Origin of the sequence: Micromonospora sp. MH99 (assembly GCF_021442385.1) — a bacterium.
In the GTDB taxonomy this organism is placed as follows: domain Bacteria; phylum Actinomycetota; class Actinomycetes; order Mycobacteriales; family Micromonosporaceae; genus Micromonospora.
The window spans coordinates 1-54482 of the sequence record NZ_MUZA01000041.1 but is presented as its reverse complement, the minus strand read 5'-3'; the positions used below and the strand labels follow the sequence as shown (position 1 = coordinate 54482).

Below are 54482 nucleotides of genomic sequence, written 5' to 3'. Positions count from 1 at the left end.
CGGCGCATGGTCACCGCCACCTCGCCGAGGGTGGGCAGACGCCGTTCGGGCCGGCCGGTGAAGGCGGCCTCCAGGTCGGCGAAGAGCCACGGCCGGCCGAGGCAGCCCCGACCGATCACCACGCCGTCGACCCCGGTGTGCGCGACCATCCGGAGCGCGTCGTCGGCCTCCCAGATGTCGCCGTTGCCGAGGACCGGCACGTCGAGGGCCTGCTTCAGGGTGGCGATCGCGTCCCAGTCGGCGGTGCCCGAGTAGCGCTGCGCGGCCGTACGCCCGTGCAGGGCCACCGCGGCGACGCCGGCGTCCTGGGCGGCGAGCCCCGCTTCGACGTACGTCAGGTGGTCGTCATCGATGCCCTTGCGCATCTTCACGGTGACCGGCACCCCGGAGGGTGCGGCGGCATCCACCGCGGCCCGCACCAGGCGGGCGAAGAGCCGGCGTCGCCACGGGAGCGCCGCTCCGCCGCCCCGCCGGGTGACCTTGGGGACCGGGCAGCCGAAGTTGAGGTCGATGTGGTCGGCCAGGTTGCGCTCGACGACGAGCCGCACGGCGGCGGCGGTGACCTCCGGGTCGGTGCCGTAGAGCTGGAGGCTGCGCGGCTGCTCGTCGTCGCCGAACGCGATCATGCGGAGCGTCTTCGGGTTGCGCTCGACAAGCGCACGGGTCGTGATCATCTCGCAGACGTAGATGCCGCCGCCCTGCTCGCGGCAGAGCCGGCGGAACCCGACGTTCGTGATGCCGGCCATCGGCGCGAGCACCACCGGCGGCGACACCTGGTACGGCCCGAGGGCCAACGGGCGCAGCACGGGAACGGTCGAGGCGGTCACCGCACAAGTGTACGGGGCCCCGACCGGCGCTTTCCGCGTCGGCCGGGGCCCCGTACCCACCGTCTCAGCAGCCGGGGAGGCGCTCGATCAGGTAGCGCTCGACCTGGTCCAGCGAGACGCGCTCCTGGCCCATGGTGTCCCGGTTCCGCACCGTCACGGCGTTGTCGTCAAGCGTGTCGAAGTCGACTGTCACGCAGAACGGGGTGCCGATCTCGTCCTGCCGGCGGTAGCGGCGGCCGATCGCCTGCGAGTCGTCGAACTCGACCACCCAGCGCTTGCGCAGCAGCGCGGCGAGGTCCTTGGCCTTGGGCGACAGTGCCTCGTTACGCGACAGCGGCAGCACTGCCACCTTCACCGGGGCGAGCCGCGGGTCGAACCGCATCACCGTGCGCTTGTCCACGCCGCCCTTGGTGTTCGGCGCCTCGTCCTCGTCGTACGCCTCCAGCAGGAAGGCGAGCACCGCGCGGGTCAGACCGGCGGCCGGCTCGATGACGTACGGCATCCAGCGCTCGCCCTTGGTCTGGTCGAAGTACGACAGGTCGACGCCGGAGTGCTTGCTGTGCGTGGAGAGGTCGAAGTCGGTGCGGTTGGCGACACCCTCCAGCTCGGCGAACTCGGTGCCGCCGAACTGGAAGCGGTACTCGATGTCGACGGTGCGCTTCGAGTAGTGCGAGAGCTTCTCGGCAGGGTGCTCGTACAGGCGCAGGTTGTCCGCCGAGAGCCCGAGGTCGAGGTACCAGTTCCAGCGCTCCTGGAGCCAGTACTCGTGCCACTGTTCGTCGGTGCCCGGCTCGACGAAGAACTCCATCTCCATCTGCTCGAACTCGCGGGTCCGGAAGATGAAGTTGCCCGGGGTGATCTCGTTGCGGAACGACTTGCCGGTCTGCGCGATGCCGAACGGCGGCTTCTTGCGGGCGACCGTCTCGACGTTCTTGTAGTTGACGAAGATGCCCTGGGCGGTCTCCGGGCGCAGGTAGTGCATCCCCTCGTCGCTCTCCACCGGGCCCAGGTACGTCTTCATCAGGCCGTTGAACATTTTCGGCTCGGTGAAGGTGCCCTTGTTGCCGCAGTTGGGGCAGTTGACCTCGGCGAGCGAGGTGGGCGCGTGGCCGTGCTTGGCCTCGTACGCCTCCTCGATGTGGTCGGCCCGGAACCGCTTGTGGCAGAACTGGCACTCGGTGAGCGGGTCGACGAACTCGGCGATGTGGCCGGACGCCTCCCACACCTTGCGGGCCAGGATCACGGCGGAGTCGAGGCCGACGACGTCGTCGCGCTGCTGGACCATGGTCTTCCACCACTGCCGGCGGACGTTCTCCTTCAGCTCCACGCCGAGCGGACCGTAGTCCCACGCCGATCGGGTGCCTCCGTAGATCTCGCTGGAGGGGAAGACGAAGCCTCGGCGCTTGGCGAGGCTGACGACGGCGTCGATACGGTCGGCTGGCATGTTTCCTCCTACGCCGGCTGGCGGTCGGCGGGGGCGAGATGTGGATGGATCGGTCGGTTCGGGCCAACGGTACGACCACCGGCGTCCCGAGCCCAGCAGAATACCGGGGGCGGGTCAGCTCACCCCGCAGACCTCCATGCCGCCGGTCTGACCGTCCTGGCCCAGGCTGACCTGCTGCCGCTCCCGGTCGCCGCCGTCGAGGGTCACGTCGACCGGGACCGTCAGGTTGGTGGTGTCCACCTCACCCACCCGGAACGCGGTGACCTGCGGCTCGGCGGCCGCCCGCCGCTCGAACTCGGGGCGGGACTCGCGCCGCTGCGCGTCGTCGCAGAGCTGGTCGTACGCCCGGCCGTAGTTTCGCTCGACGAGCGCCTGGTAGTAGTCGCCGGTCACCGTGCGGCCCTGCTCGCGTACCGCCTGCACGCCGCTCACGGCCAGGCCGACGACTGCCGTGCCTCCGCCGCCGCAGCAGAGCAGCACGGCGAGGGCGCCGACGCCGAGGCCGATCCAGAGCCGGGTCCGGCGGCCCTCGGTGGGCGGCGCGGCGAACGGCGGAGCCACACCGGGACCGGGCGGCGGGGCGGGTGCGGTCATAGGAGCAGGGTAGTGCCCGACGGCTCAGCGGTAAGGACCAGCGGCCCGATCACTCTCGGCTACCACCACTGCTCCCCCGGGCGCGGCGCTGGCCAGCGCCTCGTACGCGGACGGCTCGTCGACCGACTGGGCGAGCAACGGCACCGCGCTGACCTTGACCTCGAAGGCGCCGAGCGCCCGCCGGTAGGTGCCTACCGACTCCCACTCGGTGAGCAGCGTCCAGTACCGGGGGTCGTCCAGGGCCCGGACCAGTTGGCCGCGCAGGTAGCCGGGGCAGGCGGCCAGCGCGGTGAGGGCGGCGTGCGCCCGTTCGGTGAAGCCGTCGGCGACATCGACGTCGACCACGAACCGGTTGGTCACCAGCACCGGGGGTTCCTCCTCGTAGAGTCTGTGGGATGCAGCGTACGCAGCGCCCCCTGCTGGCCCGGTTGGCCGGGGCGAACCCGACGTCGGTGTTCCTGCTCACCCTGGTGGTGGTGCTGGTGGCGTTCTTCACGCCGGGGGTGGTCGGCGCTCTGCTGACGCTGGCCCTCGCCGCCGCCCTGATCGCCCTGTTGGCGACCACCTGGTCGGTTCAGGCGCCACAGACGCGGCTGATCCGGCTGCTGATGCTGACTCTCCTGATCACGGTGGGCCTGGCGAAGCTGCTCTGACATGCAAGCATGCGTTTTTGACAATCATTGTCGTTACCACGGACAGTTGGGGACATGACCAACCGCACCACGTCCCGCGTCCTGGCCGCCGCGACCGCCCTGCTCGCCCTGGGCGCCGTCGCCGGCTGCTCCACCAGCGGCGCGGCCGGCGCCGATCCCCAACGGGTCGACGTGGTGGCCGCGTTCTACCCACTCCAGTTCCTCGCCGAGCGCATCGGCGGTGACGCCGTCCACGTGACCAACCTGGCCAAGCCGGGCGCCGAGCCGCACGACCTGGAGCTGAGCCCCCGCCAGGTCGGTCAGGTCACCGAGGCCGAGCTGATCGTCTACCTGAAGGGCTTCCAGCCCGCGGTGGACGAGACTGTCGCGCAGGACGACGACGCCCCGGTGTTCGACGTGGCAGGCGTGCAGCCGCTGTTGGACGCGAGCGCCGGCGGCCACAACCACGAGGGCGAGGAGGAGCAGGGCGAGGAGCAGCACGCGCACGCCAAGGACCCGCACGTCTGGCTCGACCCGACCCGGCTCGCCGCCATCGGCGACCAGCTCGCCCAGCGGCTCGGCGAGGTCGACCCCGACCACGCCGCCGACTACACCGCCCGGGCCGCGGCTCTGCGTGCCGATCTGACGGCCCTCGACGGCGAGTTCACCCAGGGCCTCGCGACCTGCCAGCGGCGGGAGATCGTGACCAGCCACACCGCGTTCGGCTACCTGGCCGACCGCTACCGGCTCGAACAGGTCGGCATCACCGGGCTGAGCCCGGACGTCGAGCCCTCGCCGCAGCGGCTCGCCCGGGTCATCGAGGACGCGAAGGCGCACCAGGCCAGCACGATCTTCTTCGAGGCGCTGGTCAGCCCGAAGGTCGCCGAGACCATCGCCGGCCAGGTCGGCGCGAAGACCGCGGTGCTCGACCCGATCGAAGGACTCGCCGCAGGCAGCGGCTCGGACTACCTTTCGGTCATGCGTACCAACCTGCAGACCCTGCGGACGGCGTTGAGCTGCTCGTGAGCACTCCCGTCATCACCGTCGAGCACGGCGCGGTCGGCTACGACGGCCGCCCGGTGCTCCGGGACGTCTCGCTCACCGTGACCGCCGGGGAGGTGGTCGCCGTGCTCGGCGCCAACGGCTCCGGCAAGTCCACGCTGATCCGCGCGATCCTCGGCCTGGTGCCGCTCAGCGCCGGCTCGATCACCCTCTTCGACCGGCCGTTGCGCCAGTTCCGCCAGTGGCAACGCATCGGGTACGTCCCGCAGCGCCTCGGCGCCGGCGGAGGCGTGCCCGCCACCGTCCGCGAGGTGGTGGCGTCCGGCCGACTGGCCCGCCGGGGGATCCTGCGCCCGCCCGGCGCGGCCGACCGGGCCGCCGTCGACGCGGCCCTGCGCGCCGTGGGGCTCGCCGACCGGGCTGCCGACCCGGTGTCCACCCTCTCCGGCGGTCAGCAGCAGCGCACCCTGATCGCCCGTGCGCTGTCCGGCCGGCCGGAGCTGCTGATCCTCGACGAACCCACCGCCGGGGTGGACGCGGCCAGCCAGGAGGCGTTCGCGGGCGCGCTGCGCGACTTCGTCGCCGACGGCGGGACGGTGCTGCTGGTGGCACACGAGTTGGGCCCGCTGCGACCGGTGATCAGCCGGGCGGTAGTCGTCCACCAGGGCGGCGTCTGTCACGACGGTCCGGTTCCGGACCCGGCCGGCCACCACGCGGAGCCCGACCACGACCACGTGCACCCGCACGGTCCCGACGAGCCCGCCGGGCTGTGGAGCAACTGACCATGGAACTCTTCCAGTACCCCTACATGCAGCGCGCCCTGATCGGCGCGCTGGTGATCGGCCTGGCCGCGCCGGCGCTCGGCATCTACCTGGTGCAGCGCCGACTGACGCTGATCGGCGACGGCATCGGCCACGTGGCGTTGACAGGCGTCGGCGCCGGCCTGCTCCTCAACCGCTCGCCGGTGCTGGTGGCGGTGATCGTCGCCACGGTCGGCGCGATCGCCATCGAGGTGGTCCGCGCTCGCGGGCGGACGTCCGGTGACCTGGCCCTGGCGCTGCTCTTCTACGGCGGCATCGCCGGCGGCGTGCTGTTGGTCGGCCTCTCGGACGCGACAAGCGCCAACCTCAACGCCTACCTCTTCGGGTCGCTGCTCTCCACCTCGATGGCCGACCTGATCACCGTCGGAGTGCTCGGCGCGGCGATCCTGATCACCATGATCGTGCTGCGGCCGGCGCTCTTCGCGATCAGCCACGACGAGGAGTACGCCCGCGTGTCCGGCCTGCCGGTACGCACCCTCAACCTGCTGATCGCCGTCACCACCGCGGTCACGGTGACCATCGCGATGCGGGCCGTCGGGGTGCTGCTGATCAGCGCGCTGATGGTGGTTCCGGTGGCCACCGCCCAGCAGGTCACCCGGGGCTTTCGCAGCACGATGACCGCCGCGATGGCGCTCGGGTTCTTCGCCGCCGGGTCCGGCGTCTGGGTGGCGGCCACCGCCGACACCCCGCCCGGCGCCTCGGTGGTGCTGCTGGCGATCGCCTCGTTCCTGGTGGTGGCCGTGGCTGGCGCCGTCTGGCGGGCGGTGCGCCGCCGCACCGCACCGGCCCCCGTACCGGCGCCGGAACCACACGAGGTAGTGCTGCACTGAGCCTGATCGGCGGATGTCGGTGGTATTGGTTACCGTTGCAAGATGACCAGCGCAACAGGCTACGAGGGTTTCGACGGAGCCAGCGAGTTGCTCCGGGCCCTGTCGGCGCCCATCCGGCTGGCCATCGTCAGCGAGCTGGCCGGCGGCGAGCGGTGCGTGCACGAGCTGGTGGAGAAGCTGGGCGCGGCACAGCCGCTGGTGTCCCAGCACCTGCGGGTGCTGCGCGGCGCGGGCGTGGTGCGGGGCTCCCGCCGGGGCCGGGAGATCGCGTACAGCCTCGTCGACGAGCACGTCGCGCACATCGTGGCGGACGCGGTCAGTCACGCCGGGGAGGGATCATGAGCGAGAGCGGCGCGGCGGTGCGCAACACCCGGCAGCGCTCGGCGGTGAGCGCGCTGCTGGGCGAGATGGAGGGCTTCCACAGCGCCCAGGACCTGCACGCGATGCTCCGGCAACGCGGCGAACGGGTCGGCCTCACGACTGTCTACCGCACCCTGCAAGGGCTGGCCGACGCGGGCGAGATCGACGTGATGCGCCCGCCGGGCGGCGAGCACCTCTACCGCCGGTGCAGCGAAGGGCACCACCACCACCTGGTCTGCCGGGCCTGCGGACGTACGGTCGAGGTGGCCGGCCCTGCAGTGGAGAGCTGGGCCGACCGGGTCGCCGCGCAGCACGGCTACGCCGACGTCAGCCACACCCTGGAAATCTTCGGCACCTGCCCGGCCTGCGTCCGGTGACTAGCCTGGGGCCGTGTCAGACCTTCAGTTCAGGCCGGTGCAATCGGTAGGTAACGAAGCAGCCCTGCTCGACTGGCAGTACATCCACAATCTGATCATCCCCACGGCCGCGCTGTCGGTCGACGAGATCGTCGTGCGCGCCCAGCGGAACATCCTCGAGGTCGCGTACGTCGAGGGCTCGCCGGTGGGGTGCTCGACGGTACGACCCCCGGAATCCGACGCGGCGGCGGCGACCGTGATCGCACGGGTTCTGCCGGGACATCGCCGGCACGGCTACGGGGAGCAGGTCTACCAGCGAGGGCTGGCGAGGGCACGCGATCTGGGCGCACAGGTCATCGACACTGTCGTCCTGGCCTCCAACGACGACGGCCTGCGGTTCGCCCGACAGCACGGCTTCGTCGAGATCGAGCGGTACGTCCTGCCCGGTGACACCGTGCCGTTCGTGGACCTCCGGCTCGCCTGATCGCGGCGTGACAGGTAATCGCATCGTTCACGTCGGATCCTCCGGCAGCTGATCCGGCGGGTGCCGGTCCCGGCGCGTTCGTGGCACGCTGCTGGCGTGAAGATCTACGCCGATCGGTTTCCGACCGCCGTCCGACAGTTGCTCACCGACCTGCTCGTCGTCGCCTGGGTGTACGTCGCAATCCGCGCCGCGCTGTGGCTGCACGGCCTGGTGCAGAAGCTCGCCGTACCCGGGCAGAAGCTGGAGGGCGCCGGCGGTGGCCTCGCCGACAACCTCGCCGACGCCGGCGGCAAGGTCCGGCGGGTGCCGCTGGTAGGTGACGAGCTGACCGCGCCCTTCCAGCGGGCCGCCGACGCCGCCCGCGGGCTCGCCGACGCCGGCCGGGAGCAGCAGCACCTGGTCGACCAGCTCGCCCTCGCCCTCACCGTCGCGGTGCTGATCTTCCCGCTCGGGCTGGTGCTCTTCGGTTGGCTGCCGCTGCGGCTGCGGTGGATGCGCCGCGCCGGATCGGCCGCGAAGCTGGCTGCCGGGCCGGCCGGGCGGGATCTGCTCGCGCTACGCGCGCTGGCCACCCAGCCGCTGGGCCGGCTGACCCGGATCGCTCCCGACGTCGCCGAGGCGTGGCGACGCGGCGACGACGAGACTGTCGAGGCCCTGGCCGCGCTGGAGCTACGCCAACTCGGCCTGCGCAACAAAGGCCGCTAACCCACCCACACTCCGCACCCCGCACCCCGCACCCGCACCCGCGCCCGCACCCGCACCCGCACCCGCGATCTTGCAGATTCTGTCGCGGTATAAGGGGCAGAACAGGACAAGTCAGCGACCGAAAGTGCGAGATCGGCGAGATTGGTCGCGCCCCTCGGGGCGACGTTCCGCGTGGGGTGTGCCGTGCGGTGGCGCCGCGCCGACTCGCGACCTGCGGCGATCGGGCCGTTAAGGTCTTCGAGTGTTCTACTTCCTGATCGTCATCGCCGTACTGCTGCTCGGCTACGCCGCCGTCCTGGTCTCCCTCGTCCGCCGGGGCAGGAAGATCCCACCCGCGGCGTACCTCGCCCTGGCCGGGCTCAACGGTCTGATCCTGGCGGGGGTGCTGGCCTGGGCGGTCGCCCGCTGAACCCCACGCCGTGCCAAGCGGCGCCGTGCCGTGCCGTGCCGTGCGACGCCACGCCACGCCACGCCACGCCACAAGATCGTGCTCGAAGCATGAAGTAGTGGCCTCGCGGTCGGAGGGATGCCACTACTTCCAGGATCGAGCGCGATCTTGCGGTGCGATCGACACCACCAGCGCGGCGAGGATCGACGGGGACGCAGCGGGCGGGTCGGGAAAGGCTACGGCTTCGGCGGGATGCGGCGGCGGACGTCCTCGGCGGTGGACGGGCCGGGCGACCAGCGGGCCACCCAGGGCAACTCGTCGGACGGGGTGATGACCCCCTCCTCCAGGCCCGCGTAGCGGCCGGCGAGGATCCGCTTGGCGGCTGCGGTGTCGACGGAGTCGGTGTTGTCCCAGAGTGCCGTGAACAGAGCGTCCACCCGAACCCGGGCCTGCCGGCAGAACAGGTCAGCCAGCTCGACGTTCTCCGGTCGCGTGTCCCGCTCGGCGGACGCCCGGACGCAGACGGCGGACATCGCGAACAACTCCGCGCCGATGTCCACCACGCGCCCGAGGAACGCCTGCTTGCGCTCCATCTTTCCCTGCCAGCGGGACATCGCGTAGAACGTCGACCGGGCCAGCTTGCGCGACGACCGCTCCACCTGGCGTAGGTGCGCGGCCAGGGGGCCGAACTCGGCGTACGACGACGGGCTCTGGCCCTTGCCGACCGCGAGGGTCGGCAGCCACCTCGCGTAGAACGCGCCCGCACGGGCGCCGGCGCGGGCCTTGCGGCCGAGCCCCGCCTCCGGGTCGATGATGTCGCCGGCCACCGAGAGGTGGGCGTCGACGGCCTCACGGGCGATCAGCAGATGCATGATCTCGGTCGAGCCCTCGAAGATCCGGTTGATCCGCAGGTCGCGGAGCACCTGCTCGACGTTCGCCGGGCGTTCGCCGCGGGCGGCCAACGAGTCGGCCGTCTCGTAGCCGCGCCCGCCCCGGATCTGGATCAGCTCGTCGGCGATCTTCCAGGCCATCTCGCTGGCGTACAGCTTGACCAGCGCCGCCTCGATCCGGATGTCGTTACGGTCGTCGTCGGCGAGCAGGCAGCACAGGTCGAGCATGGTCTCCATGCCGTACGTGGTGGCGGCGATGAAGGAGAGCTTCTGGGCGACCGCCTCGTGCTCGCCCACCGGCCGGCCCCACTGGACGCGGTCGGCGGCCCAGCCCCGCGCGACGTTCAACGACCACTTGCCGGCGCCCACACACATGGCCGGCAGCGAGAGCCGACCGGTGTTCAGCGTGGTCAGGGCGATCTTGAGTCCCTTGCCCTCACCGCCGATGACGTTCTCCGCCGGCACGAACACGTCGTGGAACCGGGTCAGGCTGTTCTCCAGACCGCGCAGGCCGACGAACTCGTTGCGTCGCTCCACCGTGATGCCCGCACTGTCGCCGTCCACCACGAACGCGGTGATCCCGCCGCGCCGACCCTCGGCGGCGGGCACCCGGGCCATCACCACCAGCAGGGTCGCGACGATGCCGTTGGTGGCCCAGAGCTTGACCCCGTTGAGCCGGTAGCCGGTGCCGTCCTCGGTCGGCTCGGCGGTGGTGGCGAGCCGGGCCGGGTCGGAGCCCACGTCCGGCTCGGTGAGCAGGAAGGCGGAGACCTCGCCCGCGGCGAGCCGGGGCAGGAAGCGCTGCTTCTGCTCGGCGGTGCCGAACATCTTCAGCGGCTGCGGCACCCCGATCGACTGGTGGGCCGAGAGCAGCGCGCCGATCGCCGGGCTGACCGAGCCGGCCAGCATCAGCGCCCGGCAGTAGTGCAGGTTGCTCAGACCGAGGCCGCCGTACTTCCGGTCGATTTTCATGCCGAACGCGCCGAGGTCGGCGAGCCCGTGGAAGACGGAGTCCGGGATGGAGGCGTCGCGTTCGATGGCCGCGCCGTCCACTTCGGAGCTGAGGAAGGCGCGGAACCGACCAAGGAACTCCTCGGCGCGGGCCACGTCGTCCGGGTCGGAGCGCGGCCACGGGTCGATGAGGTCGAGCCGGAACCGGCCGAGGAACAGCTCCTTGCCGAAGCTGGGCCGATCCCAGGTGGACTCCCGGGCGGCCTCGGCGACCTGCCGGGCCTCCTTCTCGGAGACCTGCCCCGCCTCCGCCGGCAACGGCGCGGCACTACCGGCCGCAGTGCTGCCGGGCGCGGCGCTAACGGGCGCAGTGCCGCCGGGCGTGGCTTCGGAGTCGGGGCCGTCCGGTGCCGTTCGGCCGTTCTGCGTCGTGGTCACGGCTGCCCCCTCGAACCTCGGTTGCGGCTGCGTCGACGTGCGCGACTACCGTCACGCTACCCCCGGTTGTTACCCAGGGGTAGCGCTGCGCAGGGATCGACGTATGCCGCTCCGGCCGGGTCAGCGGCCGGTGAGCGTGTCCGGGTCGTCGTCCTCGTCTTCGATGTCGTCCTCACCCCAGCTGCGGCGGGCGAACGGCAGGATCATCCAGAAGGTGAGGAACCAGAGCCCGGTCAGCGCACTGAGCAGGAAAGCGACCGGCCGGTCCAGCACGAAGTCGGTGATCAGCAGCACCGAGCTGACCATCGCGATCAGCATGAAGGCGAGGCCGCCGGTGGCCATCCGATGGGCGAAGCGGACCAGCTCCGGCTTGCGCCCCTGACGGAACAGCGCCCGGTGAAACGCCACTGGCGAGATGATCAACGCGGTGGCGGCGGCCGCGGCGAGCAGCGCGAGGATGTAGACGTCCCGCTGGAACTCGCTGGTCCGGGTGAACCCGTTGCTGAACGGCAGGGTGAGCAGGAAGGCGAAGAGGATCTGCACACCGGTCTGGGCGACCCGCAGCTCCTGCAACAGGTCGGCGAAGTTGCGCTGCCAACGCTGCTTCTCGGTCTCCTTGGACACGCGCTACCTCCGGTCAGACGGTACTGCCGGCGGTCCCGGCCGCCGGCAGCAACGCCAATGCCCCACCCGGCCGAGCGCGAAACAAACTCGCGACATGTTCCGGCCATCTCCCGGTCGCCCGCCGGTCATCGCCCGGTCGCCACACCGTCGCCGCCCCACCCGCGTCGGGCCATCGCCCGCGCCACGCCGCCAGCCCGCGCCCGGCCGCATACCGTCGCGCCGTCGGCCGCCCGCGCCGCCGGGGAGGGGGTCAGGAGCCGCGGCGGATCCGGCCGGCGTACCGGGCCTCCAGCGCCGTGTTGTGCGCGTCGCCGTCCGGGATGTTCGCCGACAGGTAGACCGGAGGCCGCTCCCCCGCTGCCAGCAACCGGGCGACGACCTCCACGGTGACCTGCTGCGCCAGCAGCGCCGCAGTGATCGAGGAGACCGCGCCGACCGCGCCACCGCCGGGCAGCGGCAGCGTCGCGTCGCCGTACGGTGCGCCGTTGTCGAGCACCACGTCGGCGAGGTCGGCCAGCTTGTGCCCGGACGGGTGGCGGGACGTCATCCGGCCGGAGTGCTGCGCCGAGGTGATCGCCACCAGAGGGTGGCCGTGCTCCTTGACCAGCGTGGCGAACTCGACCATCGCGCCGTTGACCCCGGAGTTCGAGGCGAGCACGAAGACGTCGGCGGGGCGTACGGGGGCCAGCTCCCAGAGTCGGTGCGCCACCGCCGGGTCCCGCTCCAGCAGCGGTCCGAGACGATCGGCCGGTTCGCCGCCGAGCAGCACCAGGTCACGCAGCGCGATCCGGTTGGTGGGCACCAGGCCACCCGCCCGGCCGGCGATCTCCATGGCGAGGGCCTCCGAGTGCCCGGTGCCGAAGGCGTGCACCACCCCGTCGGCGCGTACAGCTTCGGCGATCAGATCGGCGGCCCGCCCCACCGCGTCCCGTTGGCTGGCGGCCACCCGGCCGATCGTCTCGGTCACCACGGCCAGGTAGTCCTCGGCGCTCACACTCATGCGTCCTCCGTCGTCCGGTTGCGGGCCATCCACTGCACGGCGAAGTCGACAGCTGCCCGCTGGCGTACCAACCTCCCCGTCCCGGCGCCCACCGGGCCGGTACGCACCGCCCCGGTGGCCTCCAGGTCCCGGCCCAACGCGCCGAAGTCGCCCGCGTCGAGCCGGACGTCCTGCCACCACACCCACTCGCGGCCACCGTCGGCAGTGCGTACCGCCGCGCCCAGTCGCTCGCGCACCGGCTTGGGACTGCGGTACTCGGCCAGGTGCAGCGACGTGTTGACGCTGTGGTCCGCACCGATCAGGAGCACGTCGGCGTCCAGGTCGTAGAGCCGGGCCAGCGGCGAGCCCTCGCCGAGCATGTCGGCCAGTTCGTGCCCCGCCACCACCTGCTCGGCCGTCGGCCCGAGCGCGGCGAACGACACGTGGGGATGCGTGCTGCGCATCGCCGAGGGCCAGCAGCGGACCGTCTCGGCGAACACGCCCATGTGCCGGCTCGGCGTGACCGCCGGGTCGAAGCCCGGCATCTCGGCGCGGATCAGCTGCCACCAGTCCACCGGCACCGGCGGGTTGCGCCACTGCGCCGGGTCACTGTTGTCGGGGTTGTGGGTGGGCACCACGATCGTGCCGTCCGGGCCGAGCGCGTCGCGCAGGGCGAGCACCAGCGCCTGCGGCCCACCGCAGACGAAGCCCAGCGAGCGCATCCCGGCGTGCACCAGCACTGTCGAGCCGGGGCGTACACCCAGAAGGCGCAGCTGCGCGGCGATCGAGCGACGGGTGCCCAGCCCGCCGGCGGGCGCCGTCACGGCGCTTCTCCCCCTGCCGCCGGCCCGCCCGGCGCCCGTCGGCCCGGCACGGCTCAGGCCGTCCCGGCGATCCGGGCCAGGACCGCCTCGGCCAACGCGGCGGGTGCGGCGTCCGGAATCCAGTGGCTCACCCCGGGCAGCGGTACGAAGCGGTAGTCGCCGGTGACGTTGGCGGCGCACGCCTCGGCGGCGGGCCGTCCGATGGCGATGTCCCGGTCGCTCCAGACGTACGTGGTGGGTGCGGCGACCGGACCGACAGCGGCCAGGTCGGCGCGGGACATCGCCCGGTACCAGTTCAGGGCGGCGGTGAGCGCGCCCGGCGCCCGCATCGGGTCGGCGTAGCGGTCCACCCGGGAGGCGTCGCCCACCCCGCCGAGCATCTTGCGCAGCGCCGTCGCGTGCCACGCGAGCAGCACCTTCTCGGCCTTGCCCGGCTTGCGGAACAGCGCGATGTACGACGAGCGGGCCTTCTGTTCCCGGTCGGTGCTCAAGGCGTGCGCCATGGCCGCCGGGTGCGGCACGGACACCGCGGTCAACGTACGGACCCGTTCGGGGTGCGCGGCGGCCACCGCCCAGGCCACGATCGCGCCCCAGTCGTGGCCGACCAGGTGGACGGCGTCCACACCGAGCGCGTCGAGCACCGCCACCACGTCGGCGACCAGTTCGGGAATCCGGTACGCGGACACCGCCTCCGGCCGGGCACCCGGCGAGTAGCCCCGCTGGTCCAGCGCGTACGTGCGCAGCCCGGCGGCGTGCAGTGCCGGCACGACCTCGTCCCACTCCCCGCTGTGCTGCGGGAAGCCGTGCAGCAGGAGGACGGGGACGCCGTCGGAGGGGCCGCCGGTGCGTACCTCGAACGTGAGACCTCGCGCGTCGACCTGCATGATCGTCAGCCTACCCAGGCGGCGGGACGCCGGCCCGGCTGCGCGGGCGGCCGGATGCCCTGCTGGGCTGTTACCCCTGGTCGGTGCTAGCGTCAGCGAGACAACTTCACATCCGACAGGGGAGCGCACAGCGCTGAGAGTGCGGGCACGCCCGCAGACCCTCGAACCTGATCTGGGTAATGCCAGCGCAGGGAGTTCGGTCGACCTCCAGCCGCGCCGTGGGTCCGGTGCCACCGGACGCGCGGCGTGCGTCTTCTCCTGGTTCGTTCCACTGAACTGGGAGCACAGCATGGACAACACCACCAGCCGTTGGCGCACCATCGACATCGTGGTCGCCTCGGTGATCGCGGTCGCCTTCGGCGTCATCTTCTGGGCCTGGGGCCTGGTCTGGAGCGCCACCGAGGGCGCGTTCGCCTTCTTCCCGCCGGCACAGACGCTGATCTACGGCGTCTGGCTGCTGCCGGCCGTGGTCGGCGGCCTGGTCATCCGCAAGCCCGGCGCCGCGCTCTACTGCGAGACGGTGGCCGCGGTCGTCTCCGCGCTGCTGGGCAGCCAGTGGGCCGGCACGGTGATCCCCCAGGGCATCGTGCAGGGCATCGGGGCCGAGCTGGCGTTCGCCGCTTTCCGGTACCGGTCGTTCCGGCTGCCGACCGCCGTACTGGCCGGCGCGTTGACCGGTCTCAGCGCGGCGCTGTTCGACTTCTTCGTCTGGAACGTCGACTACGCGCTGGGCGACTACCGCATCCCGTACGCCCTGCTCACCATCGTCAGCGCCACGATCATCGCCGGCGTGGGCGGCTGGTTGCTGACCCGCGCCCTGGCCAACACCGGCGCGCTGGACCGCTTCCCGGTAGGCCGGGACCGCGCCCTCATCTGAGGGCGCAACCGTCCCCGTGATCAAGAGGTTCGCGTCAACGGAAGCCGGAATTCTGCCGCAAACCTCTTGATCACCGGCGGGAGGACGGCGGGGAAGACGGCCGGGAAAGACGGCCGGGAGTGGTTGGAAGGGGGTGTCGGGTGGGCGGGGTGCTGCTGCGGGGGTTCGGCTGGCGGCATGCCGGGCGGCGGGCCTGGGCTGTGCGCGGAGTGGATCTGCGGGTCGAGGCCGGGGAGCGGGTGCTGCTGCTCGGGCCCTCGGGGGCCGGCAAGAGCACACTGCTCAGCGCGCTGGCCGGGCTGCTGCCCGACGATTCCGGTGAGCAGGAGGGCACCGTCGAGATCGACGGGCTCGACCCCCGCAAGGCGCGGGAACGGGTCGGCATCGTCTTCCAGGACCCGCAGACCCAGTTGGTGATGGCGCGCAGCGGCGACGACGTCGCGTTCGGGCTGGAGAACCGGGGCGTACCGACGGCCGAGATCTGGCCCCGGGTCGACGAGGCGCTGCGGCGGGTCGGTTTCCCGTATCCCCGGGACCGCAGCACTGCCGCGCTCTCCGGCGGCGAGCAGCAACGCCTGGCGCTGGCCGGCGCGTTGGCCCTGCGGCCCGGCCTGCTGCTGCTCGACGAGCCGACCGCCAACCTCGATCCGGACGGAGCCGCGCTGGTCCGGGGCGCGGTGACGGGCGCGTTGGACGCCGACACCACCCTGATCCTGGTCGAACACCGGGTCGCCGAGGCACTGCCACTTGTCGACCGGGTGGTCGTCCTGGAGCCCGGCGGCGGGGTCCGCGCGGACGGGACGCCCGACGCGGTCTTCGCCGCGCACGGCGCCGCCCTCGCCGCCGAGGGCGTCTGGGTGCCCGGTCACCCCATCGCGCCCCGCACGGCCGCCGCCACCCCAGGCGACCTGCTGCTCACCGCCGACCGGCTCGGCCTGCCGCCCCGGCTGGGCCCCACCGACCTGGCGGTACGCGCCGGAGAGGCACTCGCCGTACGCGGGCCCAACGGCGCGGGCAAGTCCACCCTGGCGCTGCTGCTCGGCGGTCTGCTCAAACCGGGCGTCGGCCGCGTCACCGCCTCGGCCGAGTTGGCCGGCGCGGACCACCGCGCTCCCCCGCACCGCTGGCGAGCGCCCGCGCTGGCCCGACGGATCGGGTCGGTCTTTCAGGACCCGGAGCACCAGTTCGTCACGAGCACCGTCTTCGACGAGCTGGCGCTCGGGCCACGCCGGACGGGTCAACCCGAGGCCGCCGTCAAGGACACCGTGGCGGAACTGCTGGAACGACTGCGGCTGACGCGGCTCGCCGCTGCAAACCCGTACACCCTCTCGGGTGGGGAGGCGCGGCGGCTGAGCGTCGCGACGGCCCTGGCCACCGCGCCACGCCTGGTGATCTGCGACGAGCCCACGTTCGGGCAGGACCGGCGGACCTGGCGGGAGTTGGTCGACCTCTTCGCCGACCTGCGCGACGCCGGGCACGGCATCGTCACTGTCACCCACGACGCGGACTTCGTCGCCGCGCTCGCCGACCGCACCGTAACCCTGGAGCGACAGTGACCGCCCGGAGCACCAACGTCGGCGGCGCTGCCGGGCCGCGCGGGACCGCGTCCACCCGAGGTGACCTCCGATGATCAGCATCGAGCCGGTCGCCGCGCCCGGCGCCCCGCTGGCCCGGCGGAACCCGGTGGCGAAGGTGGCCGCCGCGCTGGTCTTCTCGTTCGTCCTGCTGGCGACGCTCGACCCGGTGGCGCCGGCGATCGCCATCGCTGTCGAACTTGCCGTCCTGCCGCTGTTCGGCGTCCGCTACCGGGTGCTGGCCCGGCGGGCCCTGCCCCTGCTGCTCAGCGCCACGGGCATCCTGGTCACCCTGGTGCTCTTCGCCGCCGACCAGTCCGGCCGGGTCCTGCTGGAGGCCGGGCCGGTGCTGGTGAGCACCGGCGTGCTGCGCACCGCCCTCGGCCTGGTGCTGCGGGTCTTCGCGGTGGCCCTGCCCGGCGTGATCGTCTTCGCCACCACCGACCCGACCGACCTGGCCGACGCGCTGATCCAGAACGCGAAGGCGCCGGCACGGTTCGCCGTCGGGTCGCTTGCCGCGTTCCGGCTGGTGCCGCTGCTCGGTCAGGAATGGCAGATGATCAGCATGGCCCGGCGGGCACGCGGCGTCGACGCCGGACGCAATCCGGTGGCGAAGCTGCGGCTGTTCACGTCCACGGCGTTCGCGCTGCTGGTCGGGGCGATCCGTCGGGGCACCCGGCTGGCCGTCGCCATGGACGCGCGTGGCTTCGACGGCGACACACCCCGTACCGTCGCCCGACGCCAGCGCTTCGGCCTCGCCGACACGCTGCTGATCGCCGGGGCGGCCGCGCTGGCCGGAGCGGCCCTGACGACGAGCGTGCTCCTCGGCACCTTCCGTCCCCTGATCGGCTGACGCCAACCCCCACCCCCGCGATCTTGCAGTTACTGTCGTGGATCTGCCCCGAATGCGTGGGTATGTAGCGACAGAAAGTGCAAGATCGCGGGGGCGGGGGCGGGTCAGCTGCGTCGGTAGGCGTAGCGGCGCGGCTGGCCGGCGCGCTGGCTCTTGCCGTCGAACGAGCGGGCTCGGCCGGCGTGGGGTGGCCCGGCCTGGGGCGCCCCAGGTCGTCCGGTCACCGACGAGTCGGCAACCGGAGGCACGGCTGGGGCCGCCAAGGCCGGCAGCACCGGTTCCTCTGCCGGGGCCGGCAGGGCGGACTTGACCGCCCGGGCCGGCGCGTCGGGACGAGCCGGCAGGTCCGCCCCGGTCGAGCCGGCAGACGCGACCGGCGGGGCCGGGGCTGTGCCGTGGCCGGCCGCCGGGTCGATGCCCAGCGGCGTCGGTGCGGGGGTACGGGTCTTTCTCGGATTACGCCTGGCGGGCATCCGGGCCTCCTTCGGTGCCGACGTCCCGGTGGTCCCGCGCTCCCGCGGTCGGTCGGATCGGCTGGTGACCGTGGCAACGCGACGGTCGAACGGGAAGGACTGCTCACCGGGGATCGGGCCGAATCACACCGCCGAACGGTGCAGGAGGACGCGCGACGCCCGGGAGCGCACGGACCGCGATCGCGGGGAGGCGGGCCGGCTCGGGAAGTGGGGCGTCAGTTGCGCATGCCCGAACCCTAACCACCGCCCGACGAGACGCGCACCCGATTTTCCTGGCACGATCGGCGCATGCTGATCGCGTTCTCGATCACCCCGCTCGGCGCCGGCGCCTCCGTGGGTGACCTGGTTGCCGAGGCGGTACGGGTGGTCCGCGAATCCGGATTGCCCAACCGGACCGATGCCATGTTCACCACCGTGGAGGGTGAGTGGGACGAGGTGATGGCGGTGGTGAAGCGGGCGGTCGACGTGGTGTCCGCGCAGGCGCCCCGGGTGAGTGTCGTCCTGAAGGCCGACGTCCGGCCCGGGGTCACCGACGCGCTCACCGCGAAGGTGGCGCGTGTGGAGGATCGACTGTCCCAGGGGTGAGCGTGGCCGCCGGTCAGGGTGCGGCCGCGCCGGGCGGACGGGCCGCGACCAGGCAGTGACCCGCCGTGGGACGACCCGCCCACGATCCCGCGCGCCGCGATACGGTCGCAGCAGGATAGTTCGACGGCGAGAGGTGGCGGCACGAATGGCTGAGCAGGCGACGGCGCAGATCGGCGTGACCGGGCTGGCGGTGATGGGCCGGAACCTGGCCCGCAACCTGGCCCGCAACGGCTTTACCGTGGCGGTGCACAACCGGTCACCGGAGCGCACCCGCAGCCTCGTGGCCGAGCACGGTGACGAGGGCACCTTCGTGCCCGGTGAGTCGATGGCCGACTTCGTGGCGTCGCTGGAACGGCCCCGCGCGGTGATCGTGATGGTCAAGGCCGGTGCGCCCACCGACGCCGTGATCGACGAGCTGGTGCCGCTGCTGGAGGAGGGCGACATCATCGTCGACTGCGGCAACGCCCACTTCGCCGACACCCGTCGCCGGGAGGAGTCGCTGCGCGCGCAGGGGCTGCACTTCAGCGGCACCGGCGTCTCCGGTGGTGAGGAGGGCGCGCTGCTCGGGCCGAGCATCATGCCGGGCGGCTCGGAGGAGTCGTACGCCAAGCTCGGGCCGATGTTCGAGAAGATCGCCGCCCACGTCGACGGCGAGCCGTGCTGCACGCACGTCGGGCCGGACGGCGCCGGGCACTTCGTCAAGATGGTGCACAACGGCATCGAGTACGCCGACATGCAGCTCATCGCCGAGGCGTACGACCTGCTCCGGTCGGGCCTGGGCGCGAAGCCGGCGGAGATCGCGGAGATCTTCCGCGACTGGAACGGCGGCGAGCTGGAGTCCTTCCTCATCGAGATCACCGCCGACGTGCTCGCGCACACCGACGCGGCGACCGGCCGCGCGTTCGTCGACGTCGTGCAGGACCGGGCCGAGCAGAAGGGCACCGGCCGGTGGACGGTGCAGAGCGCCCTCGACCTGGGCATCCCGATCACGGGGATCGCCGAGGCGACGTTCGCCCGCTCGCTGTCGGGTCACGTCGACCAGCGCGAGGCCGCCCGGCGGGCGTTCCCGGACGCCGGTGAGGCGTGGCAGGTCGCCGACCGGGACGCGTTCGTCGAGGACGTGCGCCGGGCGCTGCTCGCTTCCAAGATCGTCGCGTACGCGCAGGGCTTCGACCACATCCGGGCCGGCAGCCAGGAGTTCAACTGGGACATCGACCTCGGCGGCACGGCGACCATCTGGCGGGGCGGCTGCATCATCCGCGCCCGCTTCCTGAACCGCATCCGCGAGGCGTACGACGAGCAGCCCGACCTGCCGACGCTGCTCGTGGCACCGTACTTCGCCGAGGCGGTCGCGGCCGGTGTGCCGAGCTGGCGGCGGGTCGTGGCCGACGCGGCCCGGGCGGGGGTGCCGACGCCGGCGTTCTCGTCGTCGTTGGCGTACTTCGACGCGCTGCGCGCCGAGCGGCTGCCCGCCGCGCTGATCCAGGGCCTGCGGGACAACTTCGGCGCGCACACCTACCAGCGCGTCGACCGCGAGGGTTCGTTCCACACCACCTGGGCCGGCGACAAGACCGAGTCCCCGGCGTAACCAGGAGCGCCCCCGCGCGACGCACCGCGCGCCGCGCGACGCACCGCGCGCCGCGCGCCGCGCTCAGCAAGATCGTGCTCGATCCATGATGTAGTGGCCTCCCGCGCCAGGGAGGCCACTACATCCATGTTCGAGCGTGATCATGGGAGCCGACGCGGGCACCGTCAGGCGATCGTGGCGTGCATCTCCCAGACGAGGATCTCGGCCGGCTCGTCGGCGGTCACCCGCCGGCCGCCGGTCATGGTGAGCCGGGCGGCGTCGCCGGTGCCGAGCGGGCCGCTGTCCTCCAGGGTCACCGTGCCGTTCGGCACGTACAGGTGCACGAAGGGCGCGTCCGGGAGGGTGACCTCGTCGCCGGGGCCGAGTCGGGCGGCGTGCAGGGTGGCGTACCGGTTGCGGATCCGGATCGCGGACGCGCCGTCGTAGCGGTCCATCCCGGAGGCGACCGGCACCAGGCCGCCGCGCAGCAACTCGTCCTCGATCTCCAGCTGCTCGTAGCCGGGGTCGACGCCCTGCTCATCGGGGAGCACCCACATCTGCACGAAGTGCACGGGGTCGCTGTGCGGCTCCTGGTTGTTGAGCCGCCAGGCGTCGTTCTTCTCCGAGTGCAGGATGCCGGTGCCGGCGCTCATCCGCTGCGCCAGGCCCGGGTAGATCACCCCGGAGTGGCCGGTGGAGTCCTGGTGCACGAGGGAGCCGCGCAGCACCCAGGTGACGATCTCCATGTCCTCGTGCGGGTGGGTCTCGAAGCCGGCGCCCGGCCGGACCACGTCGTCGTTGTTCACCAGCAGCAGCCCGTGGTGGGTGTTGGCCGGGTCGTAGTGCCGGGAGAACGAGAAGGAGTGCTTGGAATCCAACCAGGAGATCCGGGTGGCGAACCGGTCCTCGGCGCGACGCAGGTCGACCGCCGGCGCGGGTGCGGTCACCAGGCACGCTGCCCGGTCTCGGGGGTCGACGGCGCCCAGGTCAGGGCCGGCTCACCGGTGACCAGCTCGGCGATCTCACCGGTGCGCAGCTGCGGCGTGTGACCGAACTCCGCGCAGTGCTGCTCGGCGATCTCGGCGCAGATCTCGGCGACCTGTTCGCAGATCGGGTCGCCCAGATCCGCAGCGTTCAACGCCATGATCATCTTGTACCGGAGATCCCGCATATCCCCCCCAACCGCATCATCCCGCCACCTCCGGACCCTACCTGCCCCCACCTCCCCGAACCCCGAAACAACCAACCCCACCCACCCTCCCCGGCCCCCTCCCCGACCACCCTCCCCCGCCGCGTCGATCATGGAGTTGTGGTGGCGAACGAAAGCCGCGAATGCGGCCGAAACGGCCACCCCAACTCCATGATCGACCGGGGCGTGCTGCACCGATTTGGTTTCCTGGACGCGCCCGCGGGGGTGAGACGCCAGCGCCGCCCCGCACGTCGTGTGCGGGGCGGCGCGGGAGGGTCGGGGACTACCAGAACCGGCGGCGCTTGGCCTTCTGCGGGCGGATCAGATCCGCACCCTTGGTCAGCAGCCGGGTCGCCCCGGAGGGACCACGCCGGGCCTCCAGGGTGTGGCTGAGGCGGCGGGCGCCGGCCGCGGCCACTGGCACCGCGATCGCCATCACCGCCCACTGGGCAATGCGCTTCTGGATCATGTGGGTTCACCTCCGTCAGTGGCTTCTGACGTAGCTGGTACCCAGAGTGACCGTCGGGTAAGCCTCCGTCAGACCGTCGGGGCCACCGGGTTGGGCAGCGCGCCGCCGAACCGCCGGTCCCGCTGGGCGTACAGCTCGCACGCGTACCACAGGTGGCGGCGGTCGAAGTCCGGCCAGAGCGTGTCCAGGAAGACCAGCTCGGCGTACGCGGTCTGCCAGAGCAGGAAGTTGGAGATCCGCTCCTCGCCGGAGGGCCGCAGGAACAGGTCCACCTCCGGGATCTCCGGGTGGTACAGGTATTTCGCGACGGTCTTCTCGGTGACCTTCGACGGGTCCAGTCGGCCGGCCGCCACGTCCCGGGCGATCGCTGCGGCGGCGTCGCCGATCTCGGCCTGCCCGCCGTAGTTCACGCAGAACTGCAGGGTCAGCGTCGAGTTGCCCCGGGACATCTCCTCGGCGGTCTGCAACTCGGAGATGACGCTCTTCCACAACCGCCCCGACCGCCCCGACCAGACCACCCGGACGCCGAGGTCGACCAGCTGGTCGCGGCGTCGACGGATCACGTCCCGGTTGAAGCCCATCAGGAACCGGACCTCGTCGGGCGAGCGCCGCCAGTTCTCGGTGGAGAACGCGTACGCCGACAGGTAGGGGATGCCCATCTCGATCGCGCCCTCGATGGTGTCGAAGAGGCTGTGCTCCCCCGCCTCGTGGCCCTTGGTGCGGGGCAACCCGCGGTCCTTGGCCCACCGGCCGTTGCCGTCCATCACGACGGCGACGTGCTTGGGCACCGCCTCGCTCGGCAGCGCCGGCGGCCGGGCACCGGACGGGTGCGGGGTCGGTGGCGTCGGCTCCCGCCGGCCGGACCTCATCGATCGGATCACTCGGCTCTCTCCCTGCTCGTGCCGTCCGCACCGGCCTCGACGTCACCGCGCGGCCGGAGCATCGCAGCCCCACCGCCGCCCGGCGGCGGGACCGTGCCGGCGACCGAGGGACCCCGGTCGACCAGCGGCAGCGAGCGTAGCGCGCGTTCCAGATGCCACTGGAGGTGCGCCGCGACCAGCCCACTGCACTCCCGGCGTACACCCGCCTCGGTGGCGTCGGCGACCACCCAGTCGCCGGTGGTCAGCGCGGACATCAGGTCGATGGTGGCCGGCGCGGGGTGGGCCGCGCCGGGCGGCCGGCAGTCCGGGCAGACCGCGCCGCCGGCCGGCACGGAGAACGCGCGGTGCCGGCCGGGGGTGCCGCAGACCGCACAGGCGATCAGCGCCGGCGCCCAGCCCGCGAGAGCCATCCCGCGCAGCAGGTACGCGTCGAGCACCAGCGTGGTCGCGTGCTCGCCCCGGGACAGCGCCTTCAGCGCCCCCACGGTGAGCTGGAACAGCCGCAGCGACGGCTCCCGCTCGACAGGTGTCAGCCGCTCGGCGGTCTCGGCGATCGCGCTGGCCGCCGTGTAGCGGGGATAGTCGCCGAGGAACCGCTTGCCGTACAGCTCGATGCCCTCGACCTGGCTGACCGTGTGCAGCGAGCTGCCGTGGTTGCCCTTGGGGTCGCCGGCGAGTTGAAGGTCGACGTGACCGAACGGCTCCAGCCGGGCGCCGAACTTGCTCATGGTGCGCCGGACCCCCCGGGCGACCGCCCGCAGCCGGCCGTGCCGGCGGGTGAGCAGCGTGATGATCCGGTCGGACTCGCCGAGCTTCTGCACGCGCAGCACCACCGCGTCGTCGCGGTAGAGCTGTCGGCGGTACCCGGCCATCGGACCATTCTCCCTCGGGGTCTGAAATCAGGGTCGGTTCGGGGTGGATGCGCGGACGAACCCCGATGCGCCAGGCTCGCCACCGGCCGTAGCGTGCTCGCCATGGCACTGCACCAGATGACCGCCGCCCGTCGTCGCCGCGCCGCCGCGCCCGTCGCTTTGGGGCTGGCCACCGGCCTCATCCTGCTCGCCGGGTGCGACAACCTGTCCTTCCGCCGGCTCGACTACGACAACACCGAGGCGGTGAAGATCAGCACCATCCGGGTGCAGGGGGGCTCCGGAGACGTGATCGTCCGAGGCGGCGGCACGGCGGGCGAGGCACGGATCAAGCGGGTCGTGCGCTACCAGGGCGGCGAGCCCAAGGCCCGGTACGAGATCAAGGACAGCGAGCTGGTGCTGGACACCGACTGCGGCGACCGGTGCAGCGTCTCGTACGAGGTGACCGTCCCCGAGGGCGTGACCGTGCAGGGCGAGAGCGGCTCGGGTGACGTCGAGCTGACCAAGGTCGGCGCGGTGAAGCTGCGGCTGGGCTCGGGCGACGTGCGGATCAGCGACGTCGCCGGGGCGATTGACGTGGAGACCGGCTCCGGCAACATCGAGCTGAGCGAGGCCCGTTCGGCAGTACGGCTGCGCGCCGGCTCCGGCGACATCACGGCTCGCCGGGTGGACGGGACGACGGACGCCGAGGCCGGCTCCGGCAACGTCACGGTCGAGCTGGAGACCGCCGCCTCGGCGCGTGTGCACGCCTCCAGTGGGGACGTCTCGCTGGTGGTGCCGGCCGGCAGCTACCGGGTCCGCTCCAGCACCGGCTCCGGCGACGCCCGGATCACCGTCGCCGACGACCCGGCCGCGTCTCTGGTGCTCGACGGCTCGGCCGGCAGCGGAGACGTGTCGATCAGCCAGCGTTGACCTCGACGGTCACCGGCGCACCGGGCACCCGCTGCGCCGGTACGGCCGCCCGTACGGCGGTCTCGCCGACGTCGGGACGACCCGCCGGGCCACGGTCGGAGGGGGCCGGCGGGCCGGTCGGGCGCGACGAGCCGGCGGGAATCAGCTCCGGGCGGCGACGGGCGGCGACGTCCTCGACCCAACCGACGACCAGGGTGACCAGACCGACAAGTGCGAAGACCAGTAGCACCCGGACGGCCAGCCCCACCGGGTCCTGGTGCGACCAGCCGACCACGTCGACCAGCGGGGTGAGCGCCACCACGAACGGCATGTGCCAGAGGTAGATGGTCAGCGCCCGCCGGTTGAACACGGTCACCAGCCGGTCGGCCAGCCGGCTGCGCTCCAGCCAGGCCACCCCGGCCGGGGCCCGACCCAGCACGACCAGGATGAACGCGGCCGACCAGAGCGCGTTGCCGAGGTGGTTGTCGTTGAGGTCGTACCCGCGGGGGCCGGGATGCGTGACGATCCAGGCCCCGCCGACGACCGCGAGGGCCAGCGACAGCGGGTACAGCACCCGGCCGGTGAGTCGACGCAGCATCCCGGCGTGGTGGGCGAAGCCGAGCAGCCACGCGCCGAAGTACAGCCCGAACTCGCGCACCACCGGCGGCGCCGGGTAGATCCCCACCTCGATCGTCACCAGCACCACGTACGGGGCGAGCAGGGTGGGCAGCGGGGCCCGGCGGAACAGCCAGAGCGCTACCGGTGAGGCGAGCACGAACCACAGGTAGTCGCGCAGGTACCAGATGATGCTCAGCGCCAGGGCGCCCCAGTTGTTCGCCGGCGGATCGGTGATCGGGAACAGCCACAGCAGCACCCGGGGCGACAGCGCCAGCCCGGTGAGCAGCATGGCCGGCACGAAGACCGCCGCCAGCACCCACAGCGACGGCAACAGCCGGCGCAACCGGCGGCCGACCGCCCTCGGGCCGGACCGGGCGAGCGAGGCGGCCATCAACGAGCCGGCCAGCGCGAACATCACCGACATGGCCGGGAAGATGAGGGTGAGGGTCGCCCAGCCGGTGACGTGGTAGACGACCACCCGGACGATGGCCAGGAAACGGAGCAGATCGAGGTATCTGTTGCGCATCAGCCTGCATCTGGATCGGGGACGCGGTGCTTCCTCCCCTACCCTTCGCGGCCCGTGCGCCAAACGACGCCGACCCCGGCCGATCGTGAAGCTGCCCACGGCCCCGACCGCAAACGATCAGGCCGCCCCTCAGCAGGGCGGCCGGATGGCGCTCTTAGAAGCCCAGCTTGCGCAACTGCCTCGGGTCGCGCTGCCAGTCCTTCGCGACCCGCACGTGCAGGTCGAGATAGACCCGGCTGCCCAGCAGCTCCTCGATCTGCCGGCGGGCGGTCGTGCCGACCTCCTTGAGCCGGCTCGCCTTGTGACCCAGAACAATGGCCTTCTGGCTGGGCCGTTCCACGTACAGGTCGGCGTAGATCTTGATGACCTGACCCTCGGGGATCATCTCCTCGACCACCACGGCGATGGAGTGGGGCAGCTCGTCGCGGACGCCCTCCAGGGCCGCCTCCCGGATCAGCTCCGCGACCATCACCTGCTCCGGGTCGTCGGTGAGCATGTCGTCCGGGTAGAGCTGGGGCGACGGCGGCAAATATTTGGTCATCACGTCGACGAGCGTGTCCACCTGGTGCCCGGAGACGGCGCTCACCGGCACGATCTCGGCGAACTCGCCCAGCTCGCTTACGGCGAGCAGCTGCTCGGCCAGCCGGCGCTTGTCCACCAGGTCGGTCTTGGTGACCACCGCCAGCACTGTCGCCTTCAGCTCGGCCAGCTCGCCGGTGATGAACCGGTCGCCGCGCCCCACCGGCTCGTCCGCCGGGATGCACAGGCCGATCACGTCGACCTCGGTCCAGGTCGAGCGGACCAGGTCGTTGAGGCGCTCGCCGAGCAGCGTACGGGGGCGGTGCAGACCCGGCGTGTCCACCAGAACCAGCTGCGACTCCGGACGGTGCAGCACCGCCCGGATGACGTGCCGGGTGGTCTGCGGCTTGTTCGAGGTGATCGCGATCTTGGTGCCGACGATGGCGTTCGTCAGGGTGGACTTGCCGGCGTTGGGCCGCCCCACGAAGCAGCCGAACCCGGCCCGGTACGGACGCGGCTCCGGATCCCGGACGGGGCTCACTGGGTCACCGTGCCGAGCACGGTGCCGTCCGGCGCGGCCACGTGGATCGGCGCGTCCACGGCGAGGTCGCGGACCGCGGCGTGCCCGGCGCCGTCCAGCGTCGACGCCTCGGTCACCACCACCGCCGCCTCCAACCGGCCCGCACCGGCGGCCACGGCGGAGGCCACCGCCAGCTGCAGCGCCGTGAGGGTCAGCGAGGGCAGCGCGACGCTTGCCGCCGCGTACGTCCGGCCGTCGGAGTCCCGGACCGCGGCCCCCTCCACGGCACCGACCCGCCCGCGGGCGCCCCGGGCCAGGACGACGAGCTTGCCGTCCTCGGCGCTCAGCGGGCCCGGCGCGGTGGGGGTGGGCCGGGCGGCGGGCGCGGCGGGTGTCTCAGGCATCGGCGGCTTGCCTCTCCTCGTCTCGATAATGATCCGGGTCGTCCCCGGGGCCGGCACTGTCGCCGCGCCCGGTGCTGTCCTGCTCGTCGCCCGACTCCACCCTGCTGACCAGGACGGTGTCGATCCGGTTGCGTCGGCCCGTGGTGCCCTCGGCGACCAGCCGGAGGCCGGCCACCTCGGCCTGCGCTCCGGGGATCGGCACCCGTCCCAGCGACTGGGCGAGCAGACCACCGACCGTCTCCACCTCGTCGGTGGGCAGATCGGCGCCGAACATCTCGCCCAGGTTCTCCACCGGCAGGCGGGCGGTCACCCGCACCGAGGAGTCCGCGAGGCGTTCGACCGGCGGGCGTTCGACATCGTACTCGTCGGTGATCTCACCGACGATCTCCTCCAGGATGTCCTCGATGGTGACCAGACCACCGGTGCCGCCGTACTCGTCGACAACGATGACCAGGTGGTTGCGGGCCGCCTGCATCTCCGACAGCAGATCGTCGACCGGCTTGGACTCCGGGACGAAGGTGGCGGGGCGCATCAGCTCCGCCACCGGCAACTGCTCGGCGTCCGGGTCGCCGCCCCGCGACCGCCGGATCAGGTCCTTGAGGTAGAGCACCCCGAGCACGTCGTCGACGCTCTCCCCGATCACGGGGATGCGGGAGAAACCCGAGCGCAGGAAGAGCACCAACGCCTGGGCGAGGGTCTTGCCCTCCTCGATCCACACCATCTCGGTACGCGGAACCATCACCTCGCGGGCGATGGTGTCCCCGAGCGCGAACACCGAATGGATCATCTGACGCTCGCCGTGCTCCACGACGCCGCGCTGCTCGGCCAGGTCGACCAGCTCCCGCAGCTCCACCTGGCTGGCGAACGGCCCCTCGCGGAAGCCGCGCCCCGGGGTGACCGCGTTGCCGATCAGGATGAGCAGCGAGGCGAGGGGGTTGAGCGCGCGGCCCAGCCAGCGGACCAACGGCGCGACCGCCCGGCCCACCGCGTACGCGTGCTGCCGGCCGATGGTGCGCGGCGCGACGCCTACCACCACGAAGCTGACCACTGTCATCGCGCCGGCGGTGACCAGCGCGGCACGCCAGCCGGCGCCGAAGCTGTCCACCGCGACCAACGCGACGAGCGTGGTGGCGGTCAGCTCGGCGAGCAGCCGCAGCAACAGCAGCAGGTTGAGGTGCCGGACGACGTCCGCGGCCACGACCTGGAGGGTCCGTGCGCCGCGCACACCGTCGCGGGCCAGCTCGGCGGCCCGGGCCGGCGAGACCGCGGCGAGCGCCGCCTCGGTCATGGCGATCACACCGGCCAGCACCACCAGGCCCGCCGCGAAGACGATCAGTTGCAGGTCGGGAAGGCCGGCCGTGGGGCCGACCGCGAGTAACAAGGGAGTGGACATCACTGGGTGCGGGTCGACCGCCAGCTCGCCAGCAGTCGAGCCTGCAGAGCGAACATCTCGCGCTCCTCCTCCGGCTCGGCGTGGTCGTAGCCGAGCAGGTGCAGGACCCCGTGCACGGTGAGCAGGTGCAGCTCGTCGGCCGAGGCGTGCCCGGCGGTCGCCGCCTGCTTGGCCGCGACCTCGGGGCACAGCACGATGTCACCGAGCAGGGCCGGCTCGCCGCCGGCGGGGGCGCTCTCGCCCGGACCGTGGTCGACGCTCCCCTCGTCCATCGGGAAGGCGAGCACGTCGGTCGGGCCGTCCCCACCCATCCAGCGGTGGTTCAGTTCGGTCATGTAGTCGATGTCGACAAGCAGCACGGAGAGCTCGGCGAGGGGGTTGACCCCCATCTCGTCGAGGGCGTGCCGGGCGACGGCGAGCACGGCGTCGGTGTCGACCTCGACACCGGACTCGTTGGCGATCTCGATGGACAACTGCTTTCCTCTGCTTTAGCGGCGGCGGCCGGACCGGCCGCCCTGGGCGGGTCGCCCGGGAACGGCGTGGACGCCCTGCGCCTGCTGGTTCTCCCGCTCGTCCCAGCGGGCGTACGCGTCGACGATCTCCCCGACCAGCCGGTGGCGAACCACGTCGGAGCTGGACAACTGGGAGAAGTGCACGTCGTCGACGTTCTCCAGGATCTCCCGGACCACCCGCAGGCCGCTGCTCGTCCCGCCGGGAAGGTCCACCTGGGTGATGTCACCCGTCACGACGATCTTGGAGTTGAAGCCGAGTCGGGTGAGGAACATCTTCATCTGCTCGGGCGTCGTGTTCTGCGCCTCGTCGAGGATGATGAACGCGTCGTTGAGGGTGCGGCCCCGCATGTACGCCAGGGGCGCGACCTCGATCGTCCCGGCGGCCATCAGCTTCGGGATCGACTCCGGGTCGAGCATGTCGTGCAGCGCGTCGTAGAGCGGGCGCAGGTACGGGTCGATCTTCTCGTTGAGCGTGCCGGGCAGGAAGCCCAGCCGCTCCCCCGCCTCGACCGCCGGTCGGGTCAGGATGATGCGGTTGACCTGCTTGGCCTGCAACGCCTGGACGGCCTTCGCCATCGCCAGGTAGGTCTTGCCGGTGCCGGCCGGGCCGATGCCGAAGACGATGGTGTTCGAGTCGATCGCGTCGACGTACCGCTTCTGCCCGAGCGTCTTGGGGCGGATGGTGCGCCCGCGACGGGAGAGGATGTCGAGGGTCAGGACCTCGGCGGGTCGCTCGGCGCTGCCCTGCTCGAGCATGCCGACGGTACGCCGGACGGCGTCAGTGGTCAGGGTCTCGCCTTTCTCGATGAGTTCGAGCAGCTCACTGAAGACCCGCTCGGCGAGGGCGTTGTCCGCGGGGGCGCCGGTGATCGTGATCTCGTTGCCCCGGACGTGCACGTCACTGGCGACCGAGCGTTCGACGAGTCGCAGGATCTCGTCGCCCGCGCCGAGCAGATTGACCATGATCTTGGAGTCGGGCACGGTGATCCTGGTCTGCACCCGGGGCGGGCCGGGAGGTGGGGTGCCGGTCATAGGTCGGGCCGAAGGGCCCTGCGCACCTGCTCTCGATCTCGGCGCCGGCCCTGCTGGCACGGCGTGCGGACGTTACACCCATCGTATCGGGTCAACGCGGGCCGCATCGCGCCCATTTCCGCTGGCCGCGATCAACTACCGGCCCGGAAGTCGTACCCGTCGAAGGTCTCCTGGTGGCGGGTGAACCGGTAGGTCGCCCAGTGCATCCGGACCACCGTCCGATCCTCGTCGCGGGTCAGCCGCAGCAGCTCGCCGACCTCCCGGCCGGAGACCGTCCGGAACACGTCCGGCCGGTCCGGCAGCGGTGCGAAGACCGCCGGCGGGCGGCCCGCCTGGTCCCCGGCCCCGCGCGCCCGCAGGGCGCCGTCGTGCCAGGAGAAGACGTACTCGGAACCCTCGCCCCACCACCGGCCGAGCACCCCCCGCAGGGCCGCCGGAGCGGGTGCGCCCGGCGCCCACGGCTCGATGTCGGCGGGATCGTGCTCGACCGCCTCGGTGAGCAGCCGGTGCGGCAGTTCGAGCACCTCGCTGGCCGTGCCGGACGAGCCGAGGACCGCGGCGCCCATCGCGCCGGCCGTGCCGTCGCCGCCCCGCCGGCCGTACACGCCGGCCAGGAAGCCGGGCATCGCCCCGTCGTGCCCCACGTGCACCACCCGTTCGCCCTGCGGGACGAGGATCAGGCCGAGCCCGAAGCCGGCGCCCCAGAGCGTCTCGTCGGTGGTGGTCAGCGGCCAGCGCATCTCGTCCAGGGTGCCCGGGGCGAGCACCGCGCCGGCCGGGTCGAGCGCCGCCGGGTCGGCGAGGAACGCCGCCCAGCGGGCCATGTCGGTAGCGGTGCTCCAGAGCTGGGCGGCCGGGCCCACCGCGCCGAAGTCGGTCGGCGGCTCCGGGTGCGCCTCGTCGGAGTACGCGTCGACCAGGTAGCCGGTGGCCGCCGAGGGCCGCGGGGTCACTGTCGTGTCGGTCAGCCCCAGCGGCGTCAGCACCCGCTCGGCGAGCACCTCCGCCCAGCTGCCCCCACGCAGCCGGCCCACCAGCAGGCCGAGCACGGCCAGGCCCAGGTTGGAGTAGTGGAAGCGCCGACCGGTGGGCAACACCCGCTCGGCGCGGTCGAGGCCGGCCACCAGCTGCTCGACGTCCGGCGCGTTCAGGGTGTCCCAGACGTCACCGAACGGCTCACGTTGCAGGCCGCCGGTGTGCGACAACAGCCGGCGCACGGTCAGCTCGCCGTGCGCGGGAAGGTCCAGGTGCCGGCCCACCGGGTCATCCAGGTCCAGCAGCCCGTCGTCGCGGCACTGGAGGGTGAGCACCGCCGTGAAGGTCTTGGTGACCGAGCCGATCCGGAACTGGGTGCCCGGCCCCAACGGACTGTCGGTGCCGGTGCCCCCGACAGTGCACGTCCACAGCTGTCGGTCGGCGCGGTGCAGCGCCGCCGACACCGCCGGCACCCGGGCGTCGGCCTGCACCCGGCGGACCAGCCGACCCAACCGGTCGTACGCGTCGGGGCCGGCCGTCACGCCAGGTCCCGGGCGAGCATCGGACCGAGCGGGGCGCCACCGAGCAGGTGCGCGTGCGCGTGGAAGACCTCCTGCCCGCCGTACGCCCCGGTGTTGAACATCAGCCGGAACCCGTCGCCGAGCAGCCCCTCGTCCTCGGCCACCGCGGCGGCCGTGGCGAGCACCGCACCGGCCAGCGCCGGGTCACCCTCGGCGAGCGTGGCGACGTCGGCGTAGTGCTCCTTCGGAATGACCAGGACGTGCACCGGGGCCTTCGGGTCGATGTCGCGGAAGGCGAGCGTGGTGGCGGTCTCCCGGACCACGGTGGCCGGGATCTCCCCGGCGACGATGCGGCAGAACAGGCAGTCGGATCCCATCGGGGCAGTGTAAGGAGAGGATGCACGGTTGAGGCAGGATGGCCGGCATGACGGATCGGGCGGTACTGGTGACCGGCTCCTCGCGTGGCATCGGCCGCGCGGTGGTGGAGGCGTTCGCCGCCAGCGGCGACCGGGTGGCCATCCACCACCGCGACTCCGGCGACGCGGCCGAGAAGCTGCGCGCGGGGCTGCCCGGCTCGGGACACGTGGTGGTCCGCGCGGACCTCACCGACCCGGACGCGGTCCGGGCCATGGTCGACCGGGCCGCCGAACTGCTCGGCGGGCTGGACGTGCTGGTCAACAACGCCGGGACGTACGGCGACCGGGACGTCCCGCACCCGATCTTCGGCACGTCGTACGACGAGTGGCAGCAGCGCTGGCGGCAGGTGCTGGAGACCAACCTGACCGGGGCCGGCAACGTCATCTGGTGCGCCGCCCAGCACCTGCGCGAGCGCGGCGGCCGGATCGTCAACGTGTCGTCCCGGGGCGCGTTCCGGGGTGAGCCGGACCAGCCGGCGTACGGCGCCAGCAAGGCGGGGCTGAACGCGTTGGGGCAGTCCCTCGCCGTGGCGCTCGCGCCGTACGGCATCACTGTGGCCACCGTCGCGCCGGGCTTCGTGGCGACGGACATGACGACCGAGCACCTGCGCGGTGAGCGGGGCGCGGCCATCCGGGCGCAGAGCCCGTTCGACCGGGTGGCCCGGCCGGAGGAGATCGCCGCCGCCGTGCACTGGCTGGCCTCGCCCGAGGCGGAGTGGGCGTCGGGCACCATCGTCGACCTCAACGGCGCCTCCTACCTGCGCAGCTGACAGCGCGGGCAGCACGGGCAGCGCGGGCTACAACGGGCCTGATGCCTGTGAGTCATCAAGATGACTCACAGGCATCAGGTTCAACCGGGGGCGCGGCTCGACCGCAGCCGACAGCGACCGCCTGGCACGCCCCGGCTCGCCCCTGTCGGGGCTACGGCGAGCGGCGGGCTACAACGACCGAGGGGGTGGGCTACCAGCGGCCGAGGCGGGTGGCGAGCACGGCGAGCGCCGCGACCCCGGCCGTCGAGGTGCGCAGCACGGCTGGTCCGAGTCGGACCGGCCGGCCGCCGGCCTCGCGGAAGGCGGTCAACTCGGCCGGGGCGATGCCGCCCTCGGGGCCGACGACCAGGACGATCTCACCGGCGGTCGGCAGGTCGGCGGTAGTGAGCCGCTCCTCGGCCTCCTCGTGCAGGACGAACCCGGCGGCGGCGCCGGCGATGCGGCGGGCGACAGTCGCGGTCGACTCGTCGGGCGCACCGGCCACCACCGGCAGCCAGGGTCGGCGGGCCTGCTTCGCCGCCTCGCGGGCCGTGGCGACCCACTTCTGCCGCGCCCGTACGCCCCGGTCGCCGCGCCACTGCACCACCGAGCGCGACGCCGCCCAGGGCACGATCTCGTCCACCCCGACCTCGGTCATCGCCTGCACGGCCAGCTCGCCCCGGTCACCCTTGGCGATGCCCTGCACGGTGACGATCCGGGGTACGGGCGCGTCCGCGTACTCCCGGTTGGTGACGCTGACCTCCAGGCTGCCCCTGCCGACGGCGGTGACCACTGCGGCGGCCGTGCCGCCCCGCCCGTCGGCGAGCAGCAGCTCCTCGCCGACGCGCAACCGCTGCACGGTGGCGGCGTGGTGCCCCTCGGGCCCGTCGAGGGTCAGCGCGTCGCCGGTGGGCAGCGCGTCGACCAGGAAGAGCGGCGCGGACACGTCAGGCGTGGCCGTTGAACGCGTCGCGCATCCGGGAGAAGAAGCCGCCCTGCTTGGTCAGCTCGGCGACCTCCTCGCCCCGGGTCTTGGCGAAGTCGCGCAGCATCTTCTCCTGGTCGGGGTCGAGCTTGGTGGGCGTCCGGACGTCGAGGTGCACGTAGAGGTCGCCCCGGCCGGTGCCGCGCAGGTGCGGTACGCCCCGGGCGCGCAGCCGCAGCGTGCTGGCCGGCTGGGTGCCGGCCTTGACGTCGACGGTCTCCTCGCTGTCCAACGTCTTGATGGTGAGCCGGGTGCCCAGCGCGGCGGCCGTCATCGGCACGGTGACGCGGCAGTGCAGGTCGTCGCCCTTGCGGGAGTAGACGTCGTGCGGCCGCTCGTGGATCTCCACGTAGAGGTCGCCGGCGGTGCCGCCACCCGGGCCGACCTCGCCCTGCTGGGCCAGCCGGATCCGCATGCCGTCCTCGACACCGGCCGGGATCTTGACGGTGAGCGACCGGCGGGTGCGCACCCGGCCGTCGCCGGCGCAGGTGGGGCAGGGGTGCGGGATCGTGGTGCCGTAGCCCTGGCAGACGGTGCACGGCCGGGCGGAGACCACCTGGCCGAGGAAGGTGCGCTGCACCGACTGCACCTCGCCCCGACCGCCGCACGCCTCGCAGGTGGCCAGGTGGGTGCCGGCGGCCGTGCCGGCGCCCGAGCAGGTGGTGCAGAGCACCGCGGTGTCGACGGTGATCGGGGCCTCGACGCCGAACGCCGTCTCGTGCAGGTCGAGTTCGAGGCGCAGGATCGCGTCCGCGCCCGGTCGGGTCCGCGGCCGTGGGCCACGGGCGCCACCTGCCGCGCCGCCGAAGAACGCGTCCATGATGTCCTGGAAGCCGACGAACGGGCCAGCCCCGCCGGGGCCACCCGGACCGCCCGCGCCGCCGCCTCCCGGGGCGAGCGGGTCGCCACCCAGGTCGACGATCTGCCGCTTGCGGTCGTCCGAGAGGACCTCGTACGCGGCGTTGATGTCCTTGAACTTCTCCTGGGCCTCCGGGTCCGGATTGACGTCCGGGTGGAACTGGCGTGCCAGCTTGCGGTAGGCGCGCTTGATCTCGTCATCGGAGGCTTCCCGGCTGACACCGAGGATGCCGTAGTAGTCCCTGGCCACTGCGTTCCGTGTCCTCATGTTCGTCTCGCGTTACGCCGACCGGCGGCCGCAGCCGGCCGTCGGCCCTGACTGGTCAGTTCTGGGCCAGCAGCTCGCCCACGTAGCGTGCCACGGCGCGCACCGTGGCGATGGTGCCGGGGTAGTCCATGCGGGTGGGCCCCAACACGCCGAGGCCGCCCACGATGGTGGCCCCCGGGCCGTACCCGGTGCTGACCACCGAGGCGGCGCGCAGGTTGTCGAACTCGTTCTCATCGCCGATCAGGACCCGGGTCGTGCTGGGCTCGGTCTCGCCGATGAGCTTGAGCAGTACGACCTCCTCCTCCAGCGCCTCCAGGATGGGTCGCAGCGAACCCTGGAAGTCGAGCAGGCCGCCCCGGGTGAGGTTGGCGGTGCCGGCCAGGGCGATGCGTTCCTCGTGCCGCTCGACAAGCGTCTCCAGCAGGACCGTGGAGAGGGTGGTCATCGCGCCGCGCAGCTCCGACGGCACCTCCTCCACCAGCGCCTGCACCAGCGGCGGGGTGTCGGACAGGCGGGCGCCGGCGAGCTTCTCGTTGGCGAGCCGGCGCAGGTCGGTGACGTCGTCGGCGGGCACCGGCGCGGGCAGCTCCACCAGCCGCTGCTCGACCCGCCCGGTGTCGGCGATCATGACGAGCATCAGCCGGGTGGTGGAGATCGGCACCAGCTCCAGGTGGCGTACCGAGGAGCGGGCCAGGCTCGGGTACTGCACGACGGCGACCTGGCGGGTGAGCTGGGCGAGCAGGCGTACGGTGCGGTGCACCACGTCGTCGAGATCGACCGCGCCGACGAGGAAGCGCTCGATGGCCCGGCGTTCGGCCGGGCTGAGCGGCTTGACGCGGGACAGCCGGTCGACGAAGAGGCGGTAGCCGCGGTCGGTGGGCACCCGGCCGGCACTGGTGTGCGGCTGCCGGATGTAGCCCTCCTCCTCCAGCACGGCCATGTCGTTGCGGACCGTCGCCGGGGAGACCCCGAGCTGGTGGCGCTCGACAAGCGCCTTGCTGCCGACCGGCTCCTGGGTGGAGACGTAGTCCTCGACGATGGCGCGGAGCACGGCCAGCTTGCGGTCGTCCAGACCCATCCTCCGCACCTCCTGTCGCACGTCGGCCGGCAGCCCACTCGGGGCCGACGGCCGTCCTGGCACTCGACTGTAACGAGTGCCAGTCTACGTCGGCGCCCCCGCCGACGCGATGATCAACGACAGGCCGTCGGTGCGGCCCACGCCACCCCGCGCGGGCCGATCGGCCCACGCGGCCGGGCGGTGTCGCTCTGGTGCGACGTTGCCGCCGACACCTACCGTGACAGTCATGACTGAACCACCTCGCCCTCCCGGCGCGGGAGACCCCGGCAGTTACCCGCCGGAGCCGACTCCCCCGGGCTCGCCCTACGCGGCCGAGCCGCCCACCGCACCACTGTCGGGGGCACCCGACCCGGCCGGGTATCCCCCGGCCGGTGGCTATCCGCCGCCCACCGGTGACCAGCCGCCGTCGGGCGGCTACCCTCCGCCAGGTGGCTACCCCCCGCCGGGCGGTTATCCCCCGGGCGGCCTGACTGGCGGCTATCCGACCGGCGGCGCCTACGGCGGCCCCGGCGGCGGCTTCGCCAACAACGAGGACAAGACCTGGGCGCTGGTCGCGCACTTCGGCGGCGCGGCCTTGATGATCGTCAGTGCGGGCGTGCTCGGCTGGATCGCCCCGCTGGTGGCGATGCTGGCCCGGGGCACCCAGTCCCCGACGGTCCGGGCGCACGCCGTCGCCGCGCTCAACTTCCAGCTCATCTGGTCGATCGTCGGCCTGGTCGGCTGGGTGCTCTCGTGCATCCTGATCGGCTTCATCGGCGTCGGCGCGGCCGTCATCCTCGGTGCCGTGTTCGGCATCCTCGCCGGCATCAAGGCCAACGAGGGCAGCTTCTACCGCTACCCACTCTCGGCCAACCTCGTCAAGTGATCCGGGCCGGCCGCTCCCCCGGCCGGTCCGGCGCACCGCCGGCGGGGGTGAGGGTCGGCTGTCGCACCGCCGGCCGGGGCGGCGCGTCCCGGGTCAGGGCAGCAGGTCGCGGACGACCGCGTCGGCGAGCAGCCTCCCGCGCAGGGTGAGCACCGCCCGGCCTGCGGCGTAGTCCCCGGCGACCAACAGACCGCCGGCGAGGGCCCGCTCGGCGCCGGCCCGGCCGGCCGCGTCGAGCACGGCCAGCGGCAGCCCGCTGGCGAGCCGCAGCCGGAGCATCACGTCCTCCATGTGGGCCTCGTCGACAGTGAGCACCTCACGGGCCAGGCCGGGGGACGCGCCGGAGGCCAACCGCTGGGCGTACGTCGTGGGGTGCTTCACGTTCCACCAGCGCACCCCGCCGACATGGCTGTGCGCGCCGGGGCCGAGCCCCCACCAGTCCGCGCCGGTCCAGTAGAGCAGGTTGTGCCGGCACCGGGCGTCGTCGGTGCGCGCCCAGTTGGACACCTCGTACCAGGACAGGCCGGCCGCGTCGAGGGCCGCCTCCGCGGCCAGGTAGCGGTCCGCGGCCACGTCGTCACTGGGGTACGCCAGCTCGCCGCGCCGCATCCGGGCGGCGAGCCGGGTGCCGTCCTCCACGATCAGGGCGTACGCGCTGACGTGGTCCACGCCAGCGGCGACCACCTGCTCCAGCGTGGCGGCGAAGTCCTCGGGCCGCTCACCCGGCGTGCCGTAGATCAGGTCCAGGTTGACGTGCTCGAACCCGGCGTCGCGCGCCTCCAGGGCGGCGGCGGTGGCCCGACCGGCGCTGTGTTTGCGGTCCAGGATCGCCAGCACCCCCGGGGAGGCGGACTGCATGCCCAGCGAGATCCGGGTGTAGCCGGCCGCCCGCAGCCGCCGCAACGATTCGGGGGTGACCGACTCCGGGTTGGCCTCGGTGGTCACCTCGACGTCGGCGGCGAGCCCCCAGGTGCGGTCGATGCCGTCGAGGATGCGGGCCAGGTCGTCGGCGGGGAGCAGGGTGGGGGTGCCGCCGCCGACGAAGACCGTGTCGACCCGGGGCGGCGGGCTGTCGCCGAGCACGCGGGCGGCGAGCGCCAGCTCGGCCAGCACGGTGTCGGCGTACGCCTCCCGGCTGGCGCCCCCGCCCAGCTCGGCTGCCGTGTAGGTGTTGAAGTCGCAGTAGCCGCAGCGGCTGGCGCAGAACGGAACGTGGACGTACACGCCGAAGCCGCGCGCGCCGACCGCCGAGGTGGCGGTGGCGGGCAGCGATCCGTCGACGGGGACGGTCTCACCATCTGGAAGGACGCCGGGCATGGCCACTAGTGTGCCCGGCATGACCTCTCCCGACGTCCTCGTGCGGGTCGCCACGGCCCGTGGGGTGACCACCCTCACCCTGGACAGCCCCCACAACCGCAATGCGCTCTCCACCGCCCTGATGACCCAGTTGCTGGCCGGGCTTGCCGAGGCGGTGGCCGACGACGCGGTCCGGGTGATCGTGCTGGACCACACGGGCCCGGTGTTCTGCGCGGGCGCGGACCTGAAGGAGACCGCCGCGGCGTACGCCAGCGGAACGGTGCCGGCCGGGATGCTGGGCGACGTGCTGGCGGCGCTCTGGGACTGTCCGAAGCCGGTGCTCGCGCGGGTCGCCGGGCCGGCCCGGGCCGGCGGGCTGGGCCTGATCGCGGCCGCCGACCTGGCGGTCTGCGCCGACGAGGCGACGTTCGCCTTCACCGAGGTGCGGATCGGGGTGATCCCGGCGGTGATCTCGGCGACCGTGCTGCCCCGCCTGCACCCGCGTGCCGCCGCCGAGCTGTACCTGACCGGCGACACCTTCGACGGCCGACGGGCCGCCGAGATCGGCCTGGTCACGGCCTCCGTGCCGGCGGACGGGCTGGACGACGCGGTACGGCGCTACTGCGACTCGCTGGTGCGCGGGGCACCGGGCGCGCTGGCCGGCGCGAAGGAGCTGCTGCGCCGGCCGGGCACCGCCGAGCTGCGGGCGGATCTGGCGCGGCTGTCCGCCCTCTCGACCGGGTACTTCCTCTCCGACGAGGGGCGCGAGGGGGTCCTGGCCTTCCGGGAGAAGAGACTGGCTCGATGGGCGGCCGTTCTGGAGGGCGGTTCCGCTGATCATGCCGGGTAGGGCCGGGACGCACCGTTGAACTGCCGGGTAGGGCCGGGACGCACCGTTGAACTGCCGGGTAGGGCCGGGACGCCACCGTCGCCCGGTGGCGTCCCGGCGTCCGTCCGGTCGGGTCACCAGGCGGTCGCGCCGCCGTCGACGGGGTAGTTGGCCCCGGTGATGTACGACGCCCGGTCGGACGCGAGGAAGACCACCAGCTCGGCGACCTCCTCCGGGCGGGCGAAGCGCTTCAGGAGCGTCTTTGCCGTGATGGCGTCCCGGGCCGCCTGGTCGTCGCCGAGGTCCCGCTCACTGGCGGGGGTGAGGATCGGGCCGGGGCTGACGGCCACCGCGCGGATGCCGTGGGGTGCGCCTTCGAGCGCGAGCTGCCGCGTCAGCCCGATGACGCCGGCGTTCGCGGCGGTGTGGCCCACCATCGGGGGGACCTGACCGGCGATCATGCCGGCCATCGAGGCGGCGTTGATGATGACGCCACCGCCGCGCCGGATCAGGTGCGGCCAGGCGAACTTCGACACGAGGTACGGGATGTCGAGTTCACCGGCGATGGTGTAGCGCCAGTCCTCGACCGAGAAGTCCGGCATCGGGCCGAAGCGCAGCGCGGCGGCGTTGTTGTAGACCACGTCGAGCCCCCCGTGGACGGCTACGGCGTCCTCGACGAGTTTGCGGGCCTGTTCCGGGTCGGTCAGGTCGACCGGAGCGATGCTCGTCATCTCCCCACCGGCCGCCCGGACGAGGTCGACGGTCTCGTTGTTGCCGTCGATCTGGATGTCGGCCCCGACGACCTTGGCGCCCTCCCGGGCGAAGGTCAGCGCGGCGACGCGGCCCAGACCGCCGCCGGTGCCGGTGATGAGTACGACCTTGCCGTCCAGCGTGCCCATCGAACTCCTCCTTGCCTGGTCGGGGCCCGTTTCCCGGCCCCTGATTGACGTGTCAATCGCTCAAGTCCCTGGACCGGTCAATCGCTTCCCGACGTCCGCGGTCGGGTGACCCGGCAGACAGCCCCGAGCCCGGTCGGCGCGGCAGGTGAGTTCGGCCCCGGAGCGGGAACGTCCCGATCGGTACGCGGCGGCAGCGCGGACCCCGAACCGGTCGGACGGCCCGGACGACGCCGACGGGGACGTACGCTTGTCGAACTGTCGTTCAGGGGGTGTGGGTGCGAACTCGGGCAGCCGTGGCGGGTGGAGTGGTGCTCATCCTCGTCGCCGTCATCGCGATCTGGCTCGTCGTCCGGCAGGTCGGGGATCAACTGCGACTGCCGCTGGCGGGGCGCACCTGCACGGTCCAGGCCGACGGCCGGGTCGCGCTGGACGTCGAGCAGATGGCCAACGCGGCGACCATCGCGGCGATCGGCGCCCAGCGCGGGATGCCGGAGCGGGCCGTGGTGATCGCGCTGGCCACCGCCTACCAGGAGTCGGGTCTGCGCAACCTCGCCGACGGCGATCGGGACTCGGTAGGCCTGTTCCAGCAGCGCCCGAGTCAGGGCTGGGGCACGTCGGCGCAGATCCGCGACCCCCGCTACGCCGCCAACAGGTTCTACGCGGCGCTGAAGAAGGTGCGCGGCTGGGAGAAGATGCGGGTCACCGATGCCGCCCAGCGGGTGCAGCGCTCGGCGTTTCCCGAGGCGTACCAGAAGTGGGCCGACGACTCCGAGGTGCTCAGCAGGGCCCTGCTCGGCGATGTCACCGGCGCGGTGGCCTGCACGGTGGGGCGTACCCCGGTGATGCACGGCGCGGCGGCGGCCGCCCAGCTGACCCGCAACCTGGTGCTGGACTGGGGGGTGTCGAGCGCCGACCCGGCCAGCCAGACCGGCCTGGCGGTGACTGCCGACGACCAGCGCGACGGTTGGCGGTACGCGCACTGGCTGGTCTCGCACGCCCAGGACCACGGGGTGAAGCGGGTCCGCTTCGGTGACCTGGAATGGACCGCCCGCAACGGCACCTGGGGCCGGGTCACCGGCGGGCAGAGCCCGGCGGATCAGGTGGTGGCCGAGGTCTTCGCCGAAGGCTGACGACCCGGATCTCTTAACCGGCAGTGACCGCACAATCGGACATAACCCCGCAGAACCAGCCGGCCATCAGGTGAATGTGACTCTGCGCACCCGTACCGCTGCGTGCGGTCCGACCCGGAGCCGCACCTGCACCGCTCGCCCTCCCACCGCATAGGCACTCGCGTTACGATCGGCGGCCTGTGCCAGAAATGGTTTCACCTCATGGGGAGGGGTACGACGCGGTGTTCGATTACGGCGACCGGACCGGCTACGAACCGATCAGCGACACTGACCGCAAGGAGTTCCACGAGCAGGGGTTCCTCCTGCTGCGCAACGTCCTGACGGAGGACCACCGGGCGGCGCTGGAGGCGGCTGTCGACCGCGTCTACGCGGAGGAGCAGGCCAAGGGCAACACCAAGAAGGACGGCACGCTGCACCTGCTGGGCTTCCTGGAGCGTGACGAGCTCTTCGGCGAGCTGCTCACCCACCCGATCGCCTTCCCGTACATGTGGGGGCTGGCCGGCTGGAACATCTACACCCACCACAACCACCTGGACGTCACCCCGCCGGCCGCCGAGCCGGAGAAGCCCTACTGGGGCTGGCACCAGGACGGGTACCGGCAGAACTCCGACCCGGAGACGATGGACCCGAACCTGCCCCGGCCGATGTTCTCGCTGAAGGTGGCGTACGTGCTCTCGGACCTCTCCGAGACCGGCCGCGGCGCCACCAAGGTCATCCCGGGCAGCCACCTGTGGAACTCGCTGGACCGGCCCAAGGACCTGAGCGTGCACAACCCCGACCCGGAGGGCACGCTGGAGATCACCGCGAACCCGGGCGACGCGTTCATCTTCGACCGTCGGCAGTGGCACTCCCGCTCGACGAACCTGTCGACGATCACCCGCAAGATGCTCTTCGTCGGCTACACCTACCGGTGGATCCGGCCGCTCGACGAGCTGCACCCGGACCTGAACGGCGAGTGGTACCGCAACCGCACGCCCGTGCAGCGCCAGCTGATCGGCGAGGGCACCCACACCGCCAACTACTGGGGCATCAACTGGGACGGGTACGTCGACGACGAGATCCCGCTGCGCAAGGAGCTCAAGGAGCGCGGGCTGCTGGACCGCAACATCCCCTGGCTGCGCTGATCACCTGCGGCTGAGAACGGCCCCCCGCCATCGTTGGCGGGGGGCCGTTCCGTATCCGCTTCCGGTCCACCGGCTGCCGCACTGTCGGTAGCGTGACGGGTAGGCAGAGCCGGGGCGCAGCGCCTGCCCGGGGCGCGGGGTGGCACAGGAGGCAGCCGCGATGACGTCCGCTCCGCTCCCCCGGATCCTCCGCCGGCGCGGCGAGCCGGAATATCCGACCTTCCTGGAACTCTTCTTCGACCTGGTCTACATCTTCCTGCTCTCGCGGCTCTCCGCCAGTCTGGGCGAGAGCCTCACCGTGCGGAACGCGGCGCAGACCGCCGTCCTGCTGCTGGCCGCCTGGTGGGTCTGGGTGCTCACGGCGTGGCTCACCGACCTGTTCAACCCCCGACTGCCGATCATCCAGGCGACAGTCCTGCTGGTCATGCTCGGCACCCTGCTGATGGCGATCGCGACACCGTACGCCTTCGGCCGGTACGGGTGGCTCTTCGTCGCGGCGTACTTCGGCATCCACCTGGTCCGTGACGCCGTCCTGATCCCCGGCACCCGCGTCAATCGTCCGATCCAGGCCCGGAGCATCCGGGTCTTCTTCTGGTTCGGCATCACCGTGACGCCCTGGGTTGCCGGGGTGTTCGTCGACGAGACGGCTCGACTGGTGCTCTGGTCGCTCGCGGTGGCGGTCGATCTCGGCTCGGCACGGTTCGGCTGGCCGACGCCGGGGCTGGGCCGCACCGAGCTGGCCAGCCAGATCTTCACCGGGGTGCACCTCTCCGAGCGGCACCGGGCGATCTTCATCGTCGCGCTCGGCGAGTTGATCCTGAGCACCGGCACGGGGCTGGCCGGCAGCGGGTTCACCGCCGGTCAGGTGACCGCCAGCGCGGTCGCGTTCGTCAGCGCGGTCCTGCTGTTCCAGCTCTACTTCCAGCGCGTCCAGCGGATCCTGGCCCCACCGAGCGTCACGACTGTGGAGCGGGTCCGCTCCGGCACCTCCACCTCGTACACCCATCTGGTGATGGTGGCCGGGGTGGTGCTGGTCTCGACCGGCACCTCGATGGTCATTGCTCGGCCCTCCGGTCACACTCCGGTGGATGTGATGGTTGCCATCCTCGGCGGACCGGTGCTGTTCCTGTTCGGCAGCGTGCTGTTCGACGCCGTGGTGACGGCGCGGATTCTCTGGTCCCGGGTGCTGGCGATCGTGCTGCTGGCGGTCGTGCTGCTGTGCGCGCTTGTCGCGCCCAGCACGTTCCGTCTGCCGCCGTTGACCGTCCTGGTGGTGGCGAACCTGGTCCTGCTGCTCACCCTGGCCGGGGAAGGGCTGGCCGCCCGTCGCAGACGGGCCGAGGTCACCGCGCCGGCCCGGTGAGGGATCGCCCCACCTGCCGCGCGGAGTCTCACCCCAGCATCGGCGGCGCCGGCGTACGCGTGTGTCGTCGGGTGCTGGCCAGGTTCGCCACGGCGATCAGGGCCAGCACGATCATGGCGAGCAGCGCGACAAGGATCGGCGGAAGCACGGTCGTGGCCGGGGCCAGGCACCCCAGCAGCACCACGCCGGCCAGCCGGGACCGCGAGATGCGTCCGAACACGGTGAAGTCGAGCAGGCCCCGGCCGATCAGGTACAACGCGGGGCTGCCGAGGATGACCGCGGCCCACGACGGCGGGGTCTCGCCCGACGGTCGATTCACCACGAGGTCGCTGGTGACGGCCGCCCCGGCGATGCCGGCCACCATGATCAGATGGGTGATCGCGGCGGACTGGGTGAGCAACGCCGGGTCGGTCGACCTGACGATCGCGTCGGTCAGCAGCTCACCGGCGCGGTAGATGTAGATCCGCCACATCAGCACCACGGTGCTGAACACCACGAGCAGGGCCAAGGCCCGCTCCAGCGTGTAGTCGCTCCGGCTGAAGGTCGTCCCGGTCACGAAGATCGACACCCCGAGCGCGATGATGACGAACTGCCGGTAGCGCTCGGCCACCCGCGCGTGGACCAGCCGCCAGTCCCCCGGTCGTGAGCGGCCGATCCGGGGCAGCGGCCAGCCGCACACCGCCCCGACGTACTCGACGACGATCGCGAGCGCCCAGATCGACAACTGGCCCGAGCCGCCGACGAGCGCTCCGGCGATCCAGCCGACGCCGGTGACGCACTTCCAGGTCTGGATCCGGATGGTCGACCGCCGCAGGGGCCGGCCCTTCGAGACGACAACTGCGTAGTAGGCGGTGGTGCTGAGGGGGATGAACACGAAGGTGATCGCGAAGAGCAGCGCGCGATCGCCGTACGCCTCGGCCGCGACCGCCGCCAACAGCAGGCTGGCCGCCGCCACCGAGGTGAGATGCCCCTGCCCGGATGGGCTGGTCAGGTCGATGGTGTCCGCGGTCCACACGCTCAGCGCCCAAATCATCGCGAACGCGAGCAGCAGCACCAGCACCTTGGCGACGCCGGTCCAGGTCAGGTCGTTGGCCAGGATGGTCGCCAAGGTGACCAGCGCGAAGACGTAGACGAGGTCGAAGAAGAGCTCCAGGAACGCCGGACGCTCCAGCGCCGGATCGGGCGCCGCTGCCGTGGCGCCGCCGTCCGTTGCCATCGACATCGCGCTTCACCCGGCCTCCACCGCATGCCCTCAAGGGGGACGATACGGGCAACCGCTCGCGTCCAACCCCGTCATCCGGTTCTTGGCGGCCGCTGGCCACCCCAACGCTTGCGTGTCGCCTCGGCAACGCGGTCAGCCCCGCGCCTTCAGCCGGTCACGTGACGTCTCGACGCAGGGGCAGCAACAGGGCGATCGCCGAGGCGGCCACCGCGTACGCGGTGAGCAGGAGAGCGCCGGCCGCCGGTGGGAGCAGGTTGACGGTGCCGCTGCCGAGTTCCGTGGAGATGGCGTCGGCGACGTAGGTGAAATCGGTAAGCGCGGCGGTGGCTCCGCCGGGCAGGATCGGGTAGAGCGTGTTGACGCCCGGGATCATCATCAGCACCGGCTCCCCCACGTACAGATAGCCGATCACGACGCACAGCGCCGCGACCTGGTGGTGGATGAGGGCACCCATCCCGGCCCCGAGGAGCAGGTAGACCACCATCGCGACGGCGATACGGCCGAGCAGCGCCAGCACCGTGGAGGCTGGCAGACCGAGTGGGACGTCGCGGGCGGCGGCGACAGCGAACAGCGCCACCGCGGCGGTGCCCGCGAGAACGAGCCCGTACGCGAGGCCAACGACCGCGTACGTGGCGAGTTTGGCGGCGAGCACCCGCCCACGGCGCGGAGCGAAGAGAAAGGTGACCGCGGCGGTGCGGTGTCGGTACTCGGAGGTGACCGCCAGGGCCCCGGCGGCGGCCGGCACGAACGCGGTGTAGCCGAGAATGCCGAGGATCGCGCGGAGGCCGGCCTCGGTGTCCAGACCGGGCATCGGTGGATCGAAGTTCTCCGGCCCCGCCAGCGCCATGGCCCCGAACATGCCCCCGCCCAGCACAGCTGCGGCGAGCAGCAGGCCGCCCCACATGCGGGTGGCCAGCAGCCGGCGGAACTCCGCTCTGATCAGGTGGTTCATCAGCTGACCGCCTTGTCCGTGGTGAGGTGGAGGAAGAGTTCTTCGAGACTGGGAGTCTCGACGGCCAGCTCGTGCACCCGACAATGGTGGGCGGCGGCGAGGTCGGCGATGCTCGGCGCGTCCAGCCCTCGCACCCGCAGCCGATCGGGCCGGACGGCTTCGACGTGCGGTGCCGTGCCGCCGTTGGCGGGGTCGGCCGTCAGAACGGCAGCGAGCGCGTCCGCGTCGGGTGAGGTGACCAGCACCGCTGGCGGGCCGGCGAGCCGGGAACAGGGCCCGGCGGCGACGAGTTCGCCACGCCGGATCACCACGACGTCATCCACGAGCTGCTGGATCTCGCCGAGCGCGTGGCTGGAGATCAGGACGGTGCGACCTTCGTCGGCGAACTGACGCAGAAAGCCGCGCAACCACGACACGCCTTCCGGGTCCAGGCCGTTGCCGGGCTCGTCCAGCAGCAGTACGCGGGGATCGCCGAGCAACGCCGTGGCGAGGTTGAGCCGCTGCCGCATGCCCGTGGAGAATCCTCGGGTGCGACGGTGTGCGGCCTCGGCGAGGCCGAGCAGGTCGAGCAGGGTGGTGACCCGGCTGTCCGGATATCCGCCCATCGCGGCGTAGACGCGCAGGTGGTCGCGGGCGGTGTGTCCAGGGTGGAACGCGTTGGCGTCGAACACGGCGCCGACAGTGCGCGAGGGCCGGGCGAGTTGGCCGTACGGCAGCCCGCCGATCGTGGCGGTGCCACTGGTCGGCGACACCAGCCCGGTCATCATGCGCATCGTGGTGGTCTTGCCGGCGCCGTTCGGGCCGAGGAATCCGGTGACGACACCGGGCTGCACGGTGAAGCTCAGATCATGCACGGCGGTCACGTCACCGTAGCGCTTTGTCAGGCACGACACCTCGATCGCGAGGTGGTCGCCGGTCACGCGCGGGCCGCCATGGCGCGCGTGATCGTCTCCACGAGGCCTGGCGCGGCCGGGTTGGAGAGCACTACCTGGTCGAACTCGCCGCCTGCCGACGCCCGGTCCAGAACGAGGTGCAGCCCCGGTTCCGCCCGGCGGGCTGCCACGAGCTGTCGAGGACCGCCGTACAGGCCCCATACTCCGATCTTGGCGAAGCCGGACACCACGTATCCCCGGCGGGCGCCACGGGCCAGACGGAGCGGGTTGTCCACCAGGGCGACGTGCCGCACCGCGGTGAGGGGCAGTGCGAACTGCTCCCGCCCGACCCAGACCCGCTCCCATCTGGTGAACCGAATGTCGATCACATCGTTGGTCACCATGACCGATGCCATCAGTCATCCCCTTTCGTCGTGTCGGAGTCGTCCGTCGGCGCAGGCGTACGTCTGTCGGTCGTCGGCAGGTCGGTGGGCAGCAGAACGGTCGCCAACAGTCGCGGTATCCGCCCACCGCCGGGCTGGTTGCCGAGCAGCGGGCCCACCAGTGCGTGGAGACCGGCGGCGAACTCGCCCAGTTCGGCGTCGGTCAGGTGCAGCACGAGTTGCTGATAGCCCACACCGTCGGCGGTGAAGTCGATCCGCTCCCGCGCGAGATAGCGGGAGAACTCCGACAGCAGACTCGACATGAACGCCGTGAAGTAGCGCGCATGGTCCTCCCGCGTAGCCGTGGCGAGGGCCGCCGGGTCGAGCGTCGCGCCGTGCGCTGGCAACGCGTACACCCGCTCGACGGTGCCGCGAACCCTGCGTTCGTCAACCACCTCGACCAGCCCTGCCTTGACCAGGATCGCCAGGTGCCGGTACATCGTGGCCTGCGGGACATCGGGCAGCAGCTCAAGCAGCCCTTGTGTGGTCAGGCGTGTGCCCGCGACCGCACGCAGGATCCGGATCCGCACCGGATGCAGCGCCAGGTCCGCCCAGCGCTCTCTCGACATCTCCACGGGCCGAACGGTATCACTCTCGATAATGAGAATGAAAGGCCGTGTTCCACAACGAACGGCTGGGCGCTCGCGCCCTCGACGTCGGCTAACGGGCGGCGAGACGGCGGCGGACCTTGTCCCGGATCGGCTCCGGCAGGTCGTCCGCGTCGAGCAGGCGGGGCAGCAGCTCCGGCTCCAGGCTGGTCGCCCGGAACACCTCGCCGATGGTCACCCCGTGCGTGGGCCGCTCCACCACCTCGACCGGGTCGCCGGCACCCACCTCGCCCTCGCGCAACACCCGCAGGTACGCCCCCGGGGAGGCCCGCACGGTGAAGCGCCGGATCAGGTCGGGCACGCCCCAGAAACCCGCGAACGTCGTGCAGGGCGTACGCGGCATCGTCACCTGGAGCACCGCCGTGCCCACCGCCCACTGTTCGCCGATGACCGCGCCGGTCACGTCGACGGCGTACGTGGTCAGGTTCTCCCCGAAGCCCCCCGAGCGGATCGACCGGCCGATCTCGGCCGACCACCACGCGGCGTCCTCCTCGGCGTACGCGTAGACGGCCTTGTCCGGCCCGCCGTGCACGGACCGCTCACCGATGAAGTCACCGGCCAGGCCACCGGCGAGCACCGCCACCGGCCCGTCGACCGATCGCTTGTCGATGCCGCTGCGACCGCTCGCGTCGCCCGCCCACGCCGCCTCGGTCACGATGCCGAGGTTCACCGCTGCCACCCTGCCCGTCATGCCGGACAGCCTAGGTGAATCCGCGGTCCGGGCTTGACCTTGACGCTGCGTCAACCCTCCATGCTGACTGCCATGAGCATCCCGCCAACAACCGATCAGGTCGAGCAGGCCGTGATACACGTGCAGGGCCTGGAGAAATCGTTCAAGCAACTGAAGGTGCTGCGCGGCGTGGACATCGACGTCGCGCGCGGCAGCATCTTCGCCCTGCTCGGCTCCAACGGGGCGGGCAAGACCACTGTGGTGAAGATCCTGTCCACGCTGCTCAAGGCCGACGGGGGAACGGCCCGGGTCAACGGTTTCGACGTCGCGACGCAGGCCGCCGAGGTGCGCGAGTCGATCAGTCTCACCGGGCAGTTCGCGGCGGTCGACGAGATCCTCACCGGACGGGAGAACCTCGTCCTGGTCGCCCGGCTCCGGCACCTCAAGGACCCGGGCGCCATCGCGGACGACCTGCTGCGGCGCTTCTCGTTGACCGAGGCGGGCACCCGGAGGGTGGCGACGTACTCCGGTGGCATGCGCCGCCGGCTGGACATCGCGATGAGCCTCATCGGCAACCCACCGGTGATCTTCCTCGACGAGCCGACGACCGGGCTGGACCCGGAGGCACGCATCGAGGTGTGGCAGGCCGTCAAGGATCTGGCCGAGGCGGGTACGACAGTCCTGCTCACCACCCAGTACCTCGACGAGGCGGAGCACCTGGCCGACCGGATCGCGATCCTGCACGAGGGCCGGATCATCGTGAACGGCACCCTCGACGAGCTCAAGCAGCTCCTCCCACCCGCGACGATCGAGTACGTCGAGAAGCAGCCGAGCCTGGAGGACGTCTTCCTCACCCTCGTCGGCGCCCGAACCCAGAAGGAACAACGATGAACAGGCATTTCGTCGGCGACACCGCAGTTCTCCTCGGACGCTCGCTGCGCCACATCGCCCGCAGCCCGGACACCATCATCACCACCGCGATCATGCCGATCGCCTTCATGCTGCTGTTCGTCTACGTCTTCGGCGGCGCGATCGAGACCGGGACCGACTCGTACGTGAAGTACCTGCTGCCCGGCATCCTGGTCATCACGATCGCCTCGGGCATCTCCTACACCGCCTTCCGGCTCTTCCTGGACATGAAGGGCGGCATCTTCGAACGGTTCCAGTCCATGCCGGTCGCCCGGTCATCCGTGCTGTGGGCGCACGTTCTGACCTCACTGGTCGCCAACCTGATCTCGCTCGTCGTCGTCGTCGGCGTCGCCCTGATCATGGGCTTCCGTACGGGGGCGGGGGTGTCGCAGTGGCTCGCGGTCGCCGGCATCCTGGTCCTGTTCACCCTGGCGCTGACCTGGATCGCCGTGATCCCCGGCCTCACCGCGAAGACGGTGGACGGCGCGAGCGCGTTCTCCTATCCGCTCATCTTCCTGCCGTTCGTCAGCTCCGCCTTCGTGCCCACCGAGTCCATGCCCGGCCCGGTGCGCGCCTTCGCCGAGCACCAACCGGTGACCTCCATCGTCAACGCGATCCGGGACCTGTTCAGCCAACAGCCGGTCGGCTCGGACATCTGGATCGCCCTCGCCTGGTGCGTCGGCATCCTCGTCCTCGCCTACCTGTTCGCCAACGTCACCTACCGTCGCAGGATCTCCTGAGCTGGCGTACCGGACAAGGTGAGTGAGAGCAGGATCAGAGCATGCTGACGATCAGTCAACTCGCGGCGTACGCCGGCGTCACGGTGCGGGCGGTGCGGCACTACCACCAGATCGGACTGCTGCCCGAGCCGGAGCGGGACGCATCGGGCTACCGGCGCTACGGCGCGACGGCTGTCGTGTCCCTCATCAAGATCCGCACCCTCGCCGACGCCGGCGTGCCGCTGTCGCAGATCAGCCGGATGCTCGACGCCGACCCGTCAGCCTTCGCCGAAGCGATCCGGACCATCGACGGCAAGCTGCGCGACGAGATCGAGCGGCTGCAGACCAGCCGCACACACATCGCGCAGCTCACCGCCGGGGACAGCCTGGCGCTTCCACCGGAGGTCACCGCCTATCTCGACCGACTTCGGGCCATCGGGGCGTCCCAGCGGATGGTGGAGGCCGAACGCGACGGGTGGATCCTGGTCGCGGCGCGCTGGCCGGACCGCATCGTCGAGTGGATGCCCGGCAAGAGCGCCGCTCTCGATGATCCGCAGGTCGTCCGGCTCTACCGGGTGCTCTCGGAGATCTTCGACGGTGACGAGCAGGACGACCCGCGGCTGGCCGAGGCCGCCGACATCATGGCCTGCCTGGCGGAGCAGGCGTACGCCGCCGGCGATTTCCTGCACGCCGAGGAGGCCGACGACGACATTCCGCACGACCTGATCGACGCCCTCGCCGACGAGGCGGACCCGCGGGCGCAGCGGCTGCGGGAGCTGATGCGCGAGCGGGGTTGGTCCGGTTGGAACCGGATGGAGCGGCTCGCCGAGCCGCCCCGCAAATGACCGCCGGCCGGCGCGGTCAGCCCTTGACGGCGCCGGCCACGAGGCCGGAGACCATCCGTCGCTGCACCAGCAGGAAGAAGATGATGACCGGCAGGGTGAACAGGGTGGAGGCGGCCATGACCGGCCCCCAGTTGGTGTCGTCGCGGCCGAAGAAGAAGGTCATCGCCACCGGCAGCGTGTAGCGGCCCTGGTCGTTGATGAACGTCAACGCGAAGATCAGCTCGTTCCACGCGGTGATGAAGGAGAAGATGCTGGTGGCGACCAGGCCGGGCGCGACCAGCGGGAACAGCACCCGACGGAACGTCTGAGCCCGGCTCGCGCCGTCGATGGCCGCCGCCTCCTCCAACTCCTTGGGCACGGCGGCGACGAAACCACGCAGCATCCAGACCGCGAACGGCAGCGAGAAGCCGAGGTACGTGAGGATCAGGCTGGGCAGGGTGTTGTAGAGCCCGAGCCGCTGGATCATCAGGAACAGCGGGATGACCAGCGCCTCCAGCGGGATCATCTGCACCACGAGCAGCATGATCAGGAAGCTGGTCCGCAGTTTGAAGCGGAACCGGGCCACCGCCGTCGCGGCGAGCAGGGCGACCAGGCCGCTGAGCACCACAGTGGACACGGCGACGATCGCGCTGTTGACGAAGAAGTCCAGGAAGCTGACGCCGGGGATCAGGTTGCCGGTCAGGATCTCCCGGTAGTGCGCCAGCGTCGGGTGGGCCGGCACCGGCTGCGGGGTGGACGAGAAGATCTCGCTGCTCGGCTTCAACGAGGTCGAGATCATCCAGTAGACCGGGAACGCCGCGAAGAGCGCGACCAGCAGCCCGGCGGCGTTGAGGGCCACCTTCTTCACGACTCGTCCTCCTGCCTGAGCACCATCCGTACGTAGAAGCCGGTCACCACGAGCAGGATCAGCGTGAGGATCACCGCGATCGCCGCGCCGAGGCCGTACTTCGGCGGCGGGGAGAAGGCTTCGGCGTACGAGTAGATGGAGAGCATGAACGTCGGCCGGTCCTGGGTGCCGCCGGCCAGGACGAACTGCTGGGTGAAGACCTTGAAGTCCCAGATGGTGGAGAGCACGATCAGGATTCCGAAGACCGGCCGCAACAGCGGGAACGTGATCTTCCAGAAGACCCGCCACGGGCTGGCGCCGTCCACCCGGGCCGCCTCGTGCAGCTCACTCGGCACGCTCTTCAGGCCGGCGAGCACGCTTACCGCGATGAACGGGAACGAGTGCCAGACCACCACCAGGGTGAGGATGGCGAAGAAGAGCAGCGGCGAGTTGAACCAGCCGTAGCCGGTCCAGTCGCTGCGGCCGAACAGCGCCTGGGAGAACCCGTCCGGCAACGCGTTGAACAGCCAGGTGACCAGGCCGCTGGTGTCGTCGAAGATCCACTTCCAGACGATCGTGCCGGTCAGCGCCGGGGTGGCCCAGGCGAGCATCACGCAACTGGCCACGAAGGTGGCCATCTTGCGGCCGAGCCGGTTGAGCAGCAGCCCGACCAGAGTGCCGAGCACCATCGTGAGCAGCACGTTCGCCGCGGCGAACAGCACCGTGTTGCGCAGCACCGTCAAGAAGAACGGGTCGGAGAGGATGTCGGTGTAGTTGCCGAGCCCCACCCACGGCCACTCCCGGTCGCCGCGCAACTGCCGGACGCTGTTGAGCCGGTAGAAGGACATCGCCACCACCTGGCCGAGCGGCCAGAGCAGCAGCACCCCGATGATGACGAGTGCGGGCAGGAGCAGCAGGTAGGGCAGGCGGTCCACCGGGCGACGCCGCCGCGCGGGGGTCTCCCGCGCGGCGGACGTCTCCGGCACCTCGGTCAGCGTGGTCACTTGGAGTTGAGGATGCTTTCCATCTCACCGGCCGCGTCAGCGGTAGCCTTCTCGACCGTCTTCTGACCCTTCATGACCGAGCTGTTCATCGCCTGGGTCACCGTCTTCGTCCGGCTGACCTCCACCCACTTCGGGGTGAGCGGCGTGAGCTTGGTGTTCTGCATGGTGGTGGCGAACGCCGCCATGACCTTGTCGTTGGCGTACGTGTCACCGGCGACGAGGTCCTTGTAGACCGGGAAGAAGCCGAGGCTGCTCGCGAAGCTCTGCGCGTTCTTCTTGTTCAGCAGCACGGTCAGGTAGTCCCAGGCCAGATCCTGGCGCTCGCTGTCCTTCCAGATCGCCACGTCCGAACCACCGGCGAAGCCGGGAGCGGCCTTGCCGTCCGGGCCCGGGATCGGGAACGTACCCCAGACCTTCTCGATCTCGGGGTTGTCCTTCTTGATGGCGCCCTGCTGCCAGCTGCCGGCGAACGCCATGGCGGCCTTGCCGGTGGCGAACTGGGTACGCGCGTCGATCTCGTTCCAACCGGCGGCGGCCGGCGGGGCCACCTTGTGGACGGTCACGAGGTCGGTCCAGTACTTGACGGCCCGCTGCGCCTCCGGCGTCGTGTAGCCGGACTTCCAGGCGCCGCCCTGGTTGGTCGCGATCTCCGCGCCCGCGCCCCAGAGGAAGGAGTAGAAGGGCAGCTCGGAGTTGCCCGGCAGCGCGATGCCGTAGGTGCCCGGCTTCTTCGCCTGCACGGCCTTGGCCACCGTGACCAGGTCGTCCCAGGTCTTCGGCGGCTGGACGCCGGCCTCGGCGAACCAGTCGGTGCGGTAGTAGATCGCCCGCACGCCCGCGTACCAGGGGACGCCGTACTGCTTGCCGTCGAGCTGCGCGTTGCGGACCAGGTCGGGCAGCAGGTCCTTGCCGTCGGCCCAGCCGTCCATCCGGCCGCTGACGTCGGCGAGCGCCTCCTGCGCGGCCCAACCCTGGGTCTCGGTGTTGCCCAGCTCGGTGATGTCCGGTCCCTCACCACCGGCGAGCGCGGCCTGGAACTTCTTGGGCGCCTCCAGCCAGGGGATGTACTGCACGACCACATCGGTGTCGGGGTGCTTCTGGCGGAACTCCGCCTCGACGCCGTCGAGGAACTTGTTCTGCGCGTCGCCGCCCTCGCCCATCATCCAGACCGTGAGCTTGCTGTCGTCGCCCGCCTTGTCCTCGGAGCCTCCGCAGCCGGTCAGCACCATCGCGGCCGAGGCCACTACGGCGGTGACCGGGGCCAGCCGCTTCCACCTGTTCACGCCACTTCTCCCCTCGCGCCGCCTGGAACTTACCTTCTCCGCCGCACCTTAGTACGAAGAAATCCTTTACGACAGTGGGCGGGGAGGCCGAAGCGTCGCGACCGTACCGCAGGGAACCGACCCGACGGGTCGTGGCGTAGGGCCGAATCTGGGCACTTCACCACGAAAGAACGCCCGACCAATGGTCGGGCGCCCTTTTCCGTGGTGCGGTGATGCCAGGTTGTTACCGGGTGACGCGGCGGCGGCCACCCACGCCGGCGACCAGCGCGACAGCGATCGCGGCGACCACGACCTGCACCAGCAGCTCGGTCCAGTCGATACCGGCGGTCTCGGTCGCGATACCCATCGCCCGCGCCAGCACCGTGCCCAGCAGAGCCGCGCCGACACCGATCAGCAGGTGCAGCCACATCGGCATGTTCTGCCGACCCGGAACAACCAGGCGGCCGAGCGCCCCGACGATGAGACCAACAACGATGGCAGTGATGATGCCCCACACGGTGAGCTCCACGGTCGCCCTCCTTCTAAGAATGTCTGACACACAATGTGTGCTTCCTGTCGTGACGACTAAGTTCCCGACCCACCGAAAAACCAAACCGACTTCGTCGCCCAGACGATCACGACTTGGCCAACAACGGCACGTTCCACCGGACGACGCGTCCGCCTCGCGCATCGGCCGGGCCGTGCACCACGCCGCGGCGTGATCGACTCCCCTTCGGGGATATCGCCGGTCGTCCGACTCCCGCCATCGGCACTGTGGAGACCGAGCACGCCGGCGGCGTGATCGACCGGGCTGAGCGCGCGGTCAGCCGCGCCGAAGTGCTGCGCATCATCGCCACGAACGTCGCACGACTGCGCGAGGATGCTCTGCCAGGCGATTCCGGCGCTGCCACCCGTCCCGTTCAGCCGCGCCCGCGTGCGCTCGGCCGGGTCGCGCGGGGGTCGCGCGGCGGGTCGCGCGGGCCGCGCGGGTCGACTCCACTGCGCCGGG

General features: G+C 71.8%; 63 protein-coding genes and 1 riboswitch (1 of these 64 running past the window's edge). Of the genes, 25 read left to right on the top strand and 38 right to left on the bottom strand.

The genetic code is table 11. The features are described 5' to 3' along the window. From dusB to B0E54_RS20795, 4 genes are all read right to left on the bottom strand, one after another. Nucleotides 1-827, bottom strand: the 5' portion of a protein-coding gene (gene dusB / locus B0E54_RS20810; protein ID WP_308195385.1) for a tRNA dihydrouridine synthase DusB. The gene continues 346 nt to the left of window position 1, outside the view; 827 of the gene's 1173 nt are visible here — the first part of the coding sequence; its start codon is at nt 825-827; its stop codon lies off the left edge, out of view. Nucleotides 828-891: 64 nt separating this feature from the next. After that, entirely contained in the window at nt 892-2271 is a 1380-nt protein-coding gene (locus B0E54_RS20805; protein WP_234587283.1) for a glycine--tRNA ligase, read from the bottom strand. A gap of 114 nt (nt 2272-2385) precedes the next feature. Beyond that, on the bottom strand, nt 2386-2865 hold the full coding sequence (locus B0E54_RS20800; protein WP_234587280.1) for a hypothetical protein: 480 nt from the start codon (nt 2863-2865) through the stop codon (nt 2386-2388). Nucleotides 2866-2889: 24 nt separating this feature from the next. Then, the gene (locus B0E54_RS20795; RefSeq protein WP_234587277.1) at nt 2890-3231 is read right to left on the bottom strand and encodes an antibiotic biosynthesis monooxygenase; all 342 of its coding nucleotides are present in this window, start codon (nt 3229-3231) and stop codon (nt 2890-2892) included. 29 nt (nt 3232-3260) lie between these two features. On the opposite strand from B0E54_RS20795, the gene B0E54_RS20790 reads away from it, so the two are divergent. From B0E54_RS20790 to B0E54_RS20750, 9 genes are all read left to right on the top strand, one after another. Continuing rightward, nucleotides 3261-3518: a hypothetical protein gene (locus B0E54_RS20790; protein WP_234587274.1), complete on the top strand. Its 258-nt coding sequence runs from the start codon at nt 3261-3263 to the stop codon at nt 3516-3518. Between the two features lie 54 nt (nt 3519-3572). Continuing rightward, complete coding sequence (locus B0E54_RS20785; RefSeq protein ID WP_234587271.1) at nt 3573-4523, top strand: metal ABC transporter solute-binding protein, Zn/Mn family; 951 nt, start codon at nt 3573-3575, stop codon at nt 4521-4523. Continuing rightward, entirely contained in the window at nt 4520-5281 is a 762-nt protein-coding gene (locus tag B0E54_RS20780; RefSeq protein ID WP_234587267.1) for a metal ABC transporter ATP-binding protein, read from the top strand. The genes B0E54_RS20785 and B0E54_RS20780 overlap by 4 nt, the downstream gene beginning before the upstream one ends. A gap of 2 nt (nt 5282-5283) precedes the next feature. Next, nucleotides 5284-6150: a metal ABC transporter permease gene (locus B0E54_RS20775; RefSeq protein WP_234587265.1), complete on the top strand. Its 867-nt coding sequence runs from the start codon at nt 5284-5286 to the stop codon at nt 6148-6150. Nucleotides 6151-6192: 42 nt separating this feature from the next. Beyond that, nucleotides 6193-6492 (top strand): metalloregulator ArsR/SmtB family transcription factor, encoded by a 300-nt coding sequence (locus B0E54_RS20770; protein WP_007463903.1) that lies wholly within the window; start codon nt 6193-6195, stop codon nt 6490-6492. Beyond that, the gene (locus tag B0E54_RS20765) at nt 6489-6887 is read left to right on the top strand and encodes a Fur family transcriptional regulator (protein ID WP_203150761.1); all 399 of its coding nucleotides are present in this window, start codon (nt 6489-6491) and stop codon (nt 6885-6887) included. The genes B0E54_RS20770 and B0E54_RS20765 overlap by 4 nt, the downstream gene beginning before the upstream one ends. Nucleotides 6888-6900: 13 nt before the next feature. Further along, complete coding sequence (locus B0E54_RS20760) at nt 6901-7350, top strand: GNAT family N-acetyltransferase (protein WP_234587263.1); 450 nt, start codon at nt 6901-6903, stop codon at nt 7348-7350. 96 nt (nt 7351-7446) lie between these two features. Then, nucleotides 7447-8055, top strand: a complete 609-nt coding sequence (locus tag B0E54_RS20755) for a hypothetical protein (RefSeq protein ID WP_234587261.1) — start codon at nt 7447-7449, stop codon at nt 8053-8055. Nucleotides 8056-8296: 241 nt separating this feature from the next. Continuing rightward, the gene (locus tag B0E54_RS20750; RefSeq protein WP_234587259.1) at nt 8297-8464 is read left to right on the top strand and encodes a hypothetical protein; all 168 of its coding nucleotides are present in this window, start codon (nt 8297-8299) and stop codon (nt 8462-8464) included. A 215-nt stretch (nt 8465-8679) separates the two neighbouring features. Here the strand turns inward: B0E54_RS20750 and B0E54_RS20745 are convergent, their stop codons facing one another. The 5 genes from B0E54_RS20745 to B0E54_RS20725 all read right to left on the bottom strand — a co-directional run bounded on the left by B0E54_RS20745 (nt 8680) and on the right by B0E54_RS20725 (nt 14033). Then, nucleotides 8680-10722, bottom strand: coding sequence for an acyl-CoA dehydrogenase family protein (locus B0E54_RS20745; protein ID WP_234587256.1), 2043 nt, complete (start codon nt 10720-10722; stop codon nt 8680-8682). A gap of 120 nt (nt 10723-10842) precedes the next feature. After that, entirely contained in the window at nt 10843-11346 is a 504-nt protein-coding gene (locus B0E54_RS20740; protein WP_234587254.1) for a DUF6328 family protein, read from the bottom strand. 250 nt (nt 11347-11596) lie between these two features. After that, nucleotides 11597-12346, bottom strand: coding sequence for a sugar isomerase domain-containing protein (locus B0E54_RS20735; protein WP_234587252.1), 750 nt, complete (start codon nt 12344-12346; stop codon nt 11597-11599). After that, complete coding sequence (locus B0E54_RS20730) at nt 12343-13149, bottom strand: aminoglycoside N(3)-acetyltransferase (RefSeq protein ID WP_234587250.1); 807 nt, start codon at nt 13147-13149, stop codon at nt 12343-12345. The genes B0E54_RS20735 and B0E54_RS20730 overlap by 4 nt, the downstream gene beginning before the upstream one ends. A 53-nt stretch (nt 13150-13202) precedes the next feature. Beyond that, complete coding sequence (locus B0E54_RS20725) at nt 13203-14033, bottom strand: alpha/beta fold hydrolase (RefSeq protein ID WP_234587247.1); 831 nt, start codon at nt 14031-14033, stop codon at nt 13203-13205. A 107-nt stretch (nt 14034-14140) separates the two neighbouring features. Further along, nucleotides 14141-14245: riboswitch (TPP riboswitch) on the top strand. A 77-nt stretch (nt 14246-14322) separates the two neighbouring features. Between B0E54_RS20725 and B0E54_RS20720 the strand changes: the two genes are divergently transcribed. From B0E54_RS20720 to B0E54_RS20710, 3 genes are all read left to right on the top strand, one after another. Next, nucleotides 14323-14910, top strand: a complete 588-nt coding sequence (locus B0E54_RS20720; RefSeq protein WP_234587245.1) for an ECF transporter S component — start codon at nt 14323-14325, stop codon at nt 14908-14910. Nucleotides 14911-15050: 140 nt separating this feature from the next. Further along, complete coding sequence (locus tag B0E54_RS20715; protein WP_234587243.1) at nt 15051-16466, top strand: ABC transporter ATP-binding protein; 1416 nt, start codon at nt 15051-15053, stop codon at nt 16464-16466. A gap of 70 nt (nt 16467-16536) precedes the next feature. Continuing rightward, complete coding sequence (locus B0E54_RS20710) at nt 16537-17337, top strand: energy-coupling factor transporter transmembrane protein EcfT (protein ID WP_234587241.1); 801 nt, start codon at nt 16537-16539, stop codon at nt 17335-17337. 104 nt (nt 17338-17441) lie between these two features. On the opposite strand, the gene B0E54_RS20705 is transcribed toward B0E54_RS20710, so the two are convergent. Further along, nucleotides 17442-17810, bottom strand: a complete 369-nt coding sequence (locus B0E54_RS20705) for a hypothetical protein (protein WP_234587239.1) — start codon at nt 17808-17810, stop codon at nt 17442-17444. Between the two features lie 288 nt (nt 17811-18098). Between B0E54_RS20705 and B0E54_RS20700 the strand changes: the two genes are divergently transcribed. Both B0E54_RS20700 and gndA read left to right on the top strand, forming a co-directional pair. Next, nucleotides 18099-18395, top strand: a complete 297-nt coding sequence (locus B0E54_RS20700) for an MTH1187 family thiamine-binding protein (protein ID WP_234587236.1) — start codon at nt 18099-18101, stop codon at nt 18393-18395. A gap of 145 nt (nt 18396-18540) precedes the next feature. After that, on the top strand, nt 18541-19983 hold the full coding sequence (gene gndA / locus B0E54_RS20695; protein WP_234587233.1) for an NADP-dependent phosphogluconate dehydrogenase: 1443 nt from the start codon (nt 18541-18543) through the stop codon (nt 19981-19983). A gap of 164 nt (nt 19984-20147) precedes the next feature. On the opposite strand, the gene B0E54_RS20690 is transcribed toward gndA, so the two are convergent. The 5 genes from B0E54_RS20690 to recO all read right to left on the bottom strand — a co-directional run bounded on the left by B0E54_RS20690 (nt 20148) and on the right by recO (nt 23373). Then, nucleotides 20148-20909: a pirin-like bicupin family protein gene (locus B0E54_RS20690; protein WP_234587231.1), complete on the bottom strand. Its 762-nt coding sequence runs from the start codon at nt 20907-20909 to the stop codon at nt 20148-20150. Continuing rightward, nucleotides 20906-21106: a thioredoxin reductase gene (locus B0E54_RS20685; protein WP_234587228.1), complete on the bottom strand. Its 201-nt coding sequence runs from the start codon at nt 21104-21106 to the stop codon at nt 20906-20908. The genes B0E54_RS20690 and B0E54_RS20685 overlap by 4 nt, the downstream gene beginning before the upstream one ends. Nucleotides 21107-21434: 328 nt before the next feature. After that, a complete protein-coding gene (locus B0E54_RS20680; protein ID WP_234587226.1) occupies nt 21435-21620 on the bottom strand; it encodes a hypothetical protein in 186 nt (61 codons plus the stop codon). 68 nt (nt 21621-21688) lie between these two features. Next, complete coding sequence (locus B0E54_RS20675; RefSeq protein WP_234587293.1) at nt 21689-22489, bottom strand: isoprenyl transferase; 801 nt, start codon at nt 22487-22489, stop codon at nt 21689-21691. 8 nt (nt 22490-22497) lie between these two features. Beyond that, nucleotides 22498-23373: a DNA repair protein RecO gene (gene recO, locus B0E54_RS20670; RefSeq protein ID WP_234587224.1), complete on the bottom strand. Its 876-nt coding sequence runs from the start codon at nt 23371-23373 to the stop codon at nt 22498-22500. Between the two features lie 102 nt (nt 23374-23475). Here recO and B0E54_RS20665 point away from each other — a divergent pair, with 102 nt between their 5' ends. After that, a complete protein-coding gene (locus B0E54_RS20665; protein WP_234587222.1) occupies nt 23476-24282 on the top strand; it encodes a DUF4097 family beta strand repeat-containing protein in 807 nt (268 codons plus the stop codon). On the opposite strand, the gene B0E54_RS20660 is transcribed toward B0E54_RS20665, so the two are convergent. From B0E54_RS20660 to B0E54_RS20625, 8 genes are all read right to left on the bottom strand, one after another. Continuing rightward, entirely contained in the window at nt 24269-25405 is a 1137-nt protein-coding gene (locus tag B0E54_RS20660) for an acyltransferase (protein ID WP_234587220.1), read from the bottom strand. The two genes, B0E54_RS20665 and B0E54_RS20660, sit on opposite strands and share 14 nt — an antisense overlap. Before the next feature lie 154 nt (nt 25406-25559). After that, nucleotides 25560-26465, bottom strand: coding sequence for a GTPase Era (gene era, locus B0E54_RS20655; RefSeq protein ID WP_234587218.1), 906 nt, complete (start codon nt 26463-26465; stop codon nt 25560-25562). Next, the gene (locus B0E54_RS20650) at nt 26462-26848 is read right to left on the bottom strand and encodes a cytidine deaminase (protein WP_234587216.1); all 387 of its coding nucleotides are present in this window, start codon (nt 26846-26848) and stop codon (nt 26462-26464) included. Before B0E54_RS20650 ends, era begins: the two co-directional genes overlap by 4 nt. Next, complete coding sequence (locus B0E54_RS20645; RefSeq protein ID WP_234587291.1) at nt 26841-28265, bottom strand: hemolysin family protein; 1425 nt, start codon at nt 28263-28265, stop codon at nt 26841-26843. The genes B0E54_RS20650 and B0E54_RS20645 overlap by 8 nt, the downstream gene beginning before the upstream one ends. Beyond that, the gene (gene ybeY / locus B0E54_RS20640) at nt 28241-28714 is read right to left on the bottom strand and encodes an rRNA maturation RNase YbeY (protein WP_007463954.1); all 474 of its coding nucleotides are present in this window, start codon (nt 28712-28714) and stop codon (nt 28241-28243) included. The genes B0E54_RS20645 and ybeY overlap by 25 nt, the downstream gene beginning before the upstream one ends. A 15-nt stretch (nt 28715-28729) precedes the next feature. After that, complete coding sequence (locus B0E54_RS20635) at nt 28730-29785, bottom strand: PhoH family protein (protein WP_234587214.1); 1056 nt, start codon at nt 29783-29785, stop codon at nt 28730-28732. Nucleotides 29786-29916: 131 nt separating this feature from the next. Continuing rightward, nucleotides 29917-31302, bottom strand: coding sequence for a serine hydrolase (locus B0E54_RS20630; protein ID WP_234587212.1), 1386 nt, complete (start codon nt 31300-31302; stop codon nt 29917-29919). After that, the gene (locus B0E54_RS20625; RefSeq protein WP_007463963.1) at nt 31299-31658 is read right to left on the bottom strand and encodes a histidine triad nucleotide-binding protein; all 360 of its coding nucleotides are present in this window, start codon (nt 31656-31658) and stop codon (nt 31299-31301) included. Before B0E54_RS20625 ends, B0E54_RS20630 begins: the two co-directional genes overlap by 4 nt. Nucleotides 31659-31705: 47 nt before the next feature. Between B0E54_RS20625 and B0E54_RS20620 the strand changes: the two genes are divergently transcribed. After that, nucleotides 31706-32467, top strand: coding sequence for an SDR family NAD(P)-dependent oxidoreductase (locus B0E54_RS20620; RefSeq protein ID WP_234587209.1), 762 nt, complete (start codon nt 31706-31708; stop codon nt 32465-32467). Between the two features lie 190 nt (nt 32468-32657). On the opposite strand, the gene B0E54_RS20615 is transcribed toward B0E54_RS20620, so the two are convergent. The 3 genes from B0E54_RS20615 to hrcA all read right to left on the bottom strand — a co-directional run bounded on the left by B0E54_RS20615 (nt 32658) and on the right by hrcA (nt 35635). Beyond that, complete coding sequence (locus B0E54_RS20615; RefSeq protein ID WP_234587207.1) at nt 32658-33392, bottom strand: 16S rRNA (uracil(1498)-N(3))-methyltransferase; 735 nt, start codon at nt 33390-33392, stop codon at nt 32658-32660. A gap of 1 nt (nt 33393) precedes the next feature. Beyond that, on the bottom strand, nt 33394-34539 hold the full coding sequence (gene dnaJ, locus B0E54_RS20610) for a molecular chaperone DnaJ (protein WP_172899204.1): 1146 nt from the start codon (nt 34537-34539) through the stop codon (nt 33394-33396). 73 nt (nt 34540-34612) lie between these two features. Then, entirely contained in the window at nt 34613-35635 is a 1023-nt protein-coding gene (hrcA, locus tag B0E54_RS20605) for a heat-inducible transcriptional repressor HrcA (protein WP_234587205.1), read from the bottom strand. A gap of 226 nt (nt 35636-35861) precedes the next feature. Here hrcA and B0E54_RS20600 point away from each other — a divergent pair, with 226 nt between their 5' ends. Continuing rightward, nucleotides 35862-36500 carry a DUF4870 domain-containing protein gene (locus B0E54_RS20600; protein ID WP_234587203.1) on the top strand — a complete coding sequence of 213 codons (639 nt, stop codon included), beginning with the start codon at nt 35862-35864 and terminating at the stop codon, nt 36498-36500. Between the two features lie 93 nt (nt 36501-36593). Here B0E54_RS20600 and hemW read toward each other — a convergent pair whose 3' ends face one another. After that, on the bottom strand, nt 36594-37817 hold the full coding sequence (gene hemW / locus B0E54_RS20595; RefSeq protein ID WP_234587288.1) for a radical SAM family heme chaperone HemW: 1224 nt from the start codon (nt 37815-37817) through the stop codon (nt 36594-36596). Nucleotides 37818-37836: 19 nt separating this feature from the next. On the opposite strand from hemW, the gene B0E54_RS20590 reads away from it, so the two are divergent. Continuing rightward, the gene (locus B0E54_RS20590) at nt 37837-38646 is read left to right on the top strand and encodes an enoyl-CoA hydratase-related protein (protein WP_234587200.1); all 810 of its coding nucleotides are present in this window, start codon (nt 37837-37839) and stop codon (nt 38644-38646) included. A 113-nt stretch (nt 38647-38759) separates the two neighbouring features. Here the strand turns inward: B0E54_RS20590 and B0E54_RS20585 are convergent, their stop codons facing one another. Further along, entirely contained in the window at nt 38760-39524 is a 765-nt protein-coding gene (locus B0E54_RS20585; RefSeq protein ID WP_234587197.1) for an SDR family NAD(P)-dependent oxidoreductase, read from the bottom strand. A 275-nt stretch (nt 39525-39799) separates the two neighbouring features. Between B0E54_RS20585 and B0E54_RS20580 the strand changes: the two genes are divergently transcribed. From B0E54_RS20580 to B0E54_RS20570, 3 genes are all read left to right on the top strand, one after another. Next, entirely contained in the window at nt 39800-40654 is an 855-nt protein-coding gene (locus B0E54_RS20580) for a hypothetical protein (protein WP_374109296.1), read from the top strand. A gap of 221 nt (nt 40655-40875) precedes the next feature. Further along, nucleotides 40876-41778 carry a phytanoyl-CoA dioxygenase family protein gene (locus B0E54_RS20575; RefSeq protein WP_234587193.1) on the top strand — a complete coding sequence of 301 codons (903 nt, stop codon included), beginning with the start codon at nt 40876-40878 and terminating at the stop codon, nt 41776-41778. Nucleotides 41779-41938: 160 nt separating this feature from the next. Further along, nucleotides 41939-43141 carry a low temperature requirement protein A gene (locus B0E54_RS20570; RefSeq protein WP_234587191.1) on the top strand — a complete coding sequence of 401 codons (1203 nt, stop codon included), beginning with the start codon at nt 41939-41941 and terminating at the stop codon, nt 43139-43141. A gap of 28 nt (nt 43142-43169) precedes the next feature. Here B0E54_RS20570 and B0E54_RS20565 read toward each other — a convergent pair whose 3' ends face one another. From B0E54_RS20565 to B0E54_RS20540, 6 genes are all read right to left on the bottom strand, one after another. Continuing rightward, nucleotides 43170-44363, bottom strand: a complete 1194-nt coding sequence (locus B0E54_RS20565) for a low temperature requirement protein A (RefSeq protein ID WP_234587189.1) — start codon at nt 44361-44363, stop codon at nt 43170-43172. A 154-nt stretch (nt 44364-44517) separates the two neighbouring features. Next, the gene (locus tag B0E54_RS20560; protein WP_234587187.1) at nt 44518-45315 is read right to left on the bottom strand and encodes an ABC transporter permease; all 798 of its coding nucleotides are present in this window, start codon (nt 45313-45315) and stop codon (nt 44518-44520) included. Further along, on the bottom strand, nt 45315-46235 hold the full coding sequence (locus B0E54_RS20555; protein WP_234587185.1) for an ABC transporter ATP-binding protein: 921 nt from the start codon (nt 46233-46235) through the stop codon (nt 45315-45317). The genes B0E54_RS20560 and B0E54_RS20555 overlap by 1 nt, the downstream gene beginning before the upstream one ends. Continuing rightward, entirely contained in the window at nt 46232-46603 is a 372-nt protein-coding gene (locus B0E54_RS20550; protein ID WP_234587183.1) for a hypothetical protein, read from the bottom strand. Before B0E54_RS20550 ends, B0E54_RS20555 begins: the two co-directional genes overlap by 4 nt. Continuing rightward, nucleotides 46603-47199, bottom strand: coding sequence for a helix-turn-helix domain-containing protein (locus B0E54_RS20545; RefSeq protein WP_234587285.1), 597 nt, complete (start codon nt 47197-47199; stop codon nt 46603-46605). Before B0E54_RS20545 ends, B0E54_RS20550 begins: the two co-directional genes overlap by 1 nt. A 91-nt stretch (nt 47200-47290) precedes the next feature. Beyond that, nucleotides 47291-47929, bottom strand: coding sequence for an MOSC domain-containing protein (locus B0E54_RS20540; protein WP_234587180.1), 639 nt, complete (start codon nt 47927-47929; stop codon nt 47291-47293). Nucleotides 47930-48001: 72 nt separating this feature from the next. Between B0E54_RS20540 and B0E54_RS20535 the strand changes: the two genes are divergently transcribed. The 3 genes from B0E54_RS20535 to B0E54_RS20525 are packed head-to-tail and all read left to right on the top strand — an operon-like array spanning nt 48002 to nt 50381. After that, the gene (locus B0E54_RS20535) at nt 48002-48799 is read left to right on the top strand and encodes an ABC transporter ATP-binding protein (protein ID WP_234587178.1); all 798 of its coding nucleotides are present in this window, start codon (nt 48002-48004) and stop codon (nt 48797-48799) included. Further along, nucleotides 48796-49557 carry an ABC transporter permease gene (locus B0E54_RS20530; protein ID WP_234587175.1) on the top strand — a complete coding sequence of 254 codons (762 nt, stop codon included), beginning with the start codon at nt 48796-48798 and terminating at the stop codon, nt 49555-49557. Before B0E54_RS20535 ends, B0E54_RS20530 begins: the two co-directional genes overlap by 4 nt. Nucleotides 49558-49598: 41 nt before the next feature. Beyond that, nucleotides 49599-50381: a MerR family transcriptional regulator gene (locus B0E54_RS20525; RefSeq protein WP_234587173.1), complete on the top strand. Its 783-nt coding sequence runs from the start codon at nt 49599-49601 to the stop codon at nt 50379-50381. A gap of 16 nt (nt 50382-50397) precedes the next feature. On the opposite strand, the gene B0E54_RS20520 is transcribed toward B0E54_RS20525, so the two are convergent. The 4 genes from B0E54_RS20520 to B0E54_RS20505 form a co-directional block, all read right to left on the bottom strand. Next, nucleotides 50398-51228 carry a carbohydrate ABC transporter permease gene (locus B0E54_RS20520; RefSeq protein WP_234587171.1) on the bottom strand — a complete coding sequence of 277 codons (831 nt, stop codon included), beginning with the start codon at nt 51226-51228 and terminating at the stop codon, nt 50398-50400. Next, nucleotides 51225-52211 carry a carbohydrate ABC transporter permease gene (locus B0E54_RS20515; RefSeq protein ID WP_234587169.1) on the bottom strand — a complete coding sequence of 329 codons (987 nt, stop codon included), beginning with the start codon at nt 52209-52211 and terminating at the stop codon, nt 51225-51227. Before B0E54_RS20515 ends, B0E54_RS20520 begins: the two co-directional genes overlap by 4 nt. Beyond that, on the bottom strand, nt 52208-53494 hold the full coding sequence (locus B0E54_RS20510; RefSeq protein WP_234587166.1) for a sugar ABC transporter substrate-binding protein: 1287 nt from the start codon (nt 53492-53494) through the stop codon (nt 52208-52210). The genes B0E54_RS20515 and B0E54_RS20510 overlap by 4 nt, the downstream gene beginning before the upstream one ends. A 223-nt stretch (nt 53495-53717) precedes the next feature. Further along, entirely contained in the window at nt 53718-54002 is a 285-nt protein-coding gene (locus tag B0E54_RS20505; protein WP_007463997.1) for a GlsB/YeaQ/YmgE family stress response membrane protein, read from the bottom strand. Nucleotides 54003-54115: 113 nt separating this feature from the next. Between B0E54_RS20505 and B0E54_RS20500 the strand changes: the two genes are divergently transcribed. Further along, nucleotides 54116-54482: hypothetical protein (locus B0E54_RS20500; protein ID WP_234587164.1), on the top strand; the 367-nt coding region annotated here is incomplete at its 3' end.

Excerpts from the sequence above, each read along its gene's own strand:
- B0E54_RS20800 (WP_234587280.1), bottom strand. The coding sequence starts at position 2,865 with ATGACCGCACCCGCCCCGCCGCCCGGTCCCGGTGTGGCTCCGCCGTTC.
- B0E54_RS20530 (WP_234587175.1), top strand. The coding sequence starts at position 48,796 with ATGAACAGGCATTTCGTCGGCGACACCGCAGTTCTCCTCGGACGCTCG.
- B0E54_RS20540 (WP_234587180.1), bottom strand. The coding sequence starts at position 47,929 with ATGACGGGCAGGGTGGCAGCGGTGAACCTCGGCATCGTGACCGAGGCG.
- B0E54_RS20545 (WP_234587285.1), bottom strand. The coding sequence starts at position 47,199 with ATGTCGAGAGAGCGCTGGGCGGACCTGGCGCTGCATCCGGTGCGGATC.
- B0E54_RS20660 (WP_234587220.1), bottom strand. The coding sequence starts at position 25,405 with ATGCGCAACAGATACCTCGATCTGCTCCGTTTCCTGGCCATCGTCCGG.
- B0E54_RS20565 (WP_234587189.1), bottom strand. The coding sequence starts at position 44,363 with ATGTCGATGGCAACGGACGGCGGCGCCACGGCAGCGGCGCCCGATCCG.
- B0E54_RS20685 (WP_234587228.1), bottom strand. The coding sequence starts at position 21,106 with ATGGCGTTGAACGCTGCGGATCTGGGCGACCCGATCTGCGAACAGGTC.
- B0E54_RS20705 (WP_234587239.1), bottom strand. The coding sequence starts at position 17,810 with ATGCCCGCCAGGCGTAATCCGAGAAAGACCCGTACCCCCGCACCGACG.
- hemW (WP_234587288.1), bottom strand. The coding sequence starts at position 37,817 with ATGCCCGGCGTCCTTCCAGATGGTGAGACCGTCCCCGTCGACGGATCG.
- B0E54_RS20775 (WP_234587265.1), top strand. The coding sequence starts at position 5,284 with ATGGAACTCTTCCAGTACCCCTACATGCAGCGCGCCCTGATCGGCGCG.
- B0E54_RS20665 (WP_234587222.1), top strand. The coding sequence starts at position 23,476 with ATGGCACTGCACCAGATGACCGCCGCCCGTCGTCGCCGCGCCGCCGCG.
- B0E54_RS20525 (WP_234587173.1), top strand. The coding sequence starts at position 49,599 with ATGCTGACGATCAGTCAACTCGCGGCGTACGCCGGCGTCACGGTGCGG.
- B0E54_RS20650 (WP_234587216.1), bottom strand. The coding sequence starts at position 26,848 with ATGCCTGAGACACCCGCCGCGCCCGCCGCCCGGCCCACCCCCACCGCG.
- B0E54_RS20535 (WP_234587178.1), top strand. The coding sequence starts at position 48,002 with ATGAGCATCCCGCCAACAACCGATCAGGTCGAGCAGGCCGTGATACAC.
- B0E54_RS20585 (WP_234587197.1), bottom strand. The coding sequence starts at position 39,524 with ATGGGCACGCTGGACGGCAAGGTCGTACTCATCACCGGCACCGGCGGC.
- B0E54_RS20635 (WP_234587214.1), bottom strand. The coding sequence starts at position 29,785 with ATGACCGGCACCCCACCTCCCGGCCCGCCCCGGGTGCAGACCAGGATC.
- B0E54_RS20720 (WP_234587245.1), top strand. The coding sequence starts at position 14,323 with ATGGACAACACCACCAGCCGTTGGCGCACCATCGACATCGTGGTCGCC.
- hrcA (WP_234587205.1), bottom strand. The coding sequence starts at position 35,635 with ATGGGTCTGGACGACCGCAAGCTGGCCGTGCTCCGCGCCATCGTCGAG.
- B0E54_RS20620 (WP_234587209.1), top strand. The coding sequence starts at position 31,706 with ATGACGGATCGGGCGGTACTGGTGACCGGCTCCTCGCGTGGCATCGGC.
- B0E54_RS20590 (WP_234587200.1), top strand. The coding sequence starts at position 37,837 with ATGACCTCTCCCGACGTCCTCGTGCGGGTCGCCACGGCCCGTGGGGTG.
- B0E54_RS20570 (WP_234587191.1), top strand. The coding sequence starts at position 41,939 with ATGACGTCCGCTCCGCTCCCCCGGATCCTCCGCCGGCGCGGCGAGCCG.
- B0E54_RS20735 (WP_234587252.1), bottom strand. The coding sequence starts at position 12,346 with ATGAGTGTGAGCGCCGAGGACTACCTGGCCGTGGTGACCGAGACGATC.
- gndA (WP_234587233.1), top strand. The coding sequence starts at position 18,541 with ATGGCTGAGCAGGCGACGGCGCAGATCGGCGTGACCGGGCTGGCGGTG.
- B0E54_RS20725 (WP_234587247.1), bottom strand. The coding sequence starts at position 14,033 with ATGCAGGTCGACGCGCGAGGTCTCACGTTCGAGGTACGCACCGGCGGC.
- B0E54_RS20790 (WP_234587274.1), top strand. The coding sequence starts at position 3,261 with ATGCAGCGTACGCAGCGCCCCCTGCTGGCCCGGTTGGCCGGGGCGAAC.
- B0E54_RS20710 (WP_234587241.1), top strand. The coding sequence starts at position 16,537 with ATGATCAGCATCGAGCCGGTCGCCGCGCCCGGCGCCCCGCTGGCCCGG.
- B0E54_RS20625 (WP_007463963.1), bottom strand. The coding sequence starts at position 31,658 with ATGGGATCCGACTGCCTGTTCTGCCGCATCGTCGCCGGGGAGATCCCG.
- B0E54_RS20785 (WP_234587271.1), top strand. The coding sequence starts at position 3,573 with ATGACCAACCGCACCACGTCCCGCGTCCTGGCCGCCGCGACCGCCCTG.
- B0E54_RS20600 (WP_234587203.1), top strand. The coding sequence starts at position 35,862 with ATGACTGAACCACCTCGCCCTCCCGGCGCGGGAGACCCCGGCAGTTAC.
- B0E54_RS20560 (WP_234587187.1), bottom strand. The coding sequence starts at position 45,315 with ATGAACCACCTGATCAGAGCGGAGTTCCGCCGGCTGCTGGCCACCCGC.
- recO (WP_234587224.1), bottom strand. The coding sequence starts at position 23,373 with ATGGCCGGGTACCGCCGACAGCTCTACCGCGACGACGCGGTGGTGCTG.
- B0E54_RS20680 (WP_234587226.1), bottom strand. The coding sequence starts at position 21,620 with ATGATCCAGAAGCGCATTGCCCAGTGGGCGGTGATGGCGATCGCGGTG.
- B0E54_RS20770 (WP_007463903.1), top strand. The coding sequence starts at position 6,193 with ATGACCAGCGCAACAGGCTACGAGGGTTTCGACGGAGCCAGCGAGTTG.
- B0E54_RS20700 (WP_234587236.1), top strand. The coding sequence starts at position 18,099 with ATGCTGATCGCGTTCTCGATCACCCCGCTCGGCGCCGGCGCCTCCGTG.
- B0E54_RS20805 (WP_234587283.1), bottom strand. The coding sequence starts at position 2,271 with ATGCCAGCCGACCGTATCGACGCCGTCGTCAGCCTCGCCAAGCGCCGA.
- B0E54_RS20550 (WP_234587183.1), bottom strand. The coding sequence starts at position 46,603 with ATGGCATCGGTCATGGTGACCAACGATGTGATCGACATTCGGTTCACC.
- B0E54_RS20675 (WP_234587293.1), bottom strand. The coding sequence starts at position 22,489 with ATGAGGTCCGGCCGGCGGGAGCCGACGCCACCGACCCCGCACCCGTCC.
- B0E54_RS20765 (WP_203150761.1), top strand. The coding sequence starts at position 6,489 with ATGAGCGAGAGCGGCGCGGCGGTGCGCAACACCCGGCAGCGCTCGGCG.